This is a genomic window from Winogradskyella eximia (genome assembly GCF_003386165.1).
Lineage (GTDB): Bacteria > Bacteroidota > Bacteroidia > Flavobacteriales > Flavobacteriaceae > Winogradskyella > Winogradskyella eximia.
Window position 1 is genome coordinate 57,672 of the sequence record NZ_QRDV01000010.1, and the last position, 57,671, is coordinate 115,342.

Annotated in this window: 48 protein-coding genes and 1 tRNA gene (2 of these 49 cut by a window edge); 27 read left to right on the forward strand and 22 right to left on the reverse strand. The window is 32.1% G+C overall.

What is annotated here, in order from left to right; translation table 11 throughout:
- Together DFQ10_RS17260 and DFQ10_RS17265 are read left to right on the forward strand one after the other, a co-directional pair.
- Positions 1-676, forward strand: the 3' portion of a protein-coding gene (locus DFQ10_RS17260) for a 5'-nucleotidase C-terminal domain-containing protein (protein WP_115818697.1). 83 nt of this gene lie to the left of the window's left edge; 676 of the gene's 759 nt are visible here — the last part of the coding sequence; its start codon lies beyond the left edge, outside the window; it ends in the stop codon at positions 674-676.
- Positions 677-679: 3 nt separating this feature from the next.
- The gene (locus DFQ10_RS17265; protein ID WP_115818698.1) at positions 680-1,594 is read left to right on the forward strand and encodes a bifunctional metallophosphatase/5'-nucleotidase; all 915 of its coding nucleotides are present in this window, start codon (positions 680-682) and stop codon (positions 1,592-1,594) included.
- Between the two features lie 152 nt (positions 1,595-1,746).
- Here the strand turns inward: DFQ10_RS17265 and DFQ10_RS17270 are convergent, their stop codons facing one another.
- The 4 genes from DFQ10_RS17270 to DFQ10_RS17285 form a co-directional block, all read right to left on the reverse strand.
- Entirely contained in the window at positions 1,747-2,496 is a 750-nt protein-coding gene (locus DFQ10_RS17270; protein WP_115818699.1) for a hypothetical protein, read from the reverse strand.
- A gap of 103 nt (positions 2,497-2,599) precedes the next feature.
- A complete protein-coding gene (gene ligA / locus DFQ10_RS17275; RefSeq protein WP_115818700.1) occupies positions 2,600-4,594 on the reverse strand; it encodes an NAD-dependent DNA ligase LigA in 1,995 nt (664 codons plus the stop codon).
- A 29-nt stretch (positions 4,595-4,623) separates the two neighbouring features.
- Positions 4,624-5,496, reverse strand: coding sequence for a peptide chain release factor N(5)-glutamine methyltransferase (gene prmC, locus DFQ10_RS17280; RefSeq protein WP_115818701.1), 873 nt, complete (start codon positions 5,494-5,496; stop codon positions 4,624-4,626).
- A gap of 3 nt (positions 5,497-5,499) precedes the next feature.
- On the reverse strand, positions 5,500-5,991 hold the full coding sequence (locus DFQ10_RS17285) for a GNAT family N-acetyltransferase (protein WP_115818702.1): 492 nt from the start codon (positions 5,989-5,991) through the stop codon (positions 5,500-5,502).
- 50 nt (positions 5,992-6,041) lie between these two features.
- Between DFQ10_RS17285 and DFQ10_RS17290 the strand changes: the two genes are divergently transcribed.
- Genes DFQ10_RS17290 through DFQ10_RS17310 form a run of 5 tightly spaced genes read left to right on the forward strand, consistent with a single transcriptional unit; the run spans position 6,042 to position 9,655 of the window.
- Entirely contained in the window at positions 6,042-6,500 is a 459-nt protein-coding gene (locus DFQ10_RS17290; protein WP_115818703.1) for an LEA type 2 family protein, read from the forward strand.
- On the forward strand, positions 6,501-7,598 hold the full coding sequence (ribD, locus tag DFQ10_RS17295; RefSeq protein ID WP_115818704.1) for a bifunctional diaminohydroxyphosphoribosylaminopyrimidine deaminase/5-amino-6-(5-phosphoribosylamino)uracil reductase RibD: 1,098 nt from the start codon (positions 6,501-6,503) through the stop codon (positions 7,596-7,598).
- Positions 7,585-8,202, forward strand: a complete 618-nt coding sequence (locus DFQ10_RS17300) for an HAD family hydrolase (RefSeq protein ID WP_115818705.1) — start codon at positions 7,585-7,587, stop codon at positions 8,200-8,202. Before ribD ends, DFQ10_RS17300 begins: the two co-directional genes overlap by 14 nt.
- The gene (locus DFQ10_RS17305; RefSeq protein WP_115818706.1) at positions 8,199-9,050 is read left to right on the forward strand and encodes an EamA family transporter; all 852 of its coding nucleotides are present in this window, start codon (positions 8,199-8,201) and stop codon (positions 9,048-9,050) included. The genes DFQ10_RS17300 and DFQ10_RS17305 overlap by 4 nt, the downstream gene beginning before the upstream one ends.
- Complete coding sequence (locus tag DFQ10_RS17310) at positions 9,050-9,655, forward strand: IMPACT family protein (RefSeq protein ID WP_115818707.1); 606 nt, start codon at positions 9,050-9,052, stop codon at positions 9,653-9,655. Before DFQ10_RS17305 ends, DFQ10_RS17310 begins: the two co-directional genes overlap by 1 nt.
- On the opposite strand, the gene DFQ10_RS17315 is transcribed toward DFQ10_RS17310, so the two are convergent.
- Positions 9,650-10,057 carry an acyl-CoA thioesterase gene (locus DFQ10_RS17315; RefSeq protein WP_115818708.1) on the reverse strand — a complete coding sequence of 136 codons (408 nt, stop codon included), beginning with the start codon at positions 10,055-10,057 and terminating at the stop codon, positions 9,650-9,652. The genes DFQ10_RS17310 and DFQ10_RS17315 overlap by 6 nt on opposite strands.
- 198 nt (positions 10,058-10,255) lie before the next feature.
- Here DFQ10_RS17315 and dnaA point away from each other — a divergent pair, with 198 nt between their 5' ends.
- From dnaA to DFQ10_RS17335, 4 genes are all read left to right on the forward strand, one after another.
- Positions 10,256-11,683 carry a chromosomal replication initiator protein DnaA gene (dnaA, locus tag DFQ10_RS17320; RefSeq protein ID WP_115818709.1) on the forward strand — a complete coding sequence of 476 codons (1,428 nt, stop codon included), beginning with the start codon at positions 10,256-10,258 and terminating at the stop codon, positions 11,681-11,683.
- Between the two features lie 12 nt (positions 11,684-11,695).
- Entirely contained in the window at positions 11,696-12,151 is a 456-nt protein-coding gene (locus DFQ10_RS17325) for a low molecular weight protein-tyrosine-phosphatase (protein ID WP_115818710.1), read from the forward strand.
- 68 nt (positions 12,152-12,219) lie between these two features.
- Positions 12,220-13,641, forward strand: coding sequence for a PQQ-dependent sugar dehydrogenase (locus DFQ10_RS17330; protein WP_115818711.1), 1,422 nt, complete (start codon positions 12,220-12,222; stop codon positions 13,639-13,641).
- Positions 13,641-14,357 carry an SAM-dependent methyltransferase gene (locus DFQ10_RS17335; RefSeq protein ID WP_115818712.1) on the forward strand — a complete coding sequence of 239 codons (717 nt, stop codon included), beginning with the start codon at positions 13,641-13,643 and terminating at the stop codon, positions 14,355-14,357. Before DFQ10_RS17330 ends, DFQ10_RS17335 begins: the two co-directional genes overlap by 1 nt.
- 81 nt (positions 14,358-14,438) lie before the next feature.
- Here DFQ10_RS17335 and DFQ10_RS17340 read toward each other — a convergent pair whose 3' ends face one another.
- The 5 genes from DFQ10_RS17340 to dapF all read right to left on the reverse strand — a co-directional run bounded on the left by DFQ10_RS17340 (position 14,439) and on the right by dapF (position 18,466).
- Positions 14,439-15,095, reverse strand: a complete 657-nt coding sequence (locus DFQ10_RS17340; RefSeq protein WP_115818713.1) for a peptidoglycan-binding protein LysM — start codon at positions 15,093-15,095, stop codon at positions 14,439-14,441.
- A 118-nt stretch (positions 15,096-15,213) separates the two neighbouring features.
- Positions 15,214-16,119, reverse strand: a complete 906-nt coding sequence (locus tag DFQ10_RS17345) for a DUF2279 domain-containing protein (protein ID WP_115818714.1) — start codon at positions 16,117-16,119, stop codon at positions 15,214-15,216.
- A 3-nt stretch (positions 16,120-16,122) separates the two neighbouring features.
- Positions 16,123-17,166 carry an endolytic transglycosylase MltG gene (gene mltG / locus DFQ10_RS17350; protein WP_115818715.1) on the reverse strand — a complete coding sequence of 348 codons (1,044 nt, stop codon included), beginning with the start codon at positions 17,164-17,166 and terminating at the stop codon, positions 16,123-16,125.
- 2 nt (positions 17,167-17,168) lie between these two features.
- Positions 17,169-17,693 (reverse strand): GNAT family N-acetyltransferase, encoded by a 525-nt coding sequence (locus tag DFQ10_RS17355; protein WP_115818716.1) that lies wholly within the window; start codon positions 17,691-17,693, stop codon positions 17,169-17,171.
- Positions 17,687-18,466 (reverse strand): diaminopimelate epimerase, encoded by a 780-nt coding sequence (dapF, locus tag DFQ10_RS17360; protein WP_115818717.1) that lies wholly within the window; start codon positions 18,464-18,466, stop codon positions 17,687-17,689. The genes DFQ10_RS17355 and dapF overlap by 7 nt, the downstream gene beginning before the upstream one ends.
- Before the next feature lie 244 nt (positions 18,467-18,710).
- Here dapF and DFQ10_RS17365 point away from each other — a divergent pair, with 244 nt between their 5' ends.
- The 7 genes from DFQ10_RS17365 (at position 18,711) to DFQ10_RS17395 (ending at position 27,801) form a co-directional block, all read left to right on the forward strand.
- Positions 18,711-20,123, forward strand: coding sequence for a trypsin-like peptidase domain-containing protein (locus DFQ10_RS17365; protein WP_115818718.1), 1,413 nt, complete (start codon positions 18,711-18,713; stop codon positions 20,121-20,123).
- Between the two features lie 148 nt (positions 20,124-20,271).
- Positions 20,272-21,720, forward strand: coding sequence for a glyceraldehyde-3-phosphate dehydrogenase (locus DFQ10_RS17370; protein ID WP_115818719.1), 1,449 nt, complete (start codon positions 20,272-20,274; stop codon positions 21,718-21,720).
- A gap of 268 nt (positions 21,721-21,988) precedes the next feature.
- Positions 21,989-22,597 (forward strand): tRNA (guanine-N1)-methyltransferase, encoded by a 609-nt coding sequence (locus tag DFQ10_RS17375; RefSeq protein WP_115818720.1) that lies wholly within the window; start codon positions 21,989-21,991, stop codon positions 22,595-22,597.
- 185 nt (positions 22,598-22,782) lie between these two features.
- Complete coding sequence (gene trmD, locus DFQ10_RS17380) at positions 22,783-23,460, forward strand: tRNA (guanosine(37)-N1)-methyltransferase TrmD (protein WP_115818786.1); 678 nt, start codon at positions 22,783-22,785, stop codon at positions 23,458-23,460.
- A 208-nt stretch (positions 23,461-23,668) separates the two neighbouring features.
- Positions 23,669-24,019, forward strand: a complete 351-nt coding sequence (rplS, locus tag DFQ10_RS17385; RefSeq protein ID WP_020896040.1) for a 50S ribosomal protein L19 — start codon at positions 23,669-23,671, stop codon at positions 24,017-24,019.
- 804 nt (positions 24,020-24,823) lie between these two features.
- Positions 24,824-25,429, forward strand: a complete 606-nt coding sequence (locus tag DFQ10_RS17390) for a pentapeptide repeat-containing protein (protein ID WP_245940763.1) — start codon at positions 24,824-24,826, stop codon at positions 25,427-25,429.
- 149 nt (positions 25,430-25,578) lie between these two features.
- Entirely contained in the window at positions 25,579-27,801 is a 2,223-nt protein-coding gene (locus tag DFQ10_RS17395; RefSeq protein WP_115818721.1) for an NADP-dependent isocitrate dehydrogenase, read from the forward strand.
- Between the two features lie 157 nt (positions 27,802-27,958).
- Here the strand turns inward: DFQ10_RS17395 and DFQ10_RS17400 are convergent.
- Positions 27,959-28,043: transfer RNA gene (locus DFQ10_RS17400), tRNA-Ser, on the reverse strand.
- Positions 28,044-28,293: 250 nt separating this feature from the next.
- Between DFQ10_RS17400 and DFQ10_RS17405 the strand changes: the two genes are divergently transcribed.
- The 3 genes from DFQ10_RS17405 to DFQ10_RS17415 all read left to right on the forward strand — a co-directional run bounded on the left by DFQ10_RS17405 (position 28,294) and on the right by DFQ10_RS17415 (position 31,429).
- On the forward strand, positions 28,294-28,647 hold the full coding sequence (locus DFQ10_RS17405; RefSeq protein ID WP_115818722.1) for an FUSC family protein: 354 nt from the start codon (positions 28,294-28,296) through the stop codon (positions 28,645-28,647).
- Between the two features lie 68 nt (positions 28,648-28,715).
- Positions 28,716-29,747, forward strand: coding sequence for a M28 family metallopeptidase (locus DFQ10_RS17410; protein WP_115818723.1), 1,032 nt, complete (start codon positions 28,716-28,718; stop codon positions 29,745-29,747).
- A 104-nt stretch (positions 29,748-29,851) separates the two neighbouring features.
- Complete coding sequence (locus DFQ10_RS17415) at positions 29,852-31,429, forward strand: M28 family peptidase (protein WP_115818724.1); 1,578 nt, start codon at positions 29,852-29,854, stop codon at positions 31,427-31,429.
- Positions 31,430-31,505: 76 nt separating this feature from the next.
- On the opposite strand, the gene DFQ10_RS17420 is transcribed toward DFQ10_RS17415, so the two are convergent.
- The 4 genes from DFQ10_RS17420 to DFQ10_RS17435 all read right to left on the reverse strand — a co-directional run bounded on the left by DFQ10_RS17420 (position 31,506) and on the right by DFQ10_RS17435 (position 35,580).
- The gene (locus tag DFQ10_RS17420; RefSeq protein WP_115818725.1) at positions 31,506-32,036 is read right to left on the reverse strand and encodes a porin family protein; all 531 of its coding nucleotides are present in this window, start codon (positions 32,034-32,036) and stop codon (positions 31,506-31,508) included.
- Between the two features lie 96 nt (positions 32,037-32,132).
- The gene (locus tag DFQ10_RS17425) at positions 32,133-33,038 is read right to left on the reverse strand and encodes a Ppx/GppA phosphatase family protein (protein ID WP_115818726.1); all 906 of its coding nucleotides are present in this window, start codon (positions 33,036-33,038) and stop codon (positions 32,133-32,135) included.
- A 2-nt stretch (positions 33,039-33,040) separates the two neighbouring features.
- Positions 33,041-35,095, reverse strand: coding sequence for a polyphosphate kinase 1 (gene ppk1, locus DFQ10_RS17430; protein WP_115818788.1), 2,055 nt, complete (start codon positions 35,093-35,095; stop codon positions 33,041-33,043).
- Positions 35,092-35,580, reverse strand: a complete 489-nt coding sequence (locus DFQ10_RS17435; protein ID WP_115818727.1) for a SixA phosphatase family protein — start codon at positions 35,578-35,580, stop codon at positions 35,092-35,094. The genes ppk1 and DFQ10_RS17435 overlap by 4 nt, the downstream gene beginning before the upstream one ends.
- Positions 35,581-35,915: 335 nt before the next feature.
- Here DFQ10_RS17435 and DFQ10_RS17440 point away from each other — a divergent pair, with 335 nt between their 5' ends.
- The 4 genes from DFQ10_RS17440 to DFQ10_RS17455 all read left to right on the forward strand — a co-directional run bounded on the left by DFQ10_RS17440 (position 35,916) and on the right by DFQ10_RS17455 (position 50,124).
- On the forward strand, positions 35,916-46,166 hold the full coding sequence (locus DFQ10_RS17440; RefSeq protein WP_115818728.1) for an HYR-like domain-containing protein: 10,251 nt from the start codon (positions 35,916-35,918) through the stop codon (positions 46,164-46,166).
- 14 nt (positions 46,167-46,180) lie between these two features.
- Positions 46,181-47,119 carry a PorP/SprF family type IX secretion system membrane protein gene (locus tag DFQ10_RS17445; protein WP_115818729.1) on the forward strand — a complete coding sequence of 313 codons (939 nt, stop codon included), beginning with the start codon at positions 46,181-46,183 and terminating at the stop codon, positions 47,117-47,119.
- Between the two features lie 13 nt (positions 47,120-47,132).
- Entirely contained in the window at positions 47,133-49,079 is a 1,947-nt protein-coding gene (locus tag DFQ10_RS17450; RefSeq protein WP_115818789.1) for an OmpA family protein, read from the forward strand.
- A 133-nt stretch (positions 49,080-49,212) separates the two neighbouring features.
- Complete coding sequence (locus DFQ10_RS17455) at positions 49,213-50,124, forward strand: carboxypeptidase-like regulatory domain-containing protein (protein ID WP_115818730.1); 912 nt, start codon at positions 49,213-49,215, stop codon at positions 50,122-50,124.
- Positions 50,125-50,162: 38 nt separating this feature from the next.
- On the opposite strand, the gene DFQ10_RS17460 is transcribed toward DFQ10_RS17455, so the two are convergent.
- Positions 50,163-50,660, reverse strand: coding sequence for a CAP domain-containing protein (locus DFQ10_RS17460; protein WP_115818731.1), 498 nt, complete (start codon positions 50,658-50,660; stop codon positions 50,163-50,165).
- A gap of 352 nt (positions 50,661-51,012) precedes the next feature.
- Complete coding sequence (gene pdxH, locus DFQ10_RS17465) at positions 51,013-51,660, reverse strand: pyridoxamine 5'-phosphate oxidase (protein ID WP_115818732.1); 648 nt, start codon at positions 51,658-51,660, stop codon at positions 51,013-51,015.
- Positions 51,661-51,742: 82 nt separating this feature from the next.
- Between pdxH and DFQ10_RS17470 the strand changes: the two genes are divergently transcribed.
- Positions 51,743-52,174, forward strand: a complete 432-nt coding sequence (locus tag DFQ10_RS17470; RefSeq protein WP_115818733.1) for a hypothetical protein — start codon at positions 51,743-51,745, stop codon at positions 52,172-52,174.
- Here the strand turns inward: DFQ10_RS17470 and DFQ10_RS17475 are convergent.
- The 5 genes from DFQ10_RS17475 to rpsA form a co-directional block, all read right to left on the reverse strand.
- On the reverse strand, positions 52,161-53,069 hold the full coding sequence (locus DFQ10_RS17475) for a ribonuclease Z (RefSeq protein ID WP_115818734.1): 909 nt from the start codon (positions 53,067-53,069) through the stop codon (positions 52,161-52,163). The genes DFQ10_RS17470 and DFQ10_RS17475 overlap by 14 nt on opposite strands.
- A 58-nt stretch (positions 53,070-53,127) precedes the next feature.
- Positions 53,128-53,460 carry a ribonuclease Z gene (locus tag DFQ10_RS17480; RefSeq protein WP_115818735.1) on the reverse strand — a complete coding sequence of 111 codons (333 nt, stop codon included), beginning with the start codon at positions 53,458-53,460 and terminating at the stop codon, positions 53,128-53,130.
- 3 nt (positions 53,461-53,463) lie between these two features.
- Positions 53,464-54,393: an aspartate carbamoyltransferase catalytic subunit gene (locus DFQ10_RS17485; protein ID WP_092471147.1), complete on the reverse strand. Its 930-nt coding sequence runs from the start codon at positions 54,391-54,393 to the stop codon at positions 53,464-53,466.
- A gap of 102 nt (positions 54,394-54,495) precedes the next feature.
- Entirely contained in the window at positions 54,496-55,035 is a 540-nt protein-coding gene (gene pyrR, locus DFQ10_RS17490) for a bifunctional pyr operon transcriptional regulator/uracil phosphoribosyltransferase PyrR (protein WP_115818736.1), read from the reverse strand.
- Between the two features lie 161 nt (positions 55,036-55,196).
- Entirely contained in the window at positions 55,197-57,026 is a 1,830-nt protein-coding gene (gene rpsA / locus DFQ10_RS17495; protein ID WP_115818737.1) for a 30S ribosomal protein S1, read from the reverse strand.
- Between the two features lie 559 nt (positions 57,027-57,585).
- On the opposite strand from rpsA, the gene DFQ10_RS17500 reads away from it, so the two are divergent.
- A protein-coding gene (locus DFQ10_RS17500; RefSeq protein ID WP_115818738.1) for a LysM peptidoglycan-binding domain-containing protein crosses the window boundary here: on the forward strand, positions 57,586-57,671 show its 5' portion. It continues 292 nt past the right edge of the window; the window shows 86 of its 378 coding nt (coding positions 1-86); the start codon lies at positions 57,586-57,588; the stop codon falls past the right edge of the window.

Genomic DNA, 57,671 nt, shown 5'->3' on the forward strand with positions numbered 1-57,671 from the left:
TGAACGTCTCACTATTGATGAAAATATAAATCCTAAAACGGAAATAGAAAATTTCATAAAACCATATAGAGAACACGTTAATAAAGATATGGACAATGTTATTTCCTATGCTCCAGAAACCTATACTAAAAGTGATGGAGAATTAAACACAGCCATAGGAAATTTAATGGCTGATGCTGTTTATGATGAAGGTAATCCTGTTTTTTATAAAAAAACAGGAAAATATATTGACTTTGTTCTATTAAATCATGGAGGTATTCGTTCCATAATTTCTAAAGGCAACGTTACTACACGAACGGCTTATGAAGTAATGCCTTTTGAAAATTCTGTGGTTGTAGCAGCTATAAAAGGAGATAAAGTAAATGAGATGATGACATATTTAGCTAATGCAAAACGTGCGCATCCTGTTTCTCGCCAGCTTCAGCTTACTATTACGGCAGATAATGAGGTGAAATCAGCCACTGTCCATAAAGAACCAATAGATGTTACAAAAACCTATTATGTAGCTACCAATGACTACCTATATAATGGTGGTGATGGCATGACCTTTTTTAAACCCAATGACGGCTTAACTGTTTTAGATTATAAAATAAGAAATGTATTAATTGATAATTTTAAGAAAACAGACACCTTACATCCAGTACGCGACAACCGTTTTATTAAATTAAATTTTTAAGACATGAAGAGAAGACAATTTATACAGAAATCAACAGCAGCAACTGTTTTAGCAGGAGTTGGAGGTTTAGGACTACAATCGTTTGGTTCTAGCAAAACAAAAAAAATAACCATTCTACATACTAATGATGTGCATAGCCATATTGATCCCTTTGGACCAGATGACGGTAGAAATGCAAATAAAGGAGGTGTAGCAAGACGTGCTACATTAGTAGACGCGATAAGGAAAGAAAATCCAAATACCTTATTATTAGATGCTGGAGATATTTTTCAAGGCACACCATACTTCAATTATTATGGTGGTGAGTTAGAATTTAAACTAATGAGTATGCTAAAATATGATGTAGCAACTATTGGTAATCATGATTTTGATAATGGTATTGATGGATTGTATGCTCAAATACCGCATGCTAAATTCGATTTTGTATCTGCTAATTACGATTTCTCAAATACCGTAATGGATACACATGTTAAGCCATATAAAATTATTGTTAAAGATGGTATAAAAATTGGCATATTTGGATTAGGTATTAAACTAGATGGTTTAGTAGATAAAAACATGTATAAAGAAACCGTTTATCTAGACCCTATTGAAAAAGCACAAGACATGTCTCGTCTTTTAAAAGAAGAACAAAAATGTGATTTAGTTATTTGCTTATCTCATATTGGATATGATTATAAAAAAGACTCAGATAAGGTTAGTGACTTAAAGTTAGCAAGAGCTACAAAAGATATTGATCTTATTATTGGTGGCCATACACACACATTTCTACCTAAACCAACTATAGAAAAAAACAGTGTTGGTAAAAATGTATTAGTGAACCAAGTAGGTTGCTACGGTTTATATTTAGGAAAAGTAGATTTCTATTTTAATTCTGGTAAAAACATTAAAGCAGATGGAGCTGCAATTGTTGTTTAAAATTCTATAGGTTATAAAGAACGATTAATCTGGCTTAGGATTGTTAGTTTAAAAACAAAAAAATGGTTATTAACACATAACAAATTGATAGCACACCTCTTATTGAACTAAAAACTAAATTAAAAAAGCTAAATGTAACCTGGTAGTTAGTACTACTGTAAATTTTCAACTTCAATAGGCTCATCAACATAAGCAGGAATTGGATCTGTAACCTTATGTTGCGATTGTAGATACAGAAAGAAAAAAGCAACTACTAAAAAGAAAGAGTATACAAATCCTAAACTGTCATCAGTTAGAATATAAAAATAGGCAAGTTGAATAATTTCTGAAAAGGCTATAAAAATTGTTCCAATTAAAAAAAGCATAGATTTAGAGTTATTTCTATACATATAATCTATAAGGGCAAATGATAATAATGCCATAACAAATGCATTATATGCATACTCTAATACATATTGATAATACGAAAAGGAGCCTTCTGTTGTTCCCGATATTAGAGTAACACAAAAAACATCTAAAACAACCAACACCACAATAGGTATAGTTAACTCTGAAAAAATTGTTTTTAAATTTAATTGCTTTATAGTTTTTAAAATAAGCAAAGCATAAGCAACGATATAAAGCATATTTATTACATAGTAGAAATAATCTGTTTTATCTAAAGGAACTTCAGGTGTGTACCAAGAAATAGCATTTAAAACTTGGGCAATTGTAAAAGTGACTAAAAACGAAAGAAAAAATTTAGATCTATGCTTAGTCCAACTTGCATAAAGCCAGGTAAGAAGCATCAATATTATTGCACTTAGAATAGCTCCTTCTACCTCTTTTGCTAAACCTTGAAGCAAAATGTAGACCGCTCCTAAGAGTAACAATACTACTTTTATAATTTTTTTTACTAACATTAATTATTCCCTTATTAACGGTAGCAAATATAAACATTTTTTTTACACTTTAACGTTAAAATTATGTATTTCATCGAATAAATACCCTTTTTTACGTAGGAATTTACTTCAAAACGTCTAAAAAGTCATTTTCTGTGAGTATTGGAATATTCAAATTTTCAGCTTTTGTACGTTTACTAGGTCCCATTTTGTCACCTGCAACAACATAAGTTGTTTTAGATGAGATAGATGAAGATACTTTTCCTCCATTATCTTCTATTAGTTTCTTAAGCTCATTTCTAGAAATGGTTTCAAAAACACCAGAAACTACAAAAGTCTGACCTTTAAGCTTATCGGTTTGGTTAGCTAATTTCTCTGCCGAAATTTCTAGTTGCACTCCAAATGACCTTAAACGCTCTATAATGTGTTTGTTTTCTTCCATAGAGAAAAAGTGAACGACACTCTCTGCAATACGCTCTCCTATTTCATCTACTGTAACTAAATCTAATTGTGAAGCAAACATAAGTGCATCGATAGATTTATAATGCTTAGCTAATTTCTTAGCAACTGTTTCACCTACATATCTAATGCCTAGCGCAAATAAAACACGCTCAAATGGAATTTGTTTTGAAGCTTCAATACCTTTAACCAAATTTACAGCACTTTTTTCTGCCATACGTTCTAACGGAATAACTTGTTCTACAGTTAATTCATATAAGTCCGAATAATTATGAATCAAGCCTTCCTTTACTAATAAAGCAACCGTCTCTCCTCCTAACCCATCAATATCCATTGCTTTTCTAGAGATATAATGTTGAATTCTCCCAACCACTTGTGGTGGACATGCCGTATAATTAGGACAGTAATGCTTTGCTTCACCTTCTAGTCTTACTAATTCAGTATGACATTCTGGACAGTTTGTAATATAGGTTGTTGGTACCGAATTCTCCGGACGCTTAGTAAAGTCAACCGCAATTATCTTTGGTATAATCTCACCTCCTTTTTCAACAAATACCTCATCACCTTCTCTAATATCTAATTTCTCAATTTGGTCTGCATTATGAAGCGATGCACGTTTTACAGTTGTACCAGCCAATTGCACAGGTTCTAAATTAGCCACTGGTGTAATGGCTCCTGTTCTTCCAACTTGGTAAGTAATTTCATTTAAACGCGTAGACACTTGTTCGGCTTTAAACTTATAAGCCATTGCCCAACGTGGCGCTTTTGCCGTAAAGCCTAATTCGTCTTGCTGATACAAATTATTCACCTTTACTACTACTCCATCTATTTCGTAAGGTAAATTGTGTCTGTTTTCATCCCAATAGTCAACATATTCTAAAACCTCATCAATAGAATTTACCAATTTAGCTTCTTGTGGTACTTTAAAACCCCAAGCTCTAGCTTTCTCCAAACCTTCAAATTGCGATGTGATATTAAGATTGTTTCCTACTATACTATATAACAAACATTCTAAAGGACGTTTGGCAACCTCAGAACTATCTTGCAGTTTTAAACTTCCTGAAGCTGTATTTCTAGGGTTTTTATAAGGTTCTTCTTCATTTTCAATACGTTCTTCGTTCATTTTTAAGAAGCCTTCAATAGGTAATACAATTTCTCCTCTAATATCAAAACGTTCTGGGAAATCACCTTTTAATTGAAGCGGAACAGTGTTAATAGTTTTTATGTTTGCGGTGACTTCATCACCTTGTACTCCATCTCCACGAGTTATGGCTCTTAATAATTTACCGTTTTCGTAAGTTAAGCTTATAGATGCACCATCGTATTTTAATTCGCATGTATAATTAACATCGCCATCAACCATCTTTTTAATACGCGTTTCCCAATCCAATAAATCCTCTTTAGAATAGGAATTATCTAAAGAATACATTCTGGAATCATGAACCGTAGTTTTAAAATTCTTGGTGATAGCTCCTCCTACACGTTGCGTTGGTGAATTAGCATCGAAAAACTCAGGATGAGCTTCTTCTAAAGCTTGAAGTTCTTTTAATTTTATATCAAACTCATAATCACTAATGGTTGCATCATCTAAAATATAGTAATTGTAGTTGTGCTGACGTATTTCTTCTCTAAGTGATTCTATTTTTTGTTTTGTATTCATATAATAAAGTATGTAAACAATTCTTTTTTTTAAACTTTAATTCCCTTCAACATTCTATCATTCCCATTTAAATCTTTCAGCAACTCAATATTTTCAAAATTTGCATCAACTAATAATTGCTTTGTTTCTTCTCCAAGATATTGGTTGATTTCAAAATATAATTTACCGTTTGGTTTCAACTTTTTAACTGCAAAATCAGTAATTGCTTTATAGAATATTAAGGGATTGTTGTCATTTACAAACAAAGCCAAATGTGGTTCGTTGTCTAAAACGTTGGGTTGTATTTCTTGTTTTTCTAATTCTCTTACGTATGGTGGATTAGACACAATGACATCGAACTTTGTATTTTCAAAAAACAAATCCCAATTAGACGCTTCTAATATACTTGCCTCAATAAATGTTATGTCTACATTATTACCTTTAGCATTTTGTTTTGCAACTACTAAGGCTTCTTTGCTTACATCTAAAGCGTAAACTTCCGCTTTTGGTAAGTTTTTAGCTAACGAAATAGCAATACAACTAGAACCTGTACCAATATCTAGGATTTTTAAAGACTTCCCGACTGCACTCGCAGTGACAGAACGAATGATTAAATCTACAAGTTCTTCTGTCTCTGGTCTCGGAATCAGCACATGCTCATTTACTTTAAATGGCAATCCGTAAAATTCTGTTTCACCTAAAATATATTGAATAGGCTTTTGCTGTTTTAAATCTTCTAAAACTTTAAAAAAAGTATCTGTTTCAGGTTTTGTGATTGCTAATCCTGGTTCTAAAGTCAATTGTATTCTTGGCACATTTAAATAATGCTCGGTACACAAATAGAAGAAACTACCCACTTCATGTTTACCATAAATAGCATCTAATTCTATGTGAAATATATTTTGAAGTTCTTTTAATACCATTACTTACAAATCTTTAAGCATCCAAACTGTACATGAGTAATGACCAGTGTTTCCCATTGGTTTATCAATAGATTTAAAACCTACTTTTCTATACAATTTTCGAGCACCATCCATATATGGTAAGGTTTCTAAATAGCATTGTTCAAAACCAGATTGCTTAGCAAAATCTAAACATTTATTCATCATTTCGCTTCCTAAACCTTTTCCTCTGGCTTCTTGCATAAAATACATTTTCTGTAATTCGCACACATTACCTTCGTAATTATCTAAGGGCGAAATTCCGGCACCACCAATGATGTCGTTACCACTTTCAACTACAAAATACGCTTTCTTAGGTTGGTCGTACGTTTCTGTCATACAATCTAAAGCGGCATCTTCATAAGCGGTCCCAACTTTAGGAACTCCCATTTCTATTAAAACAGTCCTAATCGCTTTTGCTATTTTAGGATTGTCCTTGGCTACAATTTCTCGGATAACAATAGTATCTTTGCGCACTTAATAATTACTTTTTAGTCAAAATCAAAAATACATATAAAATCAATTTTATGTTTAAAAGACTCTTAATGTTTTCCCTAACTTTTACACTACTTTTCAACTGTGCTGTAACTGAAAAACCTGAGTTTGTTAAACTCGATAATATCAAAGTCATTGATTCTAATTCTAAAAGGATTACGCTTAGCGCAGATGCATTTTTCCTTAATAAAAACGATGTTGGTGGCACTTTAAAAACTGATGATTTAAAGGTTTATATTAATGATGCAGAAGTCGCAACGATTATCTCTGATGAATTTGATGTGCCTCGAAAAAAGAATTTCACAATTCCATTAACTGTTACTGTAGAAACCGAACGTCTTATAGACAAGAAAAGTCTTGGTGGTTTATTAGGTAGTTTAATTAGCCAAAGCCTGAAAGTACATTATAAAGGTGATATTAAATATAGAATTATGGGTTACTCTTCTACATACACTGTAGATGAAATCCAAGATGTTAAAATAAAACTCTAGTTGACTACGCACGAAACCTACATAAAACGCTGTTTGCAAATTGCCAAAAACGGATTGGGAACCACAAGACCAAACCCAATGGTTGGTGCTGTGATTGTGCACAATGATTTGATAATTGCCGAAGGTTACACTAGTGCTTATGGTGGTAACCATGCTGAAGTAAACGCTATAAATGCCGTAAAAGACAAGTCGCTTTTAACTAAATGTACGCTTTTCGTAACATTAGAACCTTGCAGCCATTTTGGAAAAACACCACCTTGTAGCGATTTAATTGTAAAACATAAAATTCCGAATGTAGTCATTGGCTGTATTGACGATAATCCTGAAGTTGCAGGTAAAGGTATTGCGAAACTCAAAGCTTCTGGCTGTAATGTTACCGTTGGTATTTTGGAAGCCGAATGTAAAGCGCATCACAAGCGATTTTTTACATTTCACAATAAAAAGCGTCCTTATATTATACTCAAATGGGCAGAAACAGCTGATGGTTTTATGGCACCAATTAAGAAAGACGAAAAAAAACCAGTTTGGATAACCAATAAATATTCTCGTCAATTAGTACATAAATGGCGTGCCGAAGAACAAGCTATTTTAGTTGGAACAAATACAGTAATTGAAGACAATCCAAGTTTAACGGTTAGAGATTGGTCTGGCGAAAATCCTATTAGAGTGGTATTGGATAAAGATTTAAAATTAAATTCTGATTACTCTATTTTTAGTGATGAAGCTGATGATATTATTTTTCATGGAGAAAACAACATTCTTCCTGTTCTAGATACTAACCAAACAAGTTGGTCAATTCATCCACCATTAAAAAATTGTATTAGTGCTGCATATATAAAAATTGATTGGGATTTAAAAAAAACAATTGCGAAACAAATATGTGATGAATTGTTTAAATTTCAAATAAATTCAATAATTATAGAAGGTGGCTCACAAACACTTCAAACATTTATAGACGAAAATCTTTGGGATGAAGCTCGCGTTTTTACAGGAAACACAAGTTTTAAAACGGGAATTAAAGCACCAGAATTAATTGGGAATTTAATTTCTGAGTCTCAAATCAAAAATGATTTATTAAAAATATATGCAAAAGATTAAAACACTAATTTTCGATTTTGGTGATGTATTTATCAATTTAGATAAACCAGGTGCAATGCAACATGCTTTAGATTTATTTAATTTAAAGACGTTTGATGCAGATATGATTGAAACTAATACCCTTTATGAAGTAGGAAAAATTTCAACTTCAGAATTTATTGCGTTTTATAAATCGAAATTTCCCAATGTTAGTGAAACCAAACTTATTAATGCATGGAATTGTATCATTAAGGATTTTCCTGAACACAGATTAGAATTCATTAAAAATTTAGCAAATCAAAAAGAATACAAGCTCATATTGTTGAGTAATACCAACGATATGCATATTGATTTCATAAAAGAAAATGTTTCATTTTACGAAGAATTCAAAGCCTGTTTTGATGTTTTTTACTTGTCTCAAGAGATTCATTATAGAAAACCAAATGCGGATATTTTTGAATTCGTGCTAAAAGAAAACAATCTTAATGCTAATGAATGTCTTTTTGTCGATGACACTAAAGACAATACTGATACTGCAGCTGGTATGGGTTTCCACACATGGAATATTGACGAAACAAAAGAAGATGTCGTGACTCTTTTTGAAACTAAAAAAGAACTCTTTTGATATATTTATTGTTTAGCGTATTGTCATCTACGGCAATTTTTGTGCTGTTTAAACTTTTTAGCAAATATAAGATAGACACACTTCAGGCTATCGTCATTAATTATGCAACGGCTTTTTCTTTTGGGTTAATCTTCAACGATGCACAAATTACCGTTTCAGAAATTATACAAACCCATTGGTTTATTGCCGCTATTGGATTAGGTTTTCTGTTTATTGCCATATTTAATGTTATGGCACTTACAGCTCAAAGAAACGGACTTTCAGTAGCTTCTGTTGCTAGTAAAATGAGTTTAATAATTCCGGTGATATTCGGAATTTATGTCAATAACGAAAGTACAGAAGCTCAAAAATTAATAGGAATCGCACTAGCTTTAGTCGCCGTTTACTTAACATCTATTAAACAGAAAGATAATTCTGTAGTTACAAAATCTATCTACTTACCTATTATTCTTTTTATAGGTTCTGGTATAATAGATACTTCCGTAAATCATTTTGCACCAAAAGGCAATATTCCGCTATTCCTTTCTTCTATTTTTGGTATTGCTGCAATTATTGGCTTCTCTTTATTTGCTTATAAATCTATTACTACTAAAAAAAGATTTCAACTTAAAAGTATACCATTCGGAATTCTTTTAGGTGTTGTAAACTATGGTTCTATGTATTTTCTACTTTTAGCATTACGAGTAGAAAACACAGAAAGTTCAACAATATTTACCATTAATAATATTGCCATTTTAGCACTTTCTACATTGGTAGGCTTGGTTTTATTCAAGGAAAACATTTCTAAGAAAAACTGGATTGGTATTATATTAGCCTTCATTGCCATATTATTAGTTACACTAGCATAATGGAAAACGATTTATATAAAACAATTACTGAACCAGCCCAAGGCGAATTATTTAAAGACAAGAATAGCAAGTTCTATGGTTTTGCTTTTCCTGTCACAAACGAAGAACAGATAAAACAACATCTAGAAGATATTAAGAAAGAGCATTATGCGGCAAGACATTGGTGTTATGCGTACCAAATAGGAACTGAAACGATTCAATATAGAGCTAACGATGATGGAGAACCTAAAAATTCTGCCGGAATGCCAATCTATGGGCAGATACAATCTTTTGAAGTCACCAACATCTTAATTATAGTGGTGAGATATTATGGAGGTGTAAAATTGGGAGTCGGAGGCTTAATTAATGCCTACAGAACAGGAGCGCAATTAGCATTAGAAGCCTCAAAAATTGTTGAAAGAACCATAAATAAAAAGTATCATCTGAAGTTTGAATATAAAAACATGAGTAAAGTGATGCGAATTTTAAAAGAAAATGATGTTGAAATCACAAATCAGACCTTAGAATTAAATTGTTTATTAGAAATATCTGTCAGAAAAAACCACAGTTCGAAACTTTTTGATCTATTTACTCAATTTTTCGGTGTTGAAATAAAAGAATTATAACGAATAATTTTGCAGTTGGTCTAAAAGATATTTTGGACATCTTGTAGGCCTATTCTTCTTTGCGTCTACAAATGCTAAAATTGTGCTTCCAGTAGCCAGTAAAACATCAGATTGGTTTCGTAATTCGTACTCAAATTCTATTGATGCTGTAGGCATCTTTTTAAGTGTGGTTTTTACTTTAAGCTCGTCATCATAACGTGCTGAATTTTTGTAGTTTATAGACAATGAAATTACAGGAAGCATTATGCCATCGGCTTCCATTCCGCTATAGCTAAGCCCAAACTCGCGCAACCACTCGGTTCTACCCACCTCAAAGTACACTGCGTAATTGGCATGATATACAACACCCATCTGGTCTGTCTCGCCATATCTGACTCTTAATTTTGTTTCATTATAATTCATATTTATACTTTTGTTTAGGAATAATTTTGTAATTTTCAAATGTTTTAAACATGGGAAAAAAATTCTAAAGATTCTATGAAATTTGATTTTTTTTTTAAGAATTTTGTTCACATATTTGTCCTGTTCAAAACTACTAGAGAATACTAATTCTCTTTTTTTTTGCTAATATAACTAACAACAAAAAATTTAACTTAACGAATGGAGATCACAGCGCAATCTGTATGGAGTAATTGTCTCGCTTTTATTAAAGATAATATACAGCCACAAGCCTACAAAACTTGGTTTGAACCTATAGACGCGGTGAAACTTTCGGGTAATGCTTTGAGCATTCAAGTTCCTAGTAAGTTTTTCTACGAGTGGCTAGAAGAACACTATGTAAAAATCTTAAAAGTTTCGTTAACAAAGGAGTTAGGAGAAGATGCCAAATTGGTTTACGTTATTAAAATGGAAAACACGTATGGCAATAAACAACCGTTTACGGAGAAAATTCCAAGTTCAAATAGATCTGCTGTAAAATCGCAAGATGTTGATGTTCCTTTTAACAATAAAAGCCCTGAACTTAGAAACCCATTTATAATTCCTGGAATTAGAAATGTAAAAATTGAATCGCAACTTAACCCTAGTTATAGTTTTGAAAACTTCCTAGAAGGTGACTCTAATCGTTTAGCTAGAAATGCAGGTATTGCAGTTGCTAACAAACCGGGAGGAACTTCTTTCAACCCACTTTTAATTTTTGGTGGTGTTGGACTAGGAAAAACACACTTAGCGCATGCTATAGGTGTTGATATTAAAGATAAATATCCTGAAAAAACAGTTTTATATATTTCTGCTGAAAAATTCACGCAACAATACATAGATTCTGTTAAGAAGAATAATAGAAATGACTTTATTCACTTCTATCAAATTATAGATGTTTTAATTATTGACGATGTACAATTCTTGTCTGGTAAAACAGGAACACAAGATGTATTCTTCCATATATTTAATCACTTACACCAAAACGGAAAGCAAGTAATTTTAACAAGTGACAAAGCACCTGTTGATATGCAAGATATTGAGCAACGCTTATTATCTCGTTTTAAATGGGGACTTTCTGCGGAATTACAAACTCCAGATTTTGAAACTAGAGTTTCTATTTTAAAGAATAAACTATATAGAGATGGTGTTGAAATGCCAGAAGACATTATAGAATATGTTGCAAAACATATTAAAACTAATGTTAGAGAACTTGAAGGTGCTATAATTTCTTTAATTGCTCAGTCTTCTTTTAACAAAAAGGAAATTACTATCAATCTTGCAAAAGATATCGTAGAGAAGTTTGTTAAGAATACAAAGCGTGAAGTCTCTATTGATTACATTCAGAAAGTCGTTTCAGATTATTTTCAAATGGATGTGAATACGCTTCAATCTAAAACTAGAAAACGTCATATTGTACAAGCCCGTCAATTAGCTATGTTTTTCGCTAAAAAATACACTAAAGCCTCTTTAGCAAGTATTGGTTCTCAAATAGGTCAACGCGATCACGCTACTGTTCTGCATGCTTGTAAAACGGTTGACAATTTATCTTCTACAGATAAACAATTTAGAAAATACGTTGAAGATTTATCTAAAAAGTTAGCACTTTAATTACTAATAATTATGACTCGTATTTTAATGGTGTGCCTAGGAAACATTTGTCGTTCTCCTCTAGCTCATGGAATTATGCAGTCTAAGCTTCCTGAAAATCACTTTTATGTAGATTCTGCTGGCACAGCAGCATACCACATTGGTAATGCTCCCGACAGACGCTCTATTGCAGTTGCTAAAAAACACGGTTTAGACATTAGCTCGCAGAGCGCAAGACAATTTAAAGTCTCTGATTTTGATACTTTTGATTTTATCTACGCTATGGACCAGTCTAATTACAATAACATCATTAGCTTAGCTCGCAACCCAAATGACATTGAAAAAGTAAGATTGTTTTTAGAAGCTAATACATCTATTCAAAACAAAAATATGCCAGATCCATACTACGGAGATGAAAGTGATTTTGAATATGTTTATCATCTTACTGATAAAACGTGTAGTGTTATTGCAAAAGGTTTAAATCACTAAAAAAAAGATTAAATCTTATTACAAAACTCTTTTTTGTAATTTAGTACCAAACCTTTAATACATTTAAGATGAAACACACTTTACTATTATGCCTTATAGCATTCTCAATTCATTCTTTTTGTAAGGCACAAAATATAGATCTAGAACTTTTTGCTTCCAATTTAGACCGACCAGTCAGCATTAAACATGCAGGTGACGATAAACTCTATATTGTTGAGCAAGATGGATTAATTAAGATTATAAACTCCGATGGCTCTATTGAAAGCGCACCATTCTTAAATATTGATAGTATTGTTATAAACACAGGAAACGAAAGAGGTCTTTTAGGTTTGGCTTTTCATCCTGAATATGCAACTAATGGTTACTTTTTTGTCAACTACATTGATAATTCAGGAAACACTGTAATTTCTAGATTTTCTAGAGATACCAATAATCCACTGCTAGCAGATTCTAATTCAGAATTTCCAATCCTTAGTTTTATCCAACCATACAGCAATCATAATGGAGGTGACTTAGCATTTGGAAATGATGGCTTTTTATATATTTCAACAGGAGATGGTGGTTCTGCTGGTGATCCTGAAAATAACTCACAGAATAAATTAAATTTATTAGGTAATATATTAAGAATAGATATTAACGCCACAACAGCTACTCAAAATTACAGTATTCCATCTAGTAATCCTTTTATTGGAGACCCAAATTCTAGAGCCGAAATTTTTGCCTATGGTTTAAGAAACCCTTGGAAATTCTCTTTTGATCGCCTAAATAATGACTTATGGATTGCAGATGTTGGCCAAGGAGATTATGAAGAAATCAATATGGTTTCAGCAGTAGACGCAGCAATAGGTTTAAACTATGGTTGGAGATGTTATGAAGGTAACGGTCCGTATAACTCTAATGATTGCTCAGATGCTAGCGCATACACTTTTCCTATTAGTGGTTATACGCATTTTGGAGATGGCGAATTTAAATGCTCTATTACTGGAGGTTACAGATACAGAGGCACTAACTACCCTAACTTAAATGGTTTATATTTCTTTGCTGATATATGTAGTCAAGAAATTGGATATTTAACTTATGATGAAACTAATACCAACTGGATTAGAACATTTGAATCATTTACCGGTCAATGGTCTGCATTTGGTGAAGATTTAAATGGAGAATTATACGTTTCAGATTTATCCTCAGGAAATATTTATAAAATTATTGACCCTACCTTAAGTATAGAAGATAGTTTGTTTTCTAATATTTCTGTGTACCCAAACCCTACAAAAGATAATATAAATATTAATTTTGGTTCAAATATTAACACAAACGTATTAACCCAAATAGCCATTTATGATTTACATGGAAAAAAAGTAAAATCAATTAAACGCACTGCAGAACATATTCAGAACATAAACACCTCTCAACTCTCTAATGGTATTTATATTTTACAAATTAATAATTCAAACGGAGAACAAAGCATACATAAACTGGTTATACATTAATGAACAATACCAAAGGAACATTATATCTTATACCTACAAGACTAGGTGATAATCCACCACTCGAGGTTTTACCAATCTCTATAAAAAAAGTGATTGAGGATCTCGATTACTATATTGTTGAAAATGAAAAAACAGCACGTCGTTTTATTAAACGTATTTCGCCAAGTAAATCTCAACCCACTTTAAAACTTCAAGTTTTAAATAAATATACTACAGAGGCAGAACGCAATACCTATTTAAATAGTTGCTTAGAAGGTATTTCAATTGGGTTATTATCTGAAGCAGGTTGTCCTGCTATTGCAGATCCTGGCGCTGAAATTGTTAAACTAGCCCATCAAATGGATATTAAAGTAGTACCATTGGTTGGTCCTTCTTCTATTCTACTCGCTTTAATGGGTTCTGGTATGAATGGTCAAAGCTTTACTTTTAATGGCTATCTACCAATAGATAAAAGTGAGAGAAAAGCAAAGTTAAAAACACTAGAGCGATTATCTTCAGAACATAATCAGGCTCAAATTTTTATTGAAACACCATATAGAAACATGAAAATGCTTGAAGATTTAGCAGATACTCTTCATCCAAACACAAATGTTTGTGTTGCTTGTGATTTAACGTTACCTACTGAGTTTATTAAAACAAAATCTGCTAGTGAATGGAAACACAATAAAGAAGATTTACACAAAAGACCTTCCATATTCATCATACAGAAAGATTAAACGATGTAGAACGCGTTAATTTGATATTCATTTTAACGCGTATTACACCATTAAAACTGTTTATAATAAATAAAAGATAGATTATAAGGTCACTCTTGCTTTCTTATCTGGTGTAATCATAGAAGTGTCATAACCAGAAAACTTTTTAAGATAAGACCTTACTGTAGAACCATACTCGTCAGACGAATTATTGCCACCAAAACTGCGCAAAAATTTCTTCACACTTCCTGGACCTGCTAAATGTGCTGCTGCTAAAATACCAGACTCAGTAACTTTAACTCCTGCAATTTGTCTACCTTCAAAACGCTTAATATCATTTCTAAGCACCCATTTATTACGTTCTGCATTAGCGATAAATGCTTTTTCTTGTAATTCTGGATTATATAAAAATTGGTTTGGAGTGTAAATACCTAGTAATTCTAAAGTTTCAGTACCAAATTGATATTTACCTAAATATCCTAAAGAATTAACCGTAAAATAATTACCTCTAGACTCTTTAAAGGCTAATGCTTCTTTAAATCCTTCAAAAGATTTACCTAAATGTGGAGTAAAAATATTAGACTTCGCAGTATGGTCTTTTGTTGCCATTGCTAAATCTTCAGAAATATTATAATTAAGCTCTAATCCTTTTGTAGAATAATGATCTGGATTAAGAGTTGAATCTGGATATAATGCTAGAGCAATTAAAAAACAAATTACAAATGGCACTACATAATTCTTAACGCTATTTTTAGTCATAACAGCTAATTTTTAATGTAAAACATTTTCCCCAAAATAGTCCTACAAAATTCGCGTGCAAATATACGATTATTTTTCAATTACTGAAAATCAACCGTTTAAGTGTTAAAATTTTAACTTAAAAGTAGACTAAATGCCCTTTTAGCCGACCATTGCTATCCAATTCTAATGTTGGAAAAGGGACTTTAATTACATTAATTACGTCGAAAATAGATTTAAGAACGCTAGAATTTGTTTTAATTCGGGTTAAATCAATATCTAAACTTAAGTAATATTGACGCTTTCTATTTTGGTTTAAGAATAAAGGATCATAAGCTTCACCAGTTAACATACCTTCTGCTCCGTAACCAAAAGCAACATTCAACCAATTTGGAACAAATTCTGTTTTTAAAAATGAATTGATATTAGCACTTAGCCAATAAGTTTGACCATTATAATCTTTTAAAAATTCTTCGGAGAAACCGTCACCTAACTTATTTGGTCGTTGCTTGGCAAATTTTGTAGTATGAAATGAATACTTTAAAACAATGCGTTGTTCATTCCAAAGAAGTTCTTGCCCAATATGCAGACCTGTTCCTGTAGCATTGGCTGCCATATCTGTCCAAGAAAATCCCCATTCTTCTGAATAGCCATCCATGACTTCAACAACGGTTAAAAAGCCAAAACCTAAAGTTGAACCATAAAGTAATTGATCTTTTTTACTAACTCCTGCCCAATTTAAAGTGTTAGCTCCTAGCCTTCCCAGTTGATAAGACGAAAACACATGTCCCATTTTATCCATTTGCAACCACTCTCCACTATCATTTAGTGTTTTAAAACTTGAACGTGGATAATCTGCATACCATAATTGATTTAGTGCAATTAATGTTGCAGAAGCCATAGCCGCTTCAGTAATAGCAACCGTATTACGTCTTTTAGTATCTAAAGAATCACTAGGTTTCAAAAAGGTGTTGAGCTTAGATTGTGAAAAAAGCAAGCCACTCGACAGCAATAAAATCGCAAAACAGCTAATTGATACCTTCAAACCTTATTTATTAATACCTTGAGAAGACAAATATTGATGATATTCTCTTGCATTATTATTGTGTTGACCTAAGGTTTTAGCAAATTTATGGTAGCCTAAACGTTTTGCATCTGCTGCAAAATATAAGTAACTATGCTTTTCTGGACTTAACACAGCTTTAATAGCAGATAAGTCTGGCATAGCTATTAATCCTGGTGGCAAGCCTGCATATTTATATGTATTATATGGAGAATCTATTTCTTTATGTACATTTAAAACACGTCTAATTATGGTGTTCTTATATTTTGGCAATTGATAAGCTGCAAATTTTAAAGTTGGGTCAGCTTGTAAAGGCATACCAATACGTAACCTATTGAGATATACACCAGCTACTCTTGGTTGCTCGTCAGCTTGCTTAGATTCTTCGTGTACAATAGAGGCTAAAGTGATGACTTCATTTGGACTTAAATTTAGTTTTTCAGCTTGTGCTTTTCTAGAGGCTGTCCAAAAACGATTGTACTCTGTTAACATTCTATCTCTAAACGTTTCCGCAGAAGTATTCCAAAAGAATTCATAACTGTTAGGTAAGTACATTCCTAAAGCCGTTGCGTTGTTAAATCCGTTTTTAGTTAAAAATGTTTCATCTGTCATTGCCTCTAATAATGACAAGCTATCAGCTTCAATTTGCGTACTTATTCGTCCTGCCAAATCCGCTAATTGGTGCTGATTATTAAAAGCTATTTTAATCGGAAGATTTTTACTTCTTATAGAAGTGATTATGTCATTATTGTTCATGCCTTTAGTAATAGCAAACCGACCAGCTTTGATATTTGACGTATATTTTTTCTGTTTTGCTAAAGCATCAAAAGCATTAATATCCTCTAATAATGGCTCTAATTGCGAGCGTACTTGTGAGTAAGTTGCATTAGTTGGGACGTATATAAATTCGGTACCGTCTTCAAATTTTGTGTTAGGCGAAAACATGGCTCCATAAATATAGTAGGCAAAAGCGCCACAGATAACCAAACCAACAAGGGCAATTGCCCAAAGCATTTTTTTAATGTACATAGTTAATCGTTAATACGTTGTAAAATATATTCGTTGGCATAATTTATACCATCAAAACTCCAATCTTTTTTTAATCCTATTATTTTAAAACCATCAGTTTCAAATAGTTTTAAACTTGCTATGTTATTTTCAGAAATATTAGCATAAACTTGATGCAAATGTAAGACCTCAAAACAATAATTTACCAATAATTTTAATGCTTCTCTGCCATAACCTTGATTTCTGTTGACTTCATTCTCAATTAGAATTCCAATACCAGCACGCTTATTTTTAATATCAAAATCAAACACATCAATTAAACCTATAGTTGTGTTTTCAAGAGTATTAATAGCCAATCTTAGTTGTTTGGCTTCAAAAATATCTTGTTGTGCGTTTTCGAGATACTGCTTAATTAAAAATCTTGAATATGGTGTTTGAGTATCACTCAATTCCCAAAGAGATGTATCATTTTCAATCCTATAAATAAACTCTAAATCTTCAGGTTCTAAAGCTCTTAAATAGATATGTTCTCCACGAAGATTTACCATTCTATTTCCCCTTTAAAAACTTGTTCCGCTGGTCCTACTAACCAGATATTATGATAACCATTATCATTAGAATCAAATGTTACTTTTAGATCGCCTCCTTCTGTGTTTAAAGTAATTATATTGCTCTTGGTTTTTCCAGATTTATGCATTGCAATTGCAACAGCTGTAACACCTGTACCACAAGATAACGTTTCATCTTCTACTCCACGTTCGTATGTTCTTACTGCAAAATGATCTGACGATATTTGGTTTACAAAATTCACATTACTCCCAACCTCATTATAAGGCTCTCCGTATCTAATTCTTGATCCATTCTTTTTGACTTCAAAATCTTTAAGGTCTGAAACCATTTCAACATGATGAGGAGATCCTGTATTTAAAAACAAATGGTCTTGAAAAGTCTCAATTTCTAAAACATCTTGCATTTGAAGATGAACTATTTCATTTTCAATTTTTGCTTTATGTAAACCATCAATAGCTATAAACTCTGTCTCATTTTCAATGACTCCTAAGAACTTTGCAAAGGCAACAATACAGCGTCCACCATTGCCACACATACTACTTTCGTTACCATCGGCATTGTAATACACCATTTTAAAATCTGTTTGGTCATCATTTTCTAGTAGAATAAATCCATCCGCACCAATACCAAAACGTCTATCACATAGTTCTGCAATGCGTTTAGTATCCTTTTTATCTATAATCTGCAAACGATTATCTAGAATTACAAAATCGTTTCCTGTGCCTTGATATTTATAAAATGTCATTTTCATTTGACTATTCTCTTTTTTAAGGTCATCTGCTCATTGCTCTAAATTCTTAGAATAAATGATTACCTTTTTTACCCTCTTATTAAATAATTGAAAGGCAAATATAAGCATATTACACTTTAAAAACAGTTGTTAAACACGCGTTAAAATTGACGTTAAAAAGTCGTTAAAGTGAAAATTGAATTCAATATTTATCTAAATTTAATCGTTAGTTAAAATGAATAGTAAAACTTAAATATTAAAAAACATGAAGAAGATTCTAACATTAGTCTTTGTCTCTGCATTGGGTGGTTTATTAACCTTAGGAGGTTACAAACTTTTTATTGAAAAGGAATCTCCACAATTAGCTTTGGAACAATCAAATGATTTTCCAGTTTTTGTACCTACAAATAATGCTGTTAACGCCATAAATAGTAATGCTTCAATTGCTCCTAATTTTGTTAACGCAGCAGAAAAATCTTTAGATGCTGTAGTACATGTAAAAAACACAGCTATCGTAAACGGACCTACTTCAATGCGCGATTTATTTTATGGTCGCAGTTCGCAACGTGCACAAGTTGGTACTGGTAGTGGCGTAATTATTTCACCAACAGGTTATATTGTAACTAATAACCATGTTATTAAAAACGCCAACGAAATTAGTATTACACTAAATGATAATAAGGCATACATTGCTGAATTAATTGGCACGGATGAAACCACAGATATTGCATTATTAAAAATAGAAACAGAAGACGAATTACCATTTATGGCTTTCGGAGATTCTGATAATGCTAAAATTGGAGAATGGGTTTTAGCGGTTGGTAACCCGTTTAACTTAAACTCTACTGTAACTGCCGGAATTATAAGTGCCAAATCGAGAGATTTATCTGGCCAGCACTTACAGTCATTTATCCAAACTGATGCTGCTGTTAATCCTGGAAACTCAGGAGGAGCACTAGTGAATACCAACGGTGATTTAATTGGTATAAATACTGCTATTTCATCGCAAACAGGATCTTATATTGGTTATTCTTTTGCTGTACCGAGTAATATAGCGCGCAAAATTGTAAATGATATTATGGAATATGGCAATGTGCAAAATGGTATTCTTGGTGTTGTTGGTGGAGCTTTAAACAGTAATGCCGCAGAAGAATTAGGAACAGAAATCACTGAAGGTTTTTACGTTAGCGACGTACAAGAGGATACTGGCGCAGAAAAAGCAGGTATTCAGTCTGGTGACATTATTAAGAAAATTGACAATGTCAATATCAATAAGTTTTCAGACTTATCTGGCTACCTAAAAACTAAAAGTCCAGATGATGTTGTTAATGTAACTTTAATAAGAGATGGAAATGAAAAAGTATTTCCTGTAACCTTATTAAGACCATCTAGCTATATTTTGCCAACAATTGGCCTAATTAAAAATGCATCTGAAAAAGATCTTAAACGCTTTAAAGCTGAAAATGGAGTGAAAATTTCAGAATTAGACGAAGCTAATAAATTATCTTGGAATAAGAATGGTATTGAAGAAGGTAGCATAATTACAAAAATTAATGGTAAAGAATTAAATTCTGTAGAAGATGCTCAAACTGCTATAAAAACAAGACACTACAATGAACCACTTCAAATTGAAGTGATTAATAAAAAAGGAGAAAAAGTAGTCTTCAACTTCAGATAAAATTTCACGATTAATCAGATTAAATTACCCCTTCAAAGTATTATTCTTTGAAGGGTTTTTATTTTCGATAAAAAGTATTACGAAAACGTTTGAAATATAGTATTTTTGCGCAAAATCTAAACCACTAAACCACTAAACCAAAGAAAACATGGGTTTTAATGACACATACGAAAAAGAATTAGCTTTTCAGGCTGATCGTCGTAGAGCAACAGTAGAATTTATTAAAATTATCAGCGACCTCTGGTACGATAAGTCTATTGAACTCGTAATATTTAGAAATCAACTTATCGACAGAAATGTGAGCGAAATTTTAAATTTGCATGAGTATGCAGGTGAATTTGTTCAGAAACCAATTTCAATTTTCGATTCTGTTGAAATTGCACAAGCCATAAGCGCACTCAACTTACCTCCTGCTAAGCTAGATATAGGTAAATTAACTTACGAGTTTCATTTAGAAGACCAAAAATATAGCAATGCAACTGCTTTTGTCGCTTCAAAACTGGGTAATGCTAAAAACAATAAAGCTATTGAAGCTAAAGATGTTGTGCTTTATGGATTTGGTAGAATTGGACGTTTAGTCGCAAGAGAATTAATGACCAGAACAGGAAAAGGCACTCAATTACGATTAAGAGCCATTGTAACTAGAGGAGAGATTAATGAAACCGTTTTAGAAAAACGTGCGTCTTTATTAAGAAACGATTCTGTACATGGTGATTTTTCTGGTATGGTTAGTATAGATGTAAAAAACTCTGCATTGATTATTAACGGTACCACAGTAAAAATTATTTCGGCAAATAAACCTGAAGACATAGATTATACTGAATATGGTATTGATAATGCTTTAGTTATTGATAATACAGGCGCGTTTAGAGACAAAGAAGCATTAAGTAGACATTTAAAAGCTAAAGGAGTAGACAAAGTTTTATTAACTGCACCAGGAAAAGGAATTCCTAATATTGTACATGGTGTAAATCATAAAGAATATGATCCTGATAACGTTAAAATATTCTCTGCGGCATCTTGTACAACAAATGCTATAACACCTATTTTAAAAGCCGTTGAAGATTCTTTTGGAATTAAAACCGGACATTTAGAAACAATTCACGCTTATACCAATGACCAAAATTTAGTTGATAATTTCCATAGCAAATATAGACGTGGACGTGCGGCTGCATTAAACATGGTAATTACAGAAACTGGCGCAGGACAAGCCGTAAGTAAAGCATTACCTTCTCTTGATGGAAAGCTAACATCTAATGCCATTAGAGTTCCTGTTCCTAATGGATCATTAGCCATTTTAAGTTTAGAGTTAAAGAACAAAACTTCTGTAGATAGCATGAACGCTACGATGAAAAAGTACGCTCTTGAAGGTGATTTGGTAGAACAAATAAAATACGAAATGAGTGACGAATTAGTATCTAGCGATATCGTTGGCAGTTCTGCTCCTTCTATTTACGATAGTAAAGCTACCATTGTAAGAAAAGATGGTAAAAATGCCATTCTTTATATATGGTACGATAATGAATATGGCTATAGCCATCAAGTTATTCGTTTAGCAAAATATATTTCTAAAGTAAGACGCTATGCTTATTATTAGAATAATTGAAAAAGAAAATAGAAAAATCTTGTCTTATGGCAAGATTTTTTTTTGATTAAAACCTATTGAATTTCAGTTTTTTACATATTTTAGACACTTATAATAGTATTCTTAATTTTAAAATGATACATCTAAAACACAATTTCTTGCGTATATAAATTGCCTTACTAAATTGTAAGGCTTTTTGTTTGATAATTGTATATGATATCCTCATAAAATTATTATCTTGGCAATCAAATAATCTAATCAAAACAAAATTACGTCTAAGATGAAATTCTTAACCAAAGTTTCTGTAATTATATTAGTTACACTTAGTTTTCAAACTATACAAGCGCAAACCGATAGCGAGCCAGATGATAAATTATCTCTTAACAGTGGCACTATTGATAATCAATTCGAATTTGTAATTAGGCGTTCTAATAGCTGGCAAGATTACAAAACCGTAAAAAAAACTTGGCTATATGCTTTAAAGGCGCATACCTTAGACTCACTTAAAGCGGTACACAAAGATTTAGCAGACACACAAGCCATTGTAAAAACACAGGCTGGAGAAATTGAAAGTTTAAAATCTAGTCTTTCTAATACAGAATCTACGCTAAATGCTACCAATGATGAAAAAGATAATATTTCATTATTTGGAATACAAACTAGTAAAGCCAGTTACAAAATTTTAATGTGGAGTATCATTGGTGGTCTTTTTGCCTTATTACTTTTATTTATTTATAAATTTAAAGGAAGTAACTCTGCAACACGCGATGCTAAACGTAAATTAGATGAAGTTGAAACTGAATTTGAAGAGCACAGACGTAATGCATTAGAGCGCGAACAAAAAGTGAGACGTCAGTTACAAGACGAATTAAATAAACAAAAATCTTAAGAATTGCTATTCTGCACATACCGCAGAATCTCTATAAAATCCGTAATTTTAATTGCGGATTTTTTTTATGAAAACAATTGAAAATTTTATCTGTCATTGATTTGAATGGTTAAATAATTATGAGAGGCACATTTTTAAGAATTGCTTCAATTAATCTTATCTTTACAGCCTATTTTGAAAACACTATGCGCATAGACATAATCACAGTATTACCAGAACTTTTAAAAAGTCCGTTTGAAGCTTCAATTTTAAAACGAGCAATAGAAGCCAATTTGGTAGAAGTTCATTTTCATAATTTAAGAGATTTTGCCACTGGTGGTTATAAAGCCGTTGACGATACTCAATTTGGAGGAGGTGCAGGCATGGTAATGACTATAGAACCAATTGATAAATGCATTTCTAAATTACAGAAAGAGCGCAATTACGACGAGATTATCTATATGACGCCAGATGGAGAGCAACTTAATCAAAGTATTGCAAACCAAACCTCTTTAAAAGAAAACATTATTATCCTTTGTGGTCATTACAAAGGTGTTGACCAACGCGTACGCGATAGATTTATTACGCGTGAAATATCGATTGGAGATTATGTATTATCTGGAGGTGAATTAGGTGCTGCCGTTTTATGTGATGCTGTCATTCGTTTAATTCCTGGAGTATTAGGAAATGAAACCTCTGCCCTAACCGATTCATTTCAAGATAATTTATTAGCACCACCTATTTATACGAAACCTAGAGAATACGATGGTATGAAAGTACCTGAGGTATTATTCAGCGGTAACTTTCCCAAAATTGAAAAATGGAGAGAAGAGCAAGCTTATAAGAGAACTAAAGAGAGACGACCAGATTTACTAGAAGATTAGATTTCTTTAAATAATTGCAAAGATTATCATAACTACGAACTATTAATAAGCAAGGGCAAATAAAAACACCTCCTAAACCTTATTATTTTTTTTTCTTCTAAAGCATTGTGTATATTTAAAAAAGCACTACTTTTGCAAACCAATTTAGACCAACCTCTGGCGAGAATCGTGAATGTTGCTTTAAATCAACTATTATAAATAAAATAAAATGAGTTCTTTAGTAAAATTTGTACAAGACGAATTTGTAGTCCGTAAAGACTTTCCAAAATTTGGTGCTGGTGATACAATCACAGTATATTACGAAATTAGAGAAGGTGAAAAAGTACGTACCCAGTTTTTTAGAGGTGTTGTATTACAACGTAAAGGAAGTGGATCTTCTGAAACGTTTACCATCCGTAAAATGTCAGGAACAATTGGTGTAGAACGTATCTTCCCAGTAAACTTACCTGCTTTACAAAAAGTTGAAGTTAACAAACGTGGTAAAGTACGTAGAGCTAGAATTTTCTACTTTAGAGGTCTTACTGGTAAGAAAGCAAGAATCAAAGAAGTTAGAAGATAATTCAAACTTATATATTACAATTAAGAGCCTTCTGAAAAGAAGGCTCTTTTGGTTTTGAACAATTGTTAATAACTGTGGTTCATAAAGTGTTGATATCTAAAATGTTAAATAAATAGATAAATTCGAAATAATTCCTTAATTTAGTAAAACAATTAACAACAAACTTAGTTTGGTTTTGAAATCTATTTCAAATTAGTGTTAAATTGTTACTAGAGATTCGTTCTTTATGTATTGAGGTTGTTTTTTGAGATTGTGTAGCAACTTGCATCCGCAAGTGTATGTGAGACAATCATGAAACTTTAGTTATATATCATACTTTGTAGGATATATAAGTAAAGCGAAAAGCTCTGAAAAAGTAGTGGAATCGAAAGTGCACACCAAAAGGATGAGCAATGTTTAACACCTATTCTTCGTTCATGTGAATATTATAGGTAAACATCAAGAAAAGCAAACCTAAGAAGCAATGTCATATCAGGTCAATACATTTTGAAAGATATGAAGTGTTTCGAATTTGAAACAGAAATCCTAGATTTCAAACACTGTAAACTTTTAGTTTTTCAGTTTAGTTAGTGTAAGCTAAGTAAATCTAGATTAGTATTGTTTCTAAAAAAGCCATGTCAACACAGATTATTCTGAGTGATATGGCTTTTTGTTTTTAAGAGTTATACAAGTTAAGATCCATTCACCACTTATATAGATATTGTATTTTTTATAATATTTTAAAAAATAAAAACTAATAATAAGAATCGCTCAACTAAACAAATAGAAGTCTTTACTTTTGACATTAAAATTTCATCATTTAAGATGAAACAAAATTATTTTAAGAAGTCTATAAAAATGCACCTACCGCTATCTGAACATATAAATTTTAAAAACAAAGATTATACTCTATCTCCCCTACCAAAAACAGAATATTCAGAATGCACATTTGACCATTGTAATTTTGAAAATTCAGATCTTTCAAATGTAAATTTCATGGAATGTGATTTTATAGATTGTAATTTTAGTAATGCAAATGTGATGAATACCACATTTAACGCTGTAACATTTAAAGATTGTAAAATTTTAGGTGTTTTGTTTCAAGGATGCAATTCCTTTTTATTGTCATTTAAGTTTACAAATTGCATACTTAATTTATGTAGCTTTTACCAATTAAAAATCAATCACACAGCATTTATAAATTGCACAATGCATCAAGTAGATTTTACAGAAACAGAAGCTAAACATGTTGTTTTTAAAGATTGTGATTTACATCAGTCTACCTTTGACAGAACTAACATTGAGCATGCAGACTTTACTTCGGCTTTTAACTTTAATATCAATCCTTCTTTAAATTATATTAAGCACGCTTCATTTACCAATCAAAACATTTCTGGCCTATTAGAAAGCTTCAATATTAAGATTAAATAATAATTTCAAGAATTAAAGCCACAATTTATTAATTCTTTAAAGATTACTGCTGTTTAGTACACATCTTATACGTGCTAAAATCAAACGTTTTCGTATATTTGCTCAGCTTAATTTTAAGCATAATATCATTCTAAATATTTTCAAGACTTATGACAAAAACAGCAAAGATTGTATATACAAAAACGGATGAAGCTCCAGCTTTAGCAACCCGTTCATTTTTACCTATTGTTCAAGCATTTACAAAGTCTTCTGGCATAAAAATAGAAACTAAAGATATATCGTTGGCTGCTAGAATATTAGCAGTGTTTCCAGATTTTTTAAGTGACGATCAAAAAGTTACAGATGCTTTAGCCGAATTAGGTGATTTAGTAAAAAAACCTGAAGCTAACATTATAAAACTACCAAATATTAGTGCTTCTGTGCCACAACTTACAGCTGCTATTGAAGAGTTACAAGCTAAAGGATTTAAAATTCCTAACTATCCGGAAGAACCAAAGAACGAAGAGGAAAAGGAAATTAAATCTCGTTACGATAAAATAAAAGGAAGTGCTGTAAACCCAGTACTTAGAGAAGGTAATTCTGATAGACGTGCGCCAAAAGCAGTTAAGAATTACGCTAAGAAAAATCCTCATAGTATGGGAGCTTGGTCTTCAAAATCTAAAACCCATGTAGCAACTATGTCTAAGGGAGATTTTGCTCATAATGAAAAATCTATTACACTCGCAGATGCAACAACGATAAATATTGTGCATACAGATAGTAAAGGCAATAAAACAAACTTAAAAAGCGGTTTAGATTTATTAAAAGGTGAAATTATTGATGCAACAATAATGAGCAAAAAAGCTTTACTCGAATTTTTAGAGGAGCAAGTTGAAGATGCTTTAGATAAAAGTGTTTTGTTTTCATTACACATGAAAGCAACAATGATGAAAGTTTCTGACCCAATTATATTTGGTCACGCTGTGCGTGTATTTTTTGCCGACTTGTTTGAAAAACATGGTAAAACATTTGAAAAGATTGGTGTTGATGTTAATAATGGTTTTGGTAATTTATTAGAAAAATTACATGATTTACCAGAAGATAAACGCGACCAAATTAGAGATGACATTAGATATGCACTTCAGCATGGCGCAGATTTAGCGATGGTAAATTCTGATAGAGGTATTACCAATCTTCATGTACCAAGTGATGTTATTATTGATGCATCTATGCCTGCAATGATTAGAACATCTGGTCAAATGTGGAATGCAGAAGGAAAACAACAAGATACCAAAGCTGTTATTCCAGATAGTAGTTATGCTGGTGTTTATAGTGCAACTATAAACTTCTGTAAAAAACATGGAGCGTTCGATCCTACTACAATGGGAACAGTTCCTAATGTTGGACTTATGGCTCAAAAGGCTGAAGAATATGGTTCGCACGATAAGACTTTTGAAATAGCCTCTAAAGGAAAAGTTGAAGTCATTGACGCTAATGGAAATGTACTACTTAGCCATAAAGTTGAAGCCGGAGATATTTGGAGAATGTGCCAAGTTAAAGATGCTCCAATTCAAGACTGGGTAAAGCTTGCAGTAACAAGAGCAAGAGCTTCAAAAACACCTGCTATTTTCTGGTTAGACAAGAAAAGAGCTCATGATGCAGAATTAATTAAAAAGGTAAATACTTACCTTAAAGATTATGACACAGAAGGTTTAGATATTAGAATACTTTCACTAGTTGATGCTACTAACTTTACGTTAGAACGTCTTAAAGATGGTAAAGACACTATCTCAGTTACAGGAAATGTATTAAGAGATTATTTAACGGATTTATTCCCAATTTTAGAAGTTGGTACAAGTGCAAAAATGTTATCCATAGTTCCGTTAATGAATGGTGGTGGTTTATTTGAAACAGGAGCTGGTGGGTCTGCACCTAAGCACGTTCAGCAATTTTTAGAAGAAAATCACTTACGTTGGGATTCTTTAGGTGAATTTTTAGCGTTAGCTGTTTCCCTTGAGCATTTCTCTGAAGTTAACGACAATAAAAAAGCACGTATTTTAGGAGAAACTTTAGATGATGCCTCTGATAAATTACTTGAAAACAGAAAAGGTCCTTCAAGAAAAGTGAATGAATTAGATAATAGAGGAAGTCATTTTTACCTGGCTTTATATTGGGCTGAAGCATTAGCAAATCAAGATAAAGATTCAGACTTAAAAACTGAGTTTTCAAAGATTTATGAAGCCTTAGCAAGCAATGAAAAAACAATAGTTAAGGAATTAATAGATTGCCAAGGAGAGCCTGTAAACATTGAAGGTTACTATCTTCCTAATGAAGACTTAGTAAATAACGCTATGCGACCAAGTAACGCCTTTAATTCTATTTTGAATTCATAATAATGAAATTCATATAATAAAAAAAAAGCTTCTTTCGAGAAGCTTTTTTTATGGATTTAAATGACAAAAACGGAGGTTTTACATGATAAAACTTTTCATAAAAAGCTTAAAAAAACAAAAGCCCAATTTCTTTTCAGAAATTGAGCTTTGCTTTAAGCGGAGAGTAAGGGATTCGAACCCCTGGAGGTGTGACCCTCAACAGTTTTCAAGACTGCCGCATTCGACCACTCTGCCAACTCTCCTTTAGCGGGTGCAAATATAAACGCCTTTTTCTTTTAGCCAAAAGTTTTTAGATAGTTTTTTTAAAAAAAATTAATATTATTTTTTATCTATCTGAAATACTATGATTTAAATTCTAAATTTTATTTTCGGCATAATAAATGTTGACTAAATAATCAGTTTAAATTCAATGTTCTCTAAACTTTGTATTTAAACAAGATTCGTTTAAGTACATAAAGTCTTATTTTTAATGATTATTAAAATGACAAGAACATGAAAAAATTTTTTAGTATACTAGGTTTCATTAGTGCAATAATAGCTACCATTCTAGCGGTTTCTAAATTCTCAAATTTAGCTGTTGCTCCAATAATTATTGCTTTTATAAGCGGTTTATTAGTGCTATTTTATTCAAAGAAAGAACAAACAAAAACTAAAACAATACAATACATCTTCCTTTTAGTTATAATTTCATTAAGCCTTACTATATATAAAGCTGTTATTAATACTTCTAATCTAGATGATAGTTTAATAAAAGATGATATTGAACAAACAGAACTGAAAGAGGAAGATAACTTAGAGGACTCTGAAAATCTTTTTAATAATAAAGGAAGTGATGATAAATTTTAAGACTTCATAGTAATTGTAAGAAAAGTTTCAATCTATTTGTCTTATTTTTGCTAAAATCAATGAGTTAAATGAAAGTTTTAATAGCCTCTGCACTTATTTTAGTTGGTTCTTGTTCCAATCTAAGGCACAGTAAAAAAATAGAAAATCTAAAAAATAGTATTACCTATAAAGATGAAACTCTTGTTAAAAACTATTTAAATACTATTAAACTTGAAGAATTAAAATCTATTGTTGAAGAAGTATCTTCAGATAAGTATAATGGAAGAATGACTGGTGAAGAAGGTCACAACCAGGTTTGTGATTATATCAGACAATCTTATAAGGATCTAAATCTTCAAGCACCAGAATCACATCCAAATTTCTATCAAAAAGTACCAAAAGAAGTTCTGCCCAACAACTTAAACGATTCACAAAATATTATCGCTTACATTAAAGGCTCAGAGTTTCCCGATGAGTATGTTTATATCTCAGCACATTCTGACCACGAAGGTGTAATTAACGGAGAAATCTATAATGGTGCAGATGATAATGGCTCTGGTACTGCTGCTGTTTTAGAAATGGCTGAAGCCTTTAGCCAAGCTGTTAAAGATGGTCATCCACCTAAGCGAAGTATTGTATTTTTACACGTCACTGCTGAAGAAGTTGGTTTACATGGTTCTAAATACTATACTGAAAATCCCATTTTCCCACTAGATAATGCCGTTGCTACTTTAAATATAGACATGATTGGTCGTGTTGATAATAAGCATTTAAACAATGAAAACTATATTTACATAATAGGTGCTGATAAGATGAGTACAGAATTAGATTTTATTGCTCAAAAGGCCAATTCAACTTTTACGAATCTTAACTTAGATTATACTTATAATGATGATAGAGATCCCAATCGCTATTACTACAGATCGGATCATTATAATTTTGCGTTAAAAGAGGTCCCTGTAATTTTCTTTTTTAATGGAGAACACGAAGATTATACAAAACCAACAGATACTGCAGATAAGATTAATTATGCTTTATTAGAAAAACGTACAAAACTTATTTTTGCAACTGCTTGGTACTTGGCTAACTCTAAAACACGTTTAAAAGAAGAAATTATCTAATTTAGCTTTTTTAGTAAAATGAATTAAAGAATAATCTTTTTATTCATTTTTATTTAGAAATGCTTTCAATTAATTTTATAAAATCTATTTAATAAATTTATTTAATGAAAAAATTACTGTTTATCTATTGTGTATCACTAATACTTGTTAGTTGTGGAAGTTCTTCTGGCAGCAAATCGAATGATAAAATTACTAAAGCAGAAAAAGCTAATCCAGCAGAATATGCCTCTACAATTACATCTAGTAAATTAAAAACCATGCTATATAAATATGCTTCAGATGAGTTTGAAGGTAGAAATACAGGTGAAAAAGGACAAAAATTAGCTGTTGAATATTTAAAGGAAAAATATAAAACATTGAATATACCTACTCCATTGGGTAACGATGATTATTTTCAAGAAGTGCCTTTAGAAAAACAAAAGGTTGCTGAAGGAAAATTAACGGTCAACGGAAAAGTCTTCAACAGTTTTGATGATCTTGTTGTACTAGCGGTTTCGAGTAGTCTCAATATGTCTGTAGAAGATATCGTTTATGTGGGTTTTGGTATTGACGACGATAAATATAGTGACTATAAAGGTATTGATGTTAAAGATAAAATAGTATTAGCGAAGGCTGGTGAACCAAAAGATGCTAACGGTAATTTTATAACTTCCGGAAACACAGAAGATACAAAATGGACTAATGGCCGTCAATCGTTATCGAGTAAAAGAGAAGCTGCAACAGCAAATGGAGCTAAAGGCCTTTTATATATGGATAGTGATATGCTTTCAAAATATGCGATATATTATCAGAAGCAACATGCATCTGGAGTTGCTGGTCGTTTATCTTTAAAAAGCAATGAGCAAGATATGATAATGCTAATGATCAGTGAAGCATTAGGTAAAGCCATATATGCATCTATTTCTGAAGATGCTACACCAAAAAATATTAAAACTACTATTAACATTGAAATCGAAAATAAATCGGAATCTATCATTTCTGAAAATGTTGTAGCTTATATTAAAGGTTCTGAAAAACCAGATGAAATTGTTGTAATCTCTGCACACTTAGACCACGAAGGTATAAAAGATGGCGAAATATATAACGGAGCAGATGATGATGGTTCTGGTACTGTAGCGATTTTAGAAATAGCCGAAGCTTTTAAACTCGCTGAATTAGCTGGTAATGGGCCAAAACGCTCCATACTTTTTTTACATGTTACTGGAGAAGAAAAAGGACTTTTAGGGTCTAAATATTATACGGATAACGATCCTATATTCCCTTTAGAAAACACAGTGGCCAACTTAAATATAGACATGATTGGTAGAACTGACCCAGAACGAACAATTGGCACTAAAAATTACATCTATTTAATAGGCAGTGATAAACTAAGCACTGATCTACATAACATCTCTGAAGAAGCTAATACAAATTTTACAAAAATGGAGTTAGATTATAAGTTTAATGATGATAACGACCCTAATCGTTTTTATTACAGATCTGATCATTACAATTTCGCCAAGAACAATATTCCTGTAATCTTTTATTTTAATGGTACTCATGCAGATTACCACAAGCCTACAGACACTCCAGATAAGATTGAATACGATTTACTAGAAACAAGAGCACGTTTAGTATTTTATACTGCTTGGGAAGTGGCTAATAGAAAAGAACGAATTGTAGTTGATAAAGCATCAGAATAAACTTATAACGACTAAAGTAATAGCATAAAAAAAGCCTTTCAATATTGAAAGGCTTTTTTTATATATAATATCTGATTTAAATTTTCATACCAAAACCAAATTGTAATACATGGTTTTTAGCTTCTAGCTTTTTTAAATCTTGATCGATAACATTTGTAATACCATAAGAAACTCTAGCGTCTATAAAAAATTCGTCAGTAATCATATATTCTAAACCACCTACTAAAGAAAATGAAGCCGTTGAAAATAGGTCTTTATCTTTCCATGTCTTTAGACCTACCTTTGGTCCTACTGCTAAAATTAAACGATCTGTCATTGAAATTTTAAAAAGAATTGGCAAATGAATATAATCAGCTCTCAATTCTTCACTTTTACCACCTTCGGCAGACCATTGTAATTCAGTAGATAAAGCTAATTTATCTGATAATTCAAAATCCACAAACCCAGCAAATGCAAATCCATTTCTGTGCTTGTTTTCAAATTCTGCATCTGGCGTAAAATCTAAGTTAGATACATTTAATGCTCCTCTAACACCATATCTGGTATCTTGTGACATTGCTACTGTAGTAACACCAACTAATATAAAGGCAAGCAAATACTTTTTCATAATTTTCAATTTGAGAGGTCTAATATATAAAAAATCTAAAATCCTTATCTGTTTTTAAAAATAAATCGGATAAATGGACACTTTTTGACTAGAAGGTTAAACAATTACACTAGAAACGGTCTCATAAAACATACTTTTTATTATACCATCAGAAAGTCCAATTTTTGGTACATATATGTCTTTTGCTCCACTCCATTTCATGGCAGATAAATAAATCCTTGTTGCCGGAATTATTACATCTGCTCTATCTTGATTCAAATTCAACTTCGTTATTCGCTCTTCGTAAGAAAAATTTTGAAGCATTTTATAATAGCTCGTCAAATAAAAATAAGTTAGTGGTTTCCCTATATCTTTTCCAGATATTTTAAAAATCTTATTAATGTTTCCACCAGAACCAATAAGTTCTATTTTATCATATTGTTTGGTGTTGGTTTTAATCCATTGTTCTAATTCTTGCCATGTTTCATTTTTAACGATATCATTTAATAATCTTACCGTTCCTATCTTGAAAGACTTAGATTGCTTTTTCTCTCCATTATGTATAATGGAAAACTCAGTACTACCTCCACCTACATCAACATATAAATAACTCTTATTTGGATTTATAAAAGAATTTAAATCTGTTGCAGCAATAATGGCTGCTTCTTCTTCACCATCAATAATATCTATGTTAATACCTGAGGTTTCTAATATTTTTTCTGATAAAGGAGCACTGTTTTTAGCTTCTCTCATTGCAGAAGTTGCACAAGCTTTATAACGAACAACACCATGAGACTTAATAATTAAACTAAATGCTTTCATTGTATCGAGCATGCGCTCTTGGTTATACTCGGATATTTCCCCTTTTAAAAAAACATCTGCTCCTAATCTAATTGGCACACGGACTAATGAATTCTTTTTAAATATTGGAGGTTCGTCATCTTGCTCAATAATATTTGATATTAATAATCTTACGGCATTAGATCCAATATCTATAGCTGCATATTTTTGTATCTTCAGCATAATTATTCTTCTAAATTATTTAAGTAATATTTATAGGTGTCAAATTGCGCTCTTACCTTTGGATTATTATTTCTACGATAGGTGTTATCTTGGGTTTCATTTATGATGCGCGCTTTTACATTATCATTCCAACATATATCAAAAAGATGTTGTAATTCTTGTTTGATATCTTCATCATAAATAGGGCAACTTACTTCTACTCTAGTATCTATGTTTCTGGTCATCCAATCTGCAGAAGATATATAAATCTTAGGATTATTTTGATTTGAAAAAATATATAATCTCGTATGCTCTAGGAATTTATCTACTATACTGATAATTTCAATATTCTCACTCATCCCTTTTACGCCAGGCACTAAACAGCAGAGACCTCTAACAATCATTTGTATTTTTACTCCTGCTCTACTTGCTTCATATAATTTATCTATCATTTTATAGCTACTAATGCTATTCATTTTTAGTCTTATATATGCTGGCTTTCCACTTTTAACAGTTTCTATTTCTTTGTCTATTAAAGCAAAAATCTTACTTTTTGTATAGTGTGGAGAAGTAATAATGTGTTTGTATCTATTTACTTTATAATTTACTTCAAAGAAGTCAAATACCTTATTAACATCTTTTAAAATTTTAGAATCTGCGGTCATTAATGTAAAATCAGTATAGATTTTTGCTGTAGATTCATTAAAGTTCCCTGTACTAATAAAACCATATCTTACGAGTTTATTATTTTCCTCGCGTTCAATAACACACATTTTACAATGTACCTTTAAGCCCGAAACTCCAAAAAACATTTTTATACCTACATCTTGCATTTGTTCTGCATAATTAATATTTGCAGCTTCATCAAAGCGCGCTCTAAGCTCAATGGAAACGGTTACTTTTTTACCATTTTTAGCCGCATTAATTAAAGAACTAGCCACATGAGATATTTGAGCCAATCTATATATAGTAATTTTTATAGTTTTTACTTTTGGATCTAATGCTGCTTCTCTTAAAAATTTTACGATATATGAAAATGTATGATAAGGAGTATAAATTAAATAGTCTTTCTTAGCTATGGTTTTAAAAATACTATCTTCTAAATTTAAACCTTTTACAGGTAGCGGTTTTATTTTATCGTATAACAAATCTGTTCTACCTAAACTTGGAAAACTCATATAATCCCTTCTATTATGGTAGCGACCTCCAGGAATCATACTTTCTTTCTCATCAATGGACATGCGTTCTAAAAGAATATTTAAGGTGTCTTCCTCTATATTTTTATCATAAACAAACCTTACTGGAGCACCACTTTGTCTATCTTTTACACTTTCTGAAAGTTTATCTATAAAGCTTTTACTTAAATCGCTATCAAAATCTAATTCTCCATCTCGTGTAATTTTAATCATGTGCGCACTAATACTATCATAAGTAAAGATGTTAAAAATATCATCCAAACAATATCTTAAAATATCATCTACCATTATAATATAGTTACTATTCCCTTTACTAGGTAATACAATAAAACGATCCATATCTGACGATATTTCTATTAAAGCCACCTGATCTTTACCATTAGAATTAGACATTTTTACGGTTAAATAAGCCGAAATATCCATAAGTTCTGGCAACGCAACGTCTTCATTAAGCATTATTACAACTAAAGCTGGACTAATTTCTTGGTAAAAATAATTCATGATAAAATCATGATGATCCTCGGTAATCTCAGTTTCATTTATCAGATAAATATTTTCGCTTTCTAGCTCTTTCTCAATTTCGTCTAGAATTTCTAAGCTATAACTTTGTTGTTTAATAACAATTTGAGTTATTTCTTCTAAAAGGTCACCGGCTTTAATACCACCTAATTCACTTTTTCCACCTTTTCCGGCTTCATAAATTCGTTTTACCGTAGCGTATCTTACTTTAAAGAATTCATCCAAATTGTTAGAAAATATTCCTAAAAAACGCAGACGTTCAATCAATGGAACTTCTTTGTCAGCTGCCTCTTGTAAAACACGTTCATTAAATTTTAACCAGCTTAATTCTCTATTTATATATCTATTTTTATCTTTTATCATTGTTTTAATTCCTTTGGAATAATTATAAATTCTGTTGTACCTTGTTTTAAATCTTTCCATTCGTTTATGTCAAAATTGAGCTTTACTAAACCACTCGTAGGAAGATTATCTATATAAACGTCTCCAAATATATTAGAAATTGATGTTAATGCATTATTATGACCAAATATCATAACATCATTTACGTCATTTGATAAATTTTTAACGAAATCAACCACATTTCGTCCTTCAAAATCATATAACTCCTCAACAACATTAATTTTGTTTTCTGAAATTTTTAATGATTTTAAAAATATTTTGCACGTACTAAGTGCTCTATTTGCTGGGCTAGAATAAATACTTTCAGATAAAAAACTTGCTTTAACATACTGATTAGCAACTAATTTAATATCGTTTATACCTCTAGTTTTTAATGGTCTTTCTCTATCAGTTACGTCATGTTCCCAAGACGATTTACCATGTCTAATGATTGTAATGCTCTTCATAAAATATCGTTTAAATGCAAATTTTTACGATAAAAGGTTGCACAATTCCGTTTTAACGATTAAATTGCCGCCTTAACTCTAATGTTTGTTTATGATATTAGTTATAAGTTCTTTTGTTAGGTAAATTTAATGCAAATGATTCCAAATCAAAAAATATATTAATCCATATATATTTCATTTGTCTTAAAATACTTCCCTCTATTTATTTAACAAAGAACAAATAATTATGTTGTTTTCAACGAAGTAGTTATTACTATAGCTTTTTTTTAAGTTATAGTATTAGGTCTATTTAGTTTTAACAGCATCATTTGCATGATAGGTTATATCTATAAAATATGAAAAATAACTTTACTTCAATTTTTTTCAAATTATTAACAATTTGTGTTGTTTCATTATTATTTATAGATAATGGATTTGCTCAAGAACGATTTGATAAAGAATCTGATTATTGGCCTAAGACTGCCAAATTATCTCAGAAAGAACGAAAAGATTACATGGAGGTACTAAATAAACGTGCCAAAACGTATAATGAGAATAAATCATTTTCAAATTATAGTCAAAGATCTTCTGAAACAAATCCTGTAGGAACTTGTAATGTGATTACATGTGGTTCTTTTAATGCGATTGATATATCACCTAATAATAATGGGTTACCACAAGACTTTCAGACCGCTGTAGATGGAAGTGCTTATGCTGCTGATATCGTTTATGACTGCTGGAATGATCAAGGTACCGTAGATTATTCAGAAGGACAATATATTTCATATTCTAATATAGACGCAAACATTGATACACCTGCTATTATATCTCCTTCTCCAGATGGTGGAGGATTTTCTATTTTTTCATATAAATTTGAAGGTATTGAGCAAGATTTAACAGTACTTCCAAATGCCACTTACCGTGTGTGTTTTGAAATTGCTGTTATTCCTCGTTATAGTAATAGTGATGGTAGTTTCGTTGAGTTTAGTCCAGATTTAAATTTTGGTATAGGTTCTGGTGGAATTCAAATTACAGATCCATTAACTTATAATGAAGATGATTTGACTGTTCATCCTTTAACAGATTTTCCAAATAGTTTATCAACCGCAACAACTGGACCTTTTCAAAACCCAGGTGGTTGGACAGAAATTAATCCGTATTGGGAGACAATTTGTATCACTTTTCAGTCTGATAATTCAGGTACAGTAAATGTATTTTATCAAACTCAAACCCCTGGAAAGTCTGTAGTTTTAGTTGATGGATTAAGACTAAGTCTTGAAGGTTATTCTGTGCCACCTACTATTGCAGAAGAAAATATTGAAACAGGTAATATAGCGACAGATGTTTTTTGTGATTCATTTTCGGTTGACTTAAACTCTTATATAACATCAACAGGTCCTGGTGGTTCTGAATTAACTTGGAGCACCAGTCCAGATCCTTTAAATACTTCAGAACATTTAAGTGATACAGTTGTAAGTTCACCAGGTACTTATTACGTGTCTTATTACAACCCTGTTGATCTTTGTGCATCACCTGCAGGTTCTATAAATCTTATGATTACCGATTTAAGTGCTTCTGTAGGTTCAAAATCAGATGCTAACTGTGTTGGAGATTCAAATGGTTCAGTGATAATTTCCGCCACAAACGGAAATCCACCTTACAGTTATACTATAGATGGTGGTTCATCTCAAACTTCAAATACTTTTAATAATTTAGATATTGGTAATCATTTGGTCGAAGTTACAGATTCAAATAATTGCTCAGTTAGCGTTAATTTCGATATTAATGTGAATGATACTGAAGCGCCTACAGCTTCAAATCTAGATTCTATAAGTGTTCAATGCATAGACGATGTACCTGAATATAATATAGAAGATGTTGATGATGAAATGGATAATGTGACTACACATCCAGTTGTTTCTTTTATTTCGGATGTTTCAAATAATTTATCTTGTCCTGAAACAATTACAAGAACATATAGTGTTACTGATGACTGTGGAAATTCAATTAATGTTACTCAATTAATTACTATTAATGATACCATACCTCCTACAATTGACACGCCTGCTTCTGAAATAATGATTGAATGCGGTGTAACACCTGCTGGCACACTACAAAATTGGTTAGATACTAATGGTGGTGCTATGGCCTCAGATAACTGTGGAAATATAACATGGTCTAATAATTATAATACTGGTGTTTCAGATTGTTCTGAATCAACAACAGTAATATTTACTGCTACTGATCATTGTGGTAATACTGCAACAACGAGGGCAACTTATGTTATTCAAGATACAACACCTCCTGTAATAACAAATGTAGCCTCTAATCAATCAGTTGAATGTAATATTGATAGTAATGCAACTCAAAGTATTCAAAATTGGCTAGATACAAATGGTGGTGCTACAGCTACTGATGATTGTTCTGCAATTATTTGGACTAATAATTTCACCTCTCTTTCGGGTGGTTGTGGTGAAACAGGATCTGCTACAGTGACTTTTACAGCTACAGATGGTTGTGGAAACTCAACATCTACAACAGCTACATTTAATAATAGTGATACCACTAACCCTGTCGCTCCCAATGCTCCGGGCGATTTAAATTTACAATGTATTGACGAAGTTCCTAGTCCTGGTCAGTTAACTGCTACTGATAATTGCATGAATAATATAAGTGCTACAGGAGTTGATAATATTGATAATTCTAATCCTTGTAATATTACTATTGTAAGAACATGGACATTTATTGATGATTGTGGAAATTCATCATCTGTCTCACAAAATATTACAGTAGCAGATACAACGGCTCCTACATTTACTGTACCTGCAGATTTAAATATTGAATGTGATGTTGATGCTAATGATCTTACAATCACTGGTGATGTAACAAACGAAAAAGACAACTGCTCGTCTGGGCTAAATGCGACCTACACTGATAGTGTGGCGAATGGTAGCTGTGCCAACACAGAAACAATTACACGTACCTGGTCTCTGACTGATGATTGTAATAATACAACAAGACACGTGCAAATCATTAATGTTGTCGATACAACAGCGCCTACTTTAACTATTCCTAGTAATGTTACAGTAGAATGTACAGATCCTACAGATCCTTCTGCTACTGGTACAGCTACAGGAAGTGACTCTTGTGGAAATGTAACCATCTCTTATAATGATACGTCGTATGCTAATTGTGGTAATACAGAAAAAATTAAAAGAACTTGGACGGCTACTGATGACTGTGGTAATACTAGATCAAGAAATCAAATTATAACTGTAAAAGATACTACTCCTCCTACGATAGATACGCCTGCTTCACCAATAATGATTGAATGTGGTGTAACGCCTGATGGCACATTACAAGCTTGGTTAGATAATAATGGTGGCGCTGTGGCCTCTGATAACTGTGGAAATGTAACATGGTCTAATAATTATAACGCTGGTATTTCAGATTGTTCGTCGTCAATTACTGTAATCTTTACAGCTAGTGATGATTGTGGTAACACTTCTACTACAAGCGCAACCTATACAATTCAAGACACAACACCTCCAGTAATAACAATTTCTGCCTCTGATCAAATAATTGAATGTAATATTGATAGTAATGCAACTGAAAATATTCAAAACTGGTTAAATTCAAATGGTGGTGCTACTGCTACTGATGATTGTTCTGAAATTATTTGGACTAATAATTTCACCTCACTTTCTGGTGGTTGTGGCGAAACAGGATCTGCTACAGTGACTTTTACAGCCACTGATGGTTGTGGTAACTCAACAACCACAACGGCTACATTTAATAATAGTGATACAACTAACCCTGTCGCTCCCAATGCTCCTGCTGATTCATATTTCAATTGTATTGATGACGTGCCTACGCCTGGTCAATTAACTGCTACTGATAATTGCATGAGTAATATTACTGTTACAGGGGTTGATAGTGTTGATAATTCTAATCCATGTAATATAACTATTGTAAGAACATGGACGTTTATTGATGATTGTGGAAATTCATCTTCAGTGTCACAAAATATTATAGTAGCTGATACTGTAGCACCTACATTTACTGTACCTGCAGATATAACTATTCAGTGTGGAGAAGATACATCTAGTGCTAATACTGGTGATGTTACAAATGAAAAAGACAACTGTTCATCTGGTCTACAAGCAACATATACGGATAGTGTGACTAATGGTAGCTGTACCAACGCAGAAACAATTACACGTACATGGTCTCTGACTGATGACTGTAATAATACAACAACACGTGTGCAGACCATTAGCGTTGTAGATACAACAGCACCTACTTTAAATATACCTAGTGATGTTACTATAGAATGTACAAATCCTACTGCTCCTTCTGCTACTGGTACAGCCACAGGAAGTGACTCTTGTGGTAATGCAACAATCACTTATAATGATTCATCGGCAGCTAATTGTGGTTATACAGAAACAATTACAAGAACTTGGACGGCTACTGATGATTGTGGTAACACGACGTCATTAGATCAAATCATAACTATAGAAGACACAACACCTCCAACAATGGATACGTCTGCTTCTAATATAATGATTGAATGTGGTGTAACGCCTAGCGGAACTTTACAAGCTTGGTTAGATAATAATGGTGGTGCTTTGGCTTCTGATAACTGTGGAAGTGTAACATGGTCAAATAATTATAGTGATGGTGTTTCAGATTGTTCTTCATCTACAACAGTTATATTTACTGCTACTGATGATTGTGGAAACACTTCAACAACAAGCGCAGCGTATACTATTCAAGATACTACACCTCCAGTTATAACAAGTGCTGCTTCCGATAAAACAATTGAATGTAATATTGATAGTAGTTCAACTCAAAGTATTCAAAACTGGTTAGACACAAATGGTGGTGCTACTGCTACAGATGATTGTTCTACTGTTATCTGGTCAAATAATTTCACCTCACTTTCGGGTGGTTGTGGTGAAACAGGATCTGCTACAGTGACTTTTACAGCTACAGATGGTTGTGGAAACTCAACATCTACCACAGCTACATTTAATAATAGTGATACCACTAACCCTGTCCCTCCTAGTGCTCCAATCGATTTAACTTTCCAATGTATTGACGAAGTTCCTAGTCCTGGTCAGTTAACTGCTAGTGATAATTGCATGAATAATATAAGTGCTACAGGAGTTGATAATATTGATAATTCTAATCCTTGTAATATTATTATTGTAAGAACATGGACGTTTATTGATGATTGTGGAAATTCATCATCTGTGTCACAAAATATTACAGTAGCTGATACTACGGATCCTACATTTAGTGCACCAGCAGATGTGACTATTGAATGTGGTGTTGACACTAATGATCTTACGATTACTGGTGATGTAACAAATGAAAATGACAATTGTTCTTCTGGGCTAAATGCAACCTACTCTGATAGTATTGCTAATGGTAGCTGTGCCAACTCAAAAACTATTACACGTACTTGGTCTCTGACTGATGATTGTAATAATACAACAACACATGTACAGACCATTAATGTAATCGATACAACAGCACCTACATTTACAGCACCTGCAGATATCACTATTGAGTGTGATGTTGATGCTACTGACCTTGCTATAACTGGATATGTTACTAATATTGTAGATAACTGTTCTACTAATTTAAGAGCAATATATACAGATACGATTGCTGATGGCAGCTGTGCAAATGCATCAGTTATCACGCGTACTTGGTCTTTAAAAGATGATTGTGATAATACAACAACCTTAATTCAATCAATTACTGTTCAAGATACAACAGCACCTATAATTGACAATACTGGTATTCAAAATATCGAAATACAGTGTGGTGTAACTCCAGACGGAACACTTGAAAATTGGTTAGACAATAATGCTGGTGCAACTGCTTCAGATTTCTGTGGTAATATAACGTGGTCTAACGACTATGCTATGAATACTGACGTGGATTGTGCTAATGGAGCAATTACTGTAATCTTTACGGCTACTGACGATTGTGGTAATACAGCCACCACTAGCGCAACATATGCTATTCAAGATACAACACCTCCAGTAATAACAACTGCTGCCTCTGATCAAACCATTGAATGTAATATTGATGGTGGTGTTACTGAAGATTTTATAACATGGTTAGCAACAAATGGTGGTGCTAACGCTGCTGATAATTGTTCTGGTGTTATTTGGTCTCATAATTTCTCCACACTTTCTGATGGCTGCGGTGAAACAGGTTCTGCTACAGTGACTTTTACCGCTACAGATGGTTGTGGAAACTCAGCAACTACAACCGCTACATTTAATAGTGTTGACACAACTAACCCTGTTGCACCTAATGCTCCTGACGATTTAACTTTTCAATGTATTGATGAAGTTCCTAATCCTGGCCAATTAACCGCGAGTGATAATTGCATGGATAATATAACTGTTACAGGAGTTGATGCTATAGATAATTCTGATCCATGTCAAATAACTATTGTAAGAACTTGGACGTTTATGGATGATTGTGGAAATTCATCATCAGTGTCTCAAAACATTATAGTAGCCGATACTACTGCGCCAACTATTACTGTGCCTGCAGATATAACTATTCAGTGTGGTGCAGATGAGTCTAGTGCTAACACTGGTGAAGCTACTGGCAGTGATAATTGTAATAATTTAACCATTACCTATTCTGATACAGATACTTCCTCTTGTGGAAATACTAAGACCATTACAAGAACTTGGACTGTAACTGATGGTTGTAATAACAGTGTATCCGATACGCAAACAATAAATGTAATAGATACTACAGATCCTAGCTTCAATGAAAGCTTACCAACAAATATCACTGTAGATTCTAATAGCATACCAACACTTCTAGTTTTAACGGCATCCGATAATTGTGATGATAATATTGATGTTATATTTTCAGAAACATTAGTAGGTAGCAATTGTAATACTTCTTATACTATAGAAAGAAATTGGTCTGCTGAAGATGATTGTGGAAATGATATTGAGCATACGCAAATTATAAATGTTAATCATACTGTACTTTCAATAACCCTAAATTCGAAAATTGATGTGAATTGCTTTGGGCTAGACACAGGTGCTATTGATATAGACGTAAATGGTGGTCTACCTCCCTATTCTTATTCATGGAGTAATGGAGCGACGAGTCAAGATTTAACAGATATTGGTGCAGGTAATTATACAATAACGGTTGAAGATAATAACGGTTGTACTGTATCTAAAAGTTTTTATATTTCAGAACCTGCTACCCCATTAAGTCTTACTATAGATAAAGTAAATGCTACATCTATACGAGGTTGTATTGATGGTACTGCAACTGCAAATGTATCAGGTGGTACGTCCCCTTATTCTTATGAGTGGACTTCTTCTGCTAATAACCAAACTACTCAGACCGCTACAAATCTACCTGTAGGTATCCATTCAGTTGTTGTCACAGATAACAATGGCTGTAAAACTGTAGAGAGTATTGAAATTACCTGTACTGATGATTGTGATACCGCTTTAACAACTGGAACGACAACTAACGTTTTATGTTTTGGTGATGCAACGGGTGCCACTTCAATCTCTGCAAGTTCTGTGATTAATCCTACTGCTACATTTACTTTTACATGGTCTAATGGTCAAACAGATACTGGTGTAACCTCTAGTGCGATTGCTGATGTAATCGCTGGTAATTATACCGTGAGTGTGACTATGGATGGATCCGTTTGTGAGCCTGTAGTACAAACGATTACTATTGCTCAACCTACTGAAGCTTTAGGCCTTACGATTAATAAAGTGAACGCCACTTCAATACAAGGATGTACTGATGGAACGGCAACACCTGTGGTTTCTGGTGGTACACCTCCTTATACCTACCTTTGGTCAGCTTCGGCTAATAACCAAACAACTGCTAATGCTAGTGACTTACCTGTGGGTGATCATACGCTTGTGGTAACGGATGCTAATGGTTGTTCAACTTCTCAAATTATTTCTATTACCTGTACTGATGATTGTGATACCGCTTTAACAACTGGAACGACAACTAACGTTTTATGTTTTGGTGATGCAACGGGTGCCACTTCAGTCTCTGCTAGTTCTGTGATTAATCCTACTGCTACATTTACTTTTACATGGTCTAATGGTCAAACAGATACTGGTGTAACCTCTAGTGCGATTGCTGATGTAATCGCTGGTAATTATACTGTAAGTGTGACTATGGATGGATCCGTTTGTGAGCCTGTAGTACAAACGATTACTATTGCTCAACCTAGCGATGAGCTTTCTGGTTCTATAACACAAATAGCAAATTCTGAGTGTAATACAGAAAATACAGGTAGTCTAACAGCACAAGGTATTGGTGGAACTCCTCCATACACCTACTCTATTGATAATGGTGCTACTTTACAACTAGAAGGCTTCTTTGAAAATTTAGGCCCAGGAACATATCCCGTTTTAATTACAGATGCTAATGGATGTACTTTTATTATCACAACTAACAATACCATTTTAATTAATGATAACGAAAATCCTACAATTTCAGTTCCTAATACATTAACCATTTCAGGATGTGATATTGATGTTATAACTTCTACCAATGCTGTATTTCCGTTTAATGATACTCAATATATTGATGTAACCGGAATATTTGATTCAAATCCAAACTATAATGCTTCTGATGATTTTAATATTTCAAGCATAACTTATATTGATACTATTACTTCAACAGACAATTGTCCTATAATAATATCAAGAACATTCACTGTAACTGACAATTGTAATAATTCAACAACTTTTGTACAAACAATTACAGTTCAAGATACAACACCTCCTACTATTGATGATTCTGCTATTGAAAATATAACTATAGAATGCGGCATTACTTTAGAGGCTACTCTTGAAGATTGGTTAGCTAATAATGCTGGCGCAACAGCTACTGATAATTGTAGTACTGTAACTTGGACCAATAATTATGATTCTAATACAACTATAGATTGTGATAACGGATCTATTGAAGTTATATTCAGCGCAACTGATGAATGTGGTAATATTGCTACAACAACTGCTTCATATTCTTTAGTAGATACATTGGCACCAATATTAACAGTTCCTTTAAATGTGACTATTGAATGTGACGAAGATTCAAGTCCTGAAAATACTGGATTAGGGAAAGCGATTGACGAATGTGACATATCGGTTGAAGTTACTTATGAAGATATTGTAGAAACCGAATGTGGTAATACAAAAACAATAAGAAGAGTATGGACAGCAACGGATTCTTGTGGAAATTCAGCTACAGGTGAACAAATAGTAACTGTTGAAGATTCTACAGCACCAACATTCACTGTTCCTGCTGATATAACTATAGAATGTGATGTGAATATTGCAGATTTAACTCTAACAGGTGATGTTACTGACGAAGCTGACAACTGCTCAGCTGATTTAGAAGCAGAATACGCAGATAGTACCATTGATGGAAATTGTCCTAACTATTTTGTTATTACCCGTACTTGGACTTTAACAGATGAATGTGATAATGTAACAACTCATGAACAGTTAATTACAGTGCAAGATACAACTGCACCTTCATTTAATGAAACACTACCTTCTGATATTACAGTAGAGTGTGATGCAGTACCTGAGGCTGAAACCCTAACAGCTACTGATAACTGTGGTACTGCCGAAGTTAATTTTGTAGAACTGATTACAAACGGAGATTGTACAGGTTATTATCTTATTGAGCGCAGGTGGACGAGTATAGATAGCTGTGATAATGTAACCGAACACACTCAATTTATTTCAGTTCAAGATACAACGGCACCAACTGTTACTACTCCTTTCGATGAAAACATTATAGTGGCATGTGATGATGTACCTGCAGTGCCAAGTTTAGAATTTGAAGATTCATGTTCAAATAATATTGAGGTCGTATTCGATGAAGAATCCACTCAATCTAATAATTATGAAGATTATAATATTATTAGAACTTGGACCGTTTCTGATGACTGTGGTAATACATCAGAAATAACCCAAAATATAGCCGTAGAAGTCTCCAATGCGATTACAGCATACGATACTAGTCGTTGTATTCTAGATACTGAATTTGATTTATTCGATTTATTAACTGGTGATTTTAACATGGATGGTACATGGAGCGTTATTGCTGGTGATGCTGTTATTGATGGTAGTCTATTTGACCCTTCATCTGCTGAAGTTGGTGTATATACCTTCTTATACTCTATTACAGATGGACCTTGTCCTACAGAAAAAGAAGTTAACGTAACTCTTGATGATGATTGTGTAGTATTAGCATGTGGTGAAGATGATATCGTTATATCTAAAACGGTCACAGCAAATGGAGATCCATACAATGAGTTCTTTACCATTAGTGGTGTAGAAGATTGTGAATTTGTTATAGAACTACAAATATTCAATCGTTGGGGAGCTGAGATTTATAAATCTAATAATTATAAAAATGATTGGAATGGTAATGCACACAGTTCTTCTGTAGGAAGTTCAGGAAAAGTCCCAACCGGAACATATTTCTACATTATTAATATAAGAGAAAGTGGTATAGCTCCAATTACAGGCCCTATATACGTAGCAACAAATTAAAACTTAACCGACTGATGAAGTTATCAAAATTTATAAGTATTGCGATACTCTTTCTGAGTGTATCAGCTGCATTTGCCCAGCAACTGCCCCAGTTTACGCAATACATGTTTAATACCATTTCTATTAATCCGGCTTATGCTGGTAGTAGAGAGACATTAAGTATTGTAGGATTACACAGAAGCCAATGGATTGGCTTAGAAGGTGGACCAGAAACTCAAACCTTATCTATACACGCTCCTCTTCGTAATGAACGTATGGGCTTAGGAGTATCATTTATTAATGATAAATTAGGATATGAAAACTTTTCCTATCTATATGCTGATTATTCTTATACCATTAAACCAAGTGAAAAAACAAAACTAGCTTTTGGTCTAAAAGCAGGTATGACACATTACTCTTTAGATGAAGAACTACTTAATGATCCTTCTGTTAGTGGTGTAGATCCTTTTTTTAATGATATCTCTAACCGTTGGAGTCCTAATGTTGGTGCAGGTTTATATTTACACTCACAACTTTGGTATGCAGGTATATCTGCTCCAAGAATATTAAATACAGATTATAATAAAGGAAGTGATGCCATAAGAGAATTTGTTGCGTTTGAACGTGTGAGTTATTACATTACTGGTGGATATGTTTTTACTCTAAGTGAGAGTACTAAATTAAAACCTTCAGTATTACTAAAAGCCACTAATGGTGCGCCTTTATCTTTTGACGTTTCTGCAAACTTTTTATTCTATGAAAAGTTTTGGGCTGGATTAGCCTATAGAGCTAATGAACATGCTGCTGCTATCGGAGGTATTGCCGATTTTCAAGTATCAAAACAATTAAGAGTAGGATATGCCTATGAATATCCGATATCAGATATTGCTCCTTACACAAGTGGTACTCACGAAATTTTACTAATGTTTGAAGTCTTTAAGAGCAAACGAATTAAATCGCCAAGATATTTCTAAAAAGAACTGTATTATGAAAATCAAATTATTAACGCTTGTTCTAGTTTTATGCAGTTCGTTGTCTTTTGCGCAAACGAAATTGGCAGATAAATTTTTTGATAATTATGGCTATGTAAAAGCCATAGAATTATACGAAAAAGTTGTTGAAAAAGGAAAAGCAGATGCACACGTTTTAACACGTCTTGGTGATGCTTACTACAACAATTCAAATTCAGAAAAAGCAGCATATTGGTATGAAAAAGCATTAAATGAATACAAAGATATTGAAGCTGAATATATCTATAAGTACATTCAATCACTAAGAAGCCTTGGTAATTACAAAGAAGCAGATGTGTGGTTTAAAAAATTGAATGAAGCACAACATGGAGATAGCAGACTTAAAGGTTACAATCCTGATGACATTGATATTTTTGATAAACTAACATCTAAAAATGAAGACCTTATGGTCTCAATAAAGAATTTAGATTTTAATTCAGAATTAGCAGATTTTGGATCATTTGTTAAAGATAGCACGCTCTACTTTGCCTCTTCTAGAGGTGATGATGAAAAAATCTATAATTGGAATAAAGAACCATTTTTAGATATATTTCAAATTGGTATAACACATGAGCAAAATGAAGATGGAGAAAAAAATGAAGTTTATGGTTCACCTTCTCAAATAAATGGTGACGACATAAATACAATATATCATGAAGCATCCATTGCAATAACTAACAATGGTAAAACAATGTATTTTACCAGAGATAATGTTAATCATAAAAAACGCTTAAAATACGATAAAGAAGGAACAACACATCTTAAAATATATAAAGCAACTTTAGAAGGAAAAGAATGGAGTAATCCTATAGAATTACCTTTTAATGACGAAATATACTCCACAGGTCATCCATCATTAAGTGTAGATAATAAAACATTATATTTTGTATCTGATCGTGATGGAGGTATTGGACAAACAGATATTTATTCTGTTGAAATAAAAGAAGATGGTACTTATGGAGATCCAGTTAATTTAGGAGACAAAATAAATACCGAAGGCCGAGAAATGTTTCCTTTTGTGGCACAAGATAGCACGTTCTACTTTTCTTCTGATGGCCATTTAAACTTAGGTTTATTAGATATTTTTAAATCTAACATTCTAAAAAATGATTCAACATTAGCTTCAGAACCAGAAAATATGGGTGCGCCTTATAACAGCGGTTACGATGATTTTGCTATTTTCATTGACAGCAAAACTCGCAAAGGGTACTTTTCTTCAAATAGACCAGAAGGAAAAGGGAGTGACGATATTTACAGTTTTAAAATTAGTAAGTGTAACCAACTAATTACAGGAATTGCAACAGAACATAGAACAGAGATAATATTGGCTGATGTAACAGTGCAACTCATTGATGAAACAGGTAAAATAATTGCTGAAGTTATAACTGATGAAAACGGAACTTACAATTTTGAAATAGAGTGCGATAAAACATATACCATTCTAGGAAGTAAACCAGATTATAAAGAAGACCAGCACACGATTACATCTTCTAAAGAAAACGAAAAATCAAACACTATTAATCTTGTTTTAAAACCTTTAATATTAGAGAGTCAGATTATTATAAATCCTATATTCTTTGATTATGATAAATCTAATATTAGAACTGATGCACAATATGAATTAGAAAACATTGTAGATGTACTACGTAAGCATCCAGAAATGGTAATTAAAATTGAATCACACACTGATAGTAGAGGACGTGATAAGTATAATTTAAAGTTATCAGACAAACGAGCTAAATCTACAGCAGAGTATATTATATCTAGAGGTATTGATGCCAGTAGAATAGAAAGTGCTAGAGGCTTTGGTGAAACACGTCTCTTAAATGAATGTGGTAACAATTCTAATTGTACCGAAAAAGAACACCAAGTAAACCGTCGTTCTTATTTCTACATTGTAGATGGCGATAAAGAAAAAGAATAAATTCCCAAACTAAATTTATACTAAGTAAAGAGCAAGCTTGTAATGAGCTTGCTCTTTTTTATTAATAATATTGAAAACTAAAATCAATTCAAAAAAAGTAACTTTACTAAACAAAATGATTTAATAATAAAGCATGAAAATATTTTCCATACTAATATTATTACTAATTCCCATTTTAGTGCCTTCTCAAACCCTAAAAGGCGTTGTTTTAGATAGTATTACTAATAAAACATTACCATATGCAAGTTTAGCTCTTAAAGATAAAAATAGTGGTGTTTATAGTAATGAAGATGGTACTTATAGTTTTAATATATCTAAAGCTTCAGCAAAAGACACTTTAGTTATTTCGCTTATTGGATATCATAACAAAAAAATTGCTGTAACACATATTTTAGACAGAACCGAAGAAGATTTAAACTTTCAAATGTTACCTAAATTTGAAACTTTAGATGAAGTTTTAATTCATAACACATCAAAAACATATCGTAATAATAAGATAAAGCTATCTTCAGGAAATCGAAAACTAATATTTCCGTTTTCTGTTCCTTTCGGCTACGAAACAGCCACATTAATAGAAAATCCAAAACATAAAAATGGCAAGCTGGTAAAACTGCATTTAAAATTCAAGGATTCTAGTAAAGACATTTATGATACGTACCAAACCTATTATAGAATCGCTTTTTATAATATAGATAGCCTAGGCTTTCCTGGTGATCTTTTACATTTTGAAAATATCATAATAAAGCCAGAAATACATGAAAAGAATTATATAATTGATTTAGAGGATAAAGGTATTCCCTTTACAAAAAAGGGTATTTTTATTGGTATTGAGACCGTAAAACCAGACTCTGTAAAACTAAAAAGTTCAATGTATGTTACTACACCAAGTATTCTACATACACATACTAAACACAGACTTAAATACGCTCGTTTTCGTTCAAATGATTGGGTTAAACATTCTAGAAAATCTGTACATAAAGATAAGTTATACGCTGTGCCATTTATAAAAATTGAAATGGTTTACGAGAAAGAGAAAACGAAATAAAAAACAACTATTATTTCTATTAGGTATTAGCAGAAAAACTATCGTTTAATAAAAATGTTAGTGAAATACCATTTTCCATTTACATCTTGCTCAGCAGATACATCGAAATCGGTAAAATCACCATCGATATTAGCTTTATGACTTGGGCTGTTTAACCAAGCATTAACAACAGCTTCTGCAGAATTAAAACCATAACCAACATTTTCTGAAACAACATTAGCGTTAGCATTTACCTCTAAGGTTTGCTTTCTTAAAAAGAAATTATGATGAGATACATTATGTACTTCTACCATATAATCTGTATGAGTATATGCCACAGCTTTAACAGTATTATGATTTTGTAAAGGTCTTAAACCCTCACCTATTCTGTATGAATTAAGAAGCTCCATAATTTCTATTTCTATTTGTTTGGCTTGAGGAGCGACAGGCACTTCAATTGCAGTATTAGCGTCATCATCCATTTCTTCTGAAGAACAAGATGTTAAATTAAAAAGAACAATAATAGCCAAAAATGGGAATAATTTAGAAGCTTTCATAAGTAGGTAATTTAGGTTAGGGTTTACTAAATTAACCGCACTCTTTTCTTAAAATGTTAAATAAATGTTAAAATCGATTAACGACATGTATTTTGTCGATTTTTATTGCAAAACATCGACGAAACGCACTTTTTTAATAAAATTTAACACAGTTAAACATCTAAAAATTGTATTTCAACGATAATTTAAATATATCATAGGGAATAGTCCATAAACATAAAATAGGATATATTATGTTTTAATTTCTTTAAAGTAAAAGCATGCAAATCTGTTAAAGACATCAGAATTATTGAATGGAATATAATGCAAGTAAACTAATATTCAGTGTAATAAAACGAATTAACTATTTCTATTAAGGTGCTAGACGCTCAATTTTCCAATTATAATCTTCTTGTAATTGATAACGAATTCTATCATGAAGTCTATTTGGTCTTCCTTGCCAAAATTCTATTGTAGAAGGTTTTACAATATAGCCTCCCCAATTTTTAGGTCTTTCAATATCTTTGCCTTCAAATTTAGCACCTAATTCTTTTAATTTATTTTCAAGTTCTGCCCTATCTTTTACAACTTCACTTTGATTAGATACTACAGCACCTAATTGACTTCCTCTAGGTCTTGATTCAAAATAACCATCACTTAGGTTTTCCGAAATTTTTTCAGCCTTCCCCTTAATAATAATTTGTCGTTCTGCTGCATGCCAAAAGAAGGATAAACAAACATTAGGATTTTTTGCAATAGCCTTACCTTTTTCACTATCGTAGTTGGTATAAAAAATAAAACCTTCGTAGGTGTATTTTTTAAGCAGTACTACTCTATTCTTTGGGTAGCCGTCTAAGCCAATGGTAGAAATAGTCATTGCATTAGTTTCGTCTACATCAAAATGCGTATCGACCTCTATAAACCAGTCTCTAAATAACTCTAGAGGGTTTTCTGGAACGTTTTCTAATAACAATTCACCTTTTTCGTAAGATTTTCTATAATTACCTAAGTCTGTTTGCATTACATTTTAATTTAATTTTTTATTCAATTTTTCCTTCTTCAATTGCTTTGTTCCCTATAAATTTAAGGATTAAAACATACAAATGAAATTTGAAGACAGTAAATATTCTAAGCGTTTTGCATATAAAAAAGAAGTTTTTCCGTTTGGAACATTATATCTAACTAAATATTTTATTGTATCAGAATTAAATGAGGGTGTTCATGTCGATTACACAATTGCCGGTGAAATAATTTCAAGATGCAGTAAATATGTTCATAAGGGTGATAAAATCAGTTATATCGCTAATCGTTATAACTCATATTCTTTTAATCCTCAAATTTGGGTAGATTTTAATAACGAATATGACTTTTTAATTGCAACTGCCATTGTATCTTATTCAAATTTTAGCCATTTAAATGCTTCTTTAGAAAAACAATTTTTCAGTAAAAGTTTAAAACGATGCAAAAGTTTAGATGAAGCCATCAACTGGGTTATTAATCTAGATGAAATAACAAAAGTGACTAATCAAAGTTAAAGACTTTCCCATCTTTAGCTAAAACGGTATGCTCAAATACAGTTTGTGCTTCATTTTTAAACTCTTCATAGCCATTATAACGCGTGGAATAATGACCTAATATTAAGGTTTCTACATTTGCTTTTTTTGCAATAGTAGCGGCTTGCCTTGCTGTACTATGCTTAGTAGGGACACAAAGATCTTCATTTTTATCTAAGAAAGTAGATTCATGATATAAAACAGTACAATCCTTTATTATAGGAATAATTTCCTCATTATAAACTGTATCACTACAAAAAGCATAACTTTTAGCTGGCAAAGGATCTTTAGTCACTTTTTCATTTGCAATTAAAACACCGTCTTCATTTTCTACATCAAATCCTTGTTTTAATTTTCTAAAGTAAGCCTTATCTATATTGGCTTCATTCACTAAATTAATATCTAATTTACGTTCGTTTTCTTTCTCTTTAAATAAAAAACCGTTGGTGTAAATTCGATGTTTTAGAGGTATAGTATGAACTTCAACTTTTTCATCTTCATATATAAGTTGCGACACTTTAGAACTTAACTCATGAAAAATAAGCGGATAATTTGTCCAACTTGAAGATAATTTCATTTGAAGTGTTATCACTTCTTTAAGACCCTTTGGTGCATAAATATGAAGTTCTGTTTCTCTTGTTAACAGACTAAATGTATTCACTAAACCAACCAGTCCAAAATAATGGTCTCCATGAAGGTGCGAAATAAAAATATGCTTAATTCTAGAAAACTTTATTTTATTACGTCTCAATTCTACTTGCGTTCCTTCTCCACAATCAATTAAAAACATATTATTTTTAATCTCTAAAACCTGTGAAGTCGGATTGGTATTGGTACGTGGTGTTGCGCTATGGCAACCGAGAATGGTTAATTTCATTAATTAATTTATGGGTTTAGAGTTTATAAATGGTATAAGATAAACTCATAAACTTCTTTTAAAATCCTAAATCGCGTTCCATATCTTCCATTTCAATTATATCGTATGCTTCTGTAATGGTTGGTACTACGACTATTTCGTCTGGCATTTGGTCTAAATCTACTTGATCAGATACCACAACAAAGCTTTTTTTATCTGCTCTGTGATTATTACTTAAGCGTAAAAATTCAATAATATCTTCTAGCGAAATTTTATCTAAGCTCGATAACCTAATAATTAGATGGTAGTTTTTATACTTATCGTATGCCTGCTCTATATTGTTCACTAAAGTTTTTACTGACGCCTTCTCTTGAGCGATTATGGTAATATTACCGTCTCTATCTATAATCATAATCTATTGTTTTATTTTAGAAGCTAACAGATAAATAACGGCCATTCTAACAGCGACACCATTTTCTACTTGATTTAAGATGATGGCTTGTTTAGAATCTGCGACATCACTTGTAATCTCCACACCTCTATTTATAGGTCCAGGATGCATAATCACAATTTCTTTATCTAAGCTATCTAATAGTTCTTTATTAACTCCAAATTGTTGTGTGTATTCTCTAGTTGAAGGAAAATAACTAATATCCATACGTTCATTTTGTACTCTAAGCATATTAGCAACATCGCACCATTCTAAAGCTTTTTTTAAATTGGTTTCTACTTTCACTCCTAAATCTTTAATGTATTTAGGTAATAATGTTTTTGGTCCACAGACCATGACATTGGCTCCTTGGAGTTGTAACGCGTATATATTTGAAAGCGCTACTCTACTATGTAAAATATCACCTACAATAACCACATTTTTCCCTTTAACACTTCCTAATTTCTCTCTAATGGAATAAGAATCTAATAAGGCTTGTGTAGGATGCTCATGTGCGCCATCACCTGCATTTATAATACTAGCATTAACATGTTTAGACAAAAACACTCCAGCTCCTGGATTAGGATGACGCATAACCACCATATCTACTTTCATAGACAAGATATTGTTAACTGTATCTATAAGGGTTTCCCCTTTTTTTACTGAAGATTGTGATGCTGAAAAATTAATAACATCTGCCGATAATCGTTTTTCTGCTAACTCAAAAGACAATTTTGTTCTTGTTGAATTTTCAAAAAATAAATTTGCAATAGTAATATCTCTAAGTGATGGTACTTTTTTTATGGGTCTATTAATAACCTCTTTAAACTGATCTGCAGTTTCAAAAATAAGGTCGATATCTTGTTTAGTAAGATATTTAATTCCTAATAAGTGATTGACACTTAATTCGCTCATTTTGTTTTGCTTTATTTAGCTTTTGGCTATTAGCTTTTGGCCTTTAGCGATTCATTTTTATTTTTCAAATTCAAATTCAAGTTCGAGTTCGAGTTCATCTTCTTATTTATTTACCAAATAAACGGCATCTTCACCTTCATTTTCAACCCACTTTACTTTTACTTTTTGGTTGTCTATAGCATCTACTTGTCGTCCTCTATAATTAGGTTGAATAGGTAAATGTCGACTAAAGCGTCTATCTATTAAGGTTAATAACTCTATATCTTTTGGTCTTCCGAAAGATTGAATTGCTGTAAGCGCAGACCTAATACTTCTACCTGTATATAAAACATCGTCAATAAAAACCACATTTTTATCTTCAACTATAAAATCTATAATCGTTGTATTTGCTTCTAAGGGTTTATCTCCTCTTCTAAAATCATCTCTAAAAAACGTAATATCTAAATGTCCGAGTTTAATATTTTTAATCTTGTAATCCTCAGTTAGTATCTGCGCTAAACGATCTGCTAAAAATTTGCCTCGTGGTTGAATACCAATTAATACAGTTTCAGAAAAATCATCGTGATTTTCAATGAGTTGACAAGCCAATCTGTGAAGGGTAATATTGACTTCTTTAGAGTTAAGTAGTACTTTGTGACTCATATGGTTTCCAAACGTTGTTGGCTTACAAAGTTAGGATAAATTATTTTGTTGACAATACTTTTTTCTTGCAAAGGCAGTGTACTGTATAGACAAACAAACTACGGTATAAAAAAAGCCTCTCGAAAATCGAGAGGCTTTAGTTTATTTAAAATTCGAGGAAATTATTTCTTCCCGTCCATTTTATCTTTAAGAGCTTGTAAAGCATCATTTGCGTCACCTAAAGTTGGTTTAGCTTCAGCCGCTTGAGCTTCTTGCTTTCTTACAGCTTGCTTAACGATTTTAGCTTCTTCTTCTCTAAATACTGCTGTATGAGATGCTACAACACGTTTGAATTCTTTATTAAATTCAATGATCTTGAATTCTGCTTCTTCACCTTTACCAAGTTTAGAACCATCTTCTTTCTCTAAATGACGTGCTGGTACAAAGGCAACGATATCTTCGTTAAAATCAATTGTTGCTCCTTTATCTACCATCTCTGTAATAGCTGCTTTATGAACTGTATCTAAAGCGAATTCAGTTTCATATTTATCCCAAGGGTTTTCCTCAGTTTGTTTGTGACCTAAAGATAATTTACGTCCTTCAACATCTAATTCTAATACAACTACATCTAAAGTATCACCTACGTTACAGAACTCAGATGGATGCTTAATTTTCTTAGTCCAAGATAAATCTGAGATATAAATTAATCCGTCGATACCTTCTTCTAATTCAACAAAAACACCAAAGTTTGTAAAGTTACGTACAATACCTGAGTGCTTAGAACCTACAGGATACTTAGTAGTAATATCAGTCCATGGATCTGGCGTTAATTGCTTAATACCAAGAGACATTTTACGATCTTCTCTATCTAAAGTTAAGATAACAGCATCGATTTCATCACCTACAGTTACGAAATCTTGAGCAGAACGTAAATGCGTAGACCAAGACATTTCACTTACGTGAACTAAGCCTTCTACACCTTCTTCTACTTCAACAAAAGCACCGTAATCAGCGATAACTACTACTTTACCTTTTACTTTATCTCCAACTTTTACAGTTTCACCTAAAGCTTCCCAAGGATGCTTAGATAATTGCTTAAGACCTAATTGGATTCTTGATTTGTTTTCATCAAAATCAAGGATTACAACATTTAATTTCTGATCTAACTCAACAATCTCATTTGGATGGTTGATACGAGACCATGATAAATCTGTAATGTGAACTAAACCATCTACACCACCTAAATCGATAAACACACCATAAGAAGTAATATTTTTTACAATACCTTCTAATACTTGTCCTTTTTCTAGTTGACCAATGATTTCTTTCTTTTGTTCTTCAATATCAGCTTCAATAAGAGCTTTATGAGAAACTACTATGTTTTTGAATTCGTGGTTGATTTTCACAACTTTAAATTCCATAGTTTTATTTACGTACTGATCGTAATCTCTAATAGGCTTCACATCGATTTGAGAACCTGGTAAGAAAGCTTCTATACCAAATACATCTACGATCATACCACCTTTAGTTCTACATTTTACAAAACCGTTAACGATTTCGCCAGTATCATGTGCATTGTTTACACGATCCCATGCTTTGATTACTCTCGCTTTTCTGTGAGATAATACTAATTGACCAGTTGCATCTTCACGCACATCAATTAATACTTCAACTTTGTCACCTACAGCTAAGTTAGGGTTGTAACGGAACTCATTAAGAGAAATTACACCTTCAGACTTTGCGTTAATGTCAATAATTGCATCACGATCTGTGATTGTAATTACAGTACCTTCTACTACTTCGTCATCTAAAGTGTCAACGAAATTTTCTGATACTAATTTTTCGAACTCTTCTAATTTAGTGTCTTCAACTTGCTCAATTCCTTCTTCGAATTTGTGCCAATCGAACTCTTTTAAGAATTTTTCTGGATTTGCTTGTGCTTCAGAGATCACTGGAGCTTTTACTGCTTCAGTTGCTTCAACTTCAGCTTGATTTGTTTCTTTTTCAGACATGTGCTGAATAATAATTTGTATTCTGTAGTTTTTTGAAAGATTCGCGAAAAAATCTACAGAAGATATTAATTAAATTGTTTTTATTTCCTTTTACTTTCTTTAATCCGCTAAAAAGGTCTGCAAAAGTACAACATTTATAAGGTTTTACAAAACATATTTATTTAAAAATAGTATAGCGCTATTACCTATGCTAAAATCGAATATAAAACTAGTATTGTATAAACACAACACATTGATTATATATTAATTATGCTATTACATTAAATTTAGTCCAAACTCATAAATGATATAAAAATGATTACCTTTTATGGTTTAATTATCTATGTAATTCTTTAGTTAAATCGAAGAAGATTCTAATCGTTAATTATCATTAGGTAATATATTTTATAATATGCCTATTATAATAAGTGCTTTTTATAGATATAATTAAAATAAAAGTGACTTAAGTCTATATTTTGTTTCTCACTAATAAGAATATCAAAATGATGCTTTATTGCATAAAACTTGGCACATATTTTGGTATATTTACAATACTATTAACAATTAAAATATTAGAACAATGGTTAAAGCAAAATACCAAGGCGTATTAGACTTAGGAGAAAAATTAAACATTCAGAATGGTGATGTTAGTGAAAAAGAGGGTGT

Excerpts from the sequence above, each read along its gene's own strand:
- DFQ10_RS17265 (WP_115818698.1), top strand. The coding sequence starts at position 680 with ATGAAGAGAAGACAATTTATACAGAAATCAACAGCAGCAACTGTTTTA.
- DFQ10_RS17270 (WP_115818699.1), bottom strand. The coding sequence starts at position 2,496 with ATGTTAGTAAAAAAAATTATAAAAGTAGTATTGTTACTCTTAGGAGCG.
- ligA (WP_115818700.1), bottom strand. The coding sequence starts at position 4,594 with ATGAATACAAAACAAAAAATAGAATCACTTAGAGAAGAAATACGTCAG.
- prmC (WP_115818701.1), bottom strand. The coding sequence starts at position 5,496 with ATGGTATTAAAAGAACTTCAAAATATATTTCACATAGAATTAGATGCT.
- DFQ10_RS17290 (WP_115818703.1), top strand. The coding sequence starts at position 6,042 with ATGTTTAAAAGACTCTTAATGTTTTCCCTAACTTTTACACTACTTTTC.
- DFQ10_RS17300 (WP_115818705.1), top strand. The coding sequence starts at position 7,585 with ATGCAAAAGATTAAAACACTAATTTTCGATTTTGGTGATGTATTTATC.
- DFQ10_RS17310 (WP_115818707.1), top strand. The coding sequence starts at position 9,050 with ATGGAAAACGATTTATATAAAACAATTACTGAACCAGCCCAAGGCGAA.
- DFQ10_RS17315 (WP_115818708.1), bottom strand. The coding sequence starts at position 10,057 with ATGAATTATAATGAAACAAAATTAAGAGTCAGATATGGCGAGACAGAC.
- dnaA (WP_115818709.1), top strand. The coding sequence starts at position 10,256 with ATGGAGATCACAGCGCAATCTGTATGGAGTAATTGTCTCGCTTTTATT.
- DFQ10_RS17325 (WP_115818710.1), top strand. The coding sequence starts at position 11,696 with ATGACTCGTATTTTAATGGTGTGCCTAGGAAACATTTGTCGTTCTCCT.
- DFQ10_RS17330 (WP_115818711.1), top strand. The coding sequence starts at position 12,220 with ATGAAACACACTTTACTATTATGCCTTATAGCATTCTCAATTCATTCT.
- DFQ10_RS17335 (WP_115818712.1), top strand. The coding sequence starts at position 13,641 with ATGAACAATACCAAAGGAACATTATATCTTATACCTACAAGACTAGGT.
- DFQ10_RS17340 (WP_115818713.1), bottom strand. The coding sequence starts at position 15,095 with ATGACTAAAAATAGCGTTAAGAATTATGTAGTGCCATTTGTAATTTGT.
- mltG (WP_115818715.1), bottom strand. The coding sequence starts at position 17,166 with ATGTACATTAAAAAAATGCTTTGGGCAATTGCCCTTGTTGGTTTGGTT.
- DFQ10_RS17355 (WP_115818716.1), bottom strand. The coding sequence starts at position 17,693 with ATGGTAAATCTTCGTGGAGAACATATCTATTTAAGAGCTTTAGAACCT.
- dapF (WP_115818717.1), bottom strand. The coding sequence starts at position 18,466 with ATGAAAATGACATTTTATAAATATCAAGGCACAGGAAACGATTTTGTA.
- DFQ10_RS17365 (WP_115818718.1), top strand. The coding sequence starts at position 18,711 with ATGAAGAAGATTCTAACATTAGTCTTTGTCTCTGCATTGGGTGGTTTA.
- DFQ10_RS17370 (WP_115818719.1), top strand. The coding sequence starts at position 20,272 with ATGGGTTTTAATGACACATACGAAAAAGAATTAGCTTTTCAGGCTGAT.
- DFQ10_RS17375 (WP_115818720.1), top strand. The coding sequence starts at position 21,989 with ATGAAATTCTTAACCAAAGTTTCTGTAATTATATTAGTTACACTTAGT.
- trmD (WP_115818786.1), top strand. The coding sequence starts at position 22,783 with ATGCGCATAGACATAATCACAGTATTACCAGAACTTTTAAAAAGTCCG.
- rplS (WP_020896040.1), top strand. The coding sequence starts at position 23,669 with ATGAGTTCTTTAGTAAAATTTGTACAAGACGAATTTGTAGTCCGTAAA.
- DFQ10_RS17390 (WP_245940763.1), top strand. The coding sequence starts at position 24,824 with ATGAAACAAAATTATTTTAAGAAGTCTATAAAAATGCACCTACCGCTA.
- DFQ10_RS17395 (WP_115818721.1), top strand. The coding sequence starts at position 25,579 with ATGACAAAAACAGCAAAGATTGTATATACAAAAACGGATGAAGCTCCA.
- DFQ10_RS17405 (WP_115818722.1), top strand. The coding sequence starts at position 28,294 with ATGAAAAAATTTTTTAGTATACTAGGTTTCATTAGTGCAATAATAGCT.
- DFQ10_RS17410 (WP_115818723.1), top strand. The coding sequence starts at position 28,716 with ATGAAAGTTTTAATAGCCTCTGCACTTATTTTAGTTGGTTCTTGTTCC.
- DFQ10_RS17415 (WP_115818724.1), top strand. The coding sequence starts at position 29,852 with ATGAAAAAATTACTGTTTATCTATTGTGTATCACTAATACTTGTTAGT.
- DFQ10_RS17420 (WP_115818725.1), bottom strand. The coding sequence starts at position 32,036 with ATGAAAAAGTATTTGCTTGCCTTTATATTAGTTGGTGTTACTACAGTA.
- DFQ10_RS17425 (WP_115818726.1), bottom strand. The coding sequence starts at position 33,038 with ATGCTGAAGATACAAAAATATGCAGCTATAGATATTGGATCTAATGCC.
- ppk1 (WP_115818788.1), bottom strand. The coding sequence starts at position 35,095 with ATGATAAAAGATAAAAATAGATATATAAATAGAGAATTAAGCTGGTTA.
- DFQ10_RS17435 (WP_115818727.1), bottom strand. The coding sequence starts at position 35,580 with ATGAAGAGCATTACAATCATTAGACATGGTAAATCGTCTTGGGAACAT.
- DFQ10_RS17440 (WP_115818728.1), top strand. The coding sequence starts at position 35,916 with ATGAAAAATAACTTTACTTCAATTTTTTTCAAATTATTAACAATTTGT.
- DFQ10_RS17445 (WP_115818729.1), top strand. The coding sequence starts at position 46,181 with ATGAAGTTATCAAAATTTATAAGTATTGCGATACTCTTTCTGAGTGTA.
- DFQ10_RS17450 (WP_115818789.1), top strand. The coding sequence starts at position 47,133 with ATGAAAATCAAATTATTAACGCTTGTTCTAGTTTTATGCAGTTCGTTG.
- DFQ10_RS17455 (WP_115818730.1), top strand. The coding sequence starts at position 49,213 with ATGAAAATATTTTCCATACTAATATTATTACTAATTCCCATTTTAGTG.
- DFQ10_RS17460 (WP_115818731.1), bottom strand. The coding sequence starts at position 50,660 with ATGAAAGCTTCTAAATTATTCCCATTTTTGGCTATTATTGTTCTTTTT.
- pdxH (WP_115818732.1), bottom strand. The coding sequence starts at position 51,660 with ATGCAAACAGACTTAGGTAATTATAGAAAATCTTACGAAAAAGGTGAA.
- DFQ10_RS17470 (WP_115818733.1), top strand. The coding sequence starts at position 51,743 with ATGAAATTTGAAGACAGTAAATATTCTAAGCGTTTTGCATATAAAAAA.
- DFQ10_RS17475 (WP_115818734.1), bottom strand. The coding sequence starts at position 53,069 with ATGAAATTAACCATTCTCGGTTGCCATAGCGCAACACCACGTACCAAT.
- DFQ10_RS17480 (WP_115818735.1), bottom strand. The coding sequence starts at position 53,460 with ATGATTATAGATAGAGACGGTAATATTACCATAATCGCTCAAGAGAAG.
- DFQ10_RS17485 (WP_092471147.1), bottom strand. The coding sequence starts at position 54,393 with ATGAGCGAATTAAGTGTCAATCACTTATTAGGAATTAAATATCTTACT.
- pyrR (WP_115818736.1), bottom strand. The coding sequence starts at position 55,035 with ATGAGTCACAAAGTACTACTTAACTCTAAAGAAGTCAATATTACCCTT.
- rpsA (WP_115818737.1), bottom strand. The coding sequence starts at position 57,026 with ATGTCTGAAAAAGAAACAAATCAAGCTGAAGTTGAAGCAACTGAAGCA.